Annotated in this window: 40 protein-coding genes and 4 pseudogenes (2 of these 44 cut by a window edge); 23 read left to right on the top strand and 21 right to left on the bottom strand. The window is 40.5% G+C overall.

The window, feature by feature from the left end; translation table 11 throughout:
- The 3 genes from BV375_RS17770 to BV375_RS17760 form a co-directional block, all read right to left on the bottom strand.
- Positions 1-38, bottom strand: partial view of a hypothetical protein gene (locus BV375_RS17770; protein ID WP_086762731.1) — the start only. It extends 235 nt beyond the left edge of the window; the window shows 38 of its 273 coding nt (coding positions 1-38); it begins with the start codon at positions 36-38; its stop codon lies off the left edge, out of view.
- 187 nt (positions 39-225) lie between these two features.
- Complete coding sequence (locus tag BV375_RS17765) at positions 226-1,230, bottom strand: ParB/RepB/Spo0J family partition protein (protein ID WP_086762730.1); 1,005 nt, start codon at positions 1,228-1,230, stop codon at positions 226-228.
- Complete coding sequence (locus BV375_RS17760) at positions 1,227-2,009, bottom strand: ParA family protein (RefSeq protein ID WP_208099145.1); 783 nt, start codon at positions 2,007-2,009, stop codon at positions 1,227-1,229. Before BV375_RS17760 ends, BV375_RS17765 begins: the two co-directional genes overlap by 4 nt.
- Positions 2,010-2,856: 847 nt before the next feature.
- On the opposite strand from BV375_RS17760, the pseudogene BV375_RS17755 reads away from it, so the two are divergent.
- A pseudogene (locus BV375_RS17755) lies at positions 2,857-3,033 on the top strand (transposase); the annotation flags it as partial.
- Positions 3,034-3,059: 26 nt separating this feature from the next.
- Here BV375_RS17755 and BV375_RS17750 read toward each other — a convergent pair.
- Positions 3,060-3,753: pseudogene (locus tag BV375_RS17750) on the bottom strand (IS1 family transposase).
- A gap of 40 nt (positions 3,754-3,793) precedes the next feature.
- Between BV375_RS17750 and BV375_RS38190 the strand changes: the two are divergent.
- From BV375_RS38190 to BV375_RS17730, 4 genes and pseudogenes are all read left to right on the top strand, one after another.
- A pseudogene (locus tag BV375_RS38190) lies at positions 3,794-4,079 on the top strand (RNA-guided endonuclease TnpB family protein); the annotation flags it as partial.
- 169 nt (positions 4,080-4,248) lie between these two features.
- Complete coding sequence (locus tag BV375_RS17740) at positions 4,249-5,190, top strand: ParM/StbA family protein (RefSeq protein WP_086762727.1); 942 nt, start codon at positions 4,249-4,251, stop codon at positions 5,188-5,190.
- Between the two features lie 22 nt (positions 5,191-5,212).
- Positions 5,213-5,518 (top strand): hypothetical protein, encoded by a 306-nt coding sequence (locus BV375_RS17735; protein ID WP_086762725.1) that lies wholly within the window; start codon positions 5,213-5,215, stop codon positions 5,516-5,518.
- 490 nt (positions 5,519-6,008) lie between these two features.
- Positions 6,009-6,366, top strand: a pseudogene (locus BV375_RS17730) (DUF4277 domain-containing protein); the annotation flags it as partial.
- 152 nt (positions 6,367-6,518) lie between these two features.
- Here the strand turns inward: BV375_RS17730 and BV375_RS17725 are convergent.
- Together BV375_RS17725 and BV375_RS17720 are read right to left on the bottom strand one after the other, a co-directional pair.
- Positions 6,519-6,725, bottom strand: a complete 207-nt coding sequence (locus BV375_RS17725; protein WP_086762723.1) for a hypothetical protein — start codon at positions 6,723-6,725, stop codon at positions 6,519-6,521.
- Positions 6,726-6,762: 37 nt separating this feature from the next.
- Positions 6,763-10,398 (bottom strand): NB-ARC domain-containing protein, encoded by a 3,636-nt coding sequence (locus tag BV375_RS17720; RefSeq protein WP_243713978.1) that lies wholly within the window; start codon positions 10,396-10,398, stop codon positions 6,763-6,765.
- 146 nt (positions 10,399-10,544) lie between these two features.
- Between BV375_RS17720 and BV375_RS17715 the strand changes: the two genes are divergently transcribed.
- The 5 genes from BV375_RS17715 to BV375_RS17695 all read left to right on the top strand — a co-directional run bounded on the left by BV375_RS17715 (position 10,545) and on the right by BV375_RS17695 (position 20,676).
- Entirely contained in the window at positions 10,545-10,733 is a 189-nt protein-coding gene (locus BV375_RS17715) for a hypothetical protein (protein ID WP_086762720.1), read from the top strand.
- A gap of 539 nt (positions 10,734-11,272) precedes the next feature.
- Complete coding sequence (locus tag BV375_RS17710; RefSeq protein WP_086762718.1) at positions 11,273-13,099, top strand: ScyA-related TPP-binding enzyme; 1,827 nt, start codon at positions 11,273-11,275, stop codon at positions 13,097-13,099.
- A 14-nt stretch (positions 13,100-13,113) separates the two neighbouring features.
- Positions 13,114-14,220, top strand: coding sequence for a 3-oxoacyl-[acyl-carrier-protein] synthase III C-terminal domain-containing protein (locus tag BV375_RS17705; protein WP_086762717.1), 1,107 nt, complete (start codon positions 13,114-13,116; stop codon positions 14,218-14,220).
- Between the two features lie 417 nt (positions 14,221-14,637).
- Complete coding sequence (locus BV375_RS17700; protein WP_086762715.1) at positions 14,638-16,728, top strand: caspase family protein; 2,091 nt, start codon at positions 14,638-14,640, stop codon at positions 16,726-16,728.
- A gap of 201 nt (positions 16,729-16,929) precedes the next feature.
- Positions 16,930-20,676 carry a hypothetical protein gene (locus BV375_RS17695; protein ID WP_086762714.1) on the top strand — a complete coding sequence of 1,249 codons (3,747 nt, stop codon included), beginning with the start codon at positions 16,930-16,932 and terminating at the stop codon, positions 20,674-20,676.
- Positions 20,677-20,832: 156 nt separating this feature from the next.
- On the opposite strand, the gene BV375_RS17690 is transcribed toward BV375_RS17695, so the two are convergent.
- Positions 20,833-24,441, bottom strand: coding sequence for an NB-ARC domain-containing protein (locus BV375_RS17690; RefSeq protein WP_086762712.1), 3,609 nt, complete (start codon positions 24,439-24,441; stop codon positions 20,833-20,835).
- Between the two features lie 122 nt (positions 24,442-24,563).
- On the opposite strand from BV375_RS17690, the gene BV375_RS17685 reads away from it, so the two are divergent.
- The 8 genes from BV375_RS17685 to BV375_RS36060 all read left to right on the top strand — a co-directional run bounded on the left by BV375_RS17685 (position 24,564) and on the right by BV375_RS36060 (position 35,657).
- Entirely contained in the window at positions 24,564-24,929 is a 366-nt protein-coding gene (locus BV375_RS17685) for a transposase (protein WP_243713977.1), read from the top strand.
- Between the two features lie 703 nt (positions 24,930-25,632).
- Positions 25,633-26,925, top strand: a complete 1,293-nt coding sequence (locus BV375_RS17680; RefSeq protein WP_086762709.1) for a hypothetical protein — start codon at positions 25,633-25,635, stop codon at positions 26,923-26,925.
- Between the two features lie 216 nt (positions 26,926-27,141).
- Complete coding sequence (locus BV375_RS17675) at positions 27,142-28,380, top strand: HlyD family efflux transporter periplasmic adaptor subunit (RefSeq protein ID WP_086762707.1); 1,239 nt, start codon at positions 27,142-27,144, stop codon at positions 28,378-28,380.
- A 170-nt stretch (positions 28,381-28,550) separates the two neighbouring features.
- Positions 28,551-29,030: a hypothetical protein gene (locus tag BV375_RS36940; RefSeq protein WP_166507468.1), complete on the top strand. Its 480-nt coding sequence runs from the start codon at positions 28,551-28,553 to the stop codon at positions 29,028-29,030.
- 281 nt (positions 29,031-29,311) lie between these two features.
- Positions 29,312-30,454 (top strand): formylglycine-generating enzyme family protein, encoded by a 1,143-nt coding sequence (locus BV375_RS38185; RefSeq protein ID WP_243713976.1) that lies wholly within the window; start codon positions 29,312-29,314, stop codon positions 30,452-30,454.
- A gap of 275 nt (positions 30,455-30,729) precedes the next feature.
- Positions 30,730-33,075, top strand: coding sequence for a HEAT repeat domain-containing protein (locus BV375_RS17660; RefSeq protein WP_086762705.1), 2,346 nt, complete (start codon positions 30,730-30,732; stop codon positions 33,073-33,075).
- Positions 33,076-33,257: 182 nt separating this feature from the next.
- Positions 33,258-35,144 carry an alpha-amylase family glycosyl hydrolase gene (locus BV375_RS17655; protein ID WP_086762704.1) on the top strand — a complete coding sequence of 629 codons (1,887 nt, stop codon included), beginning with the start codon at positions 33,258-33,260 and terminating at the stop codon, positions 35,142-35,144.
- Between the two features lie 315 nt (positions 35,145-35,459).
- On the top strand, positions 35,460-35,657 hold the full coding sequence (locus tag BV375_RS36060) for a hypothetical protein (protein WP_143842117.1): 198 nt from the start codon (positions 35,460-35,462) through the stop codon (positions 35,655-35,657).
- Here the strand turns inward: BV375_RS36060 and BV375_RS36055 are convergent.
- Entirely contained in the window at positions 35,654-35,863 is a 210-nt protein-coding gene (locus BV375_RS36055) for a hypothetical protein (RefSeq protein WP_143842116.1), read from the bottom strand. The genes BV375_RS36060 and BV375_RS36055 overlap by 4 nt on opposite strands.
- 13 nt (positions 35,864-35,876) lie before the next feature.
- On the opposite strand from BV375_RS36055, the gene ltrA reads away from it, so the two are divergent.
- Positions 35,877-37,574, top strand: a complete 1,698-nt coding sequence (gene ltrA / locus BV375_RS17650) for a group II intron reverse transcriptase/maturase (RefSeq protein ID WP_086762702.1) — start codon at positions 35,877-35,879, stop codon at positions 37,572-37,574.
- Positions 37,575-37,961: 387 nt separating this feature from the next.
- On the opposite strand, the gene BV375_RS17645 is transcribed toward ltrA, so the two are convergent.
- Together BV375_RS17645 and BV375_RS17640 are read right to left on the bottom strand one after the other, a co-directional pair.
- Entirely contained in the window at positions 37,962-42,512 is a 4,551-nt protein-coding gene (locus tag BV375_RS17645) for a caspase family protein (RefSeq protein ID WP_086762700.1), read from the bottom strand.
- 215 nt (positions 42,513-42,727) lie between these two features.
- Positions 42,728-44,743 carry a caspase family protein gene (locus tag BV375_RS17640; protein WP_086762698.1) on the bottom strand — a complete coding sequence of 672 codons (2,016 nt, stop codon included), beginning with the start codon at positions 44,741-44,743 and terminating at the stop codon, positions 42,728-42,730.
- 233 nt (positions 44,744-44,976) lie between these two features.
- Here BV375_RS17640 and BV375_RS17635 point away from each other — a divergent pair, with 233 nt between their 5' ends.
- Complete coding sequence (locus BV375_RS17635; RefSeq protein WP_243713975.1) at positions 44,977-45,345, top strand: hypothetical protein; 369 nt, start codon at positions 44,977-44,979, stop codon at positions 45,343-45,345.
- Between the two features lie 54 nt (positions 45,346-45,399).
- Here BV375_RS17635 and BV375_RS17630 read toward each other — a convergent pair whose 3' ends face one another.
- Positions 45,400-45,819 (bottom strand): hypothetical protein, encoded by a 420-nt coding sequence (locus BV375_RS17630; protein WP_053458066.1) that lies wholly within the window; start codon positions 45,817-45,819, stop codon positions 45,400-45,402.
- 73 nt (positions 45,820-45,892) lie between these two features.
- A complete protein-coding gene (ssb, locus tag BV375_RS17625) occupies positions 45,893-46,276 on the bottom strand; it encodes a single-stranded DNA-binding protein (protein ID WP_086762696.1) in 384 nt (127 codons plus the stop codon).
- Positions 46,277-46,511: 235 nt separating this feature from the next.
- On the opposite strand from ssb, the gene BV375_RS17620 reads away from it, so the two are divergent.
- Positions 46,512-47,687, top strand: coding sequence for a hypothetical protein (locus BV375_RS17620; protein ID WP_086762694.1), 1,176 nt, complete (start codon positions 46,512-46,514; stop codon positions 47,685-47,687).
- Positions 47,688-47,729: 42 nt separating this feature from the next.
- Complete coding sequence (locus BV375_RS17615) at positions 47,730-48,425, top strand: hypothetical protein (RefSeq protein WP_086762693.1); 696 nt, start codon at positions 47,730-47,732, stop codon at positions 48,423-48,425.
- A 3-nt stretch (positions 48,426-48,428) separates the two neighbouring features.
- Here BV375_RS17615 and BV375_RS17610 read toward each other — a convergent pair whose 3' ends face one another.
- The 5 genes from BV375_RS17610 to BV375_RS17590 all read right to left on the bottom strand — a co-directional run bounded on the left by BV375_RS17610 (position 48,429) and on the right by BV375_RS17590 (position 52,561).
- On the bottom strand, positions 48,429-48,833 hold the full coding sequence (locus BV375_RS17610) for a hypothetical protein (RefSeq protein WP_243713974.1): 405 nt from the start codon (positions 48,831-48,833) through the stop codon (positions 48,429-48,431).
- Positions 48,834-49,009: 176 nt separating this feature from the next.
- A complete protein-coding gene (locus BV375_RS17605) occupies positions 49,010-49,369 on the bottom strand; it encodes a hypothetical protein (protein ID WP_243713973.1) in 360 nt (119 codons plus the stop codon).
- Positions 49,370-49,448: 79 nt separating this feature from the next.
- Positions 49,449-50,324 carry a DNA polymerase III subunit delta' gene (locus BV375_RS17600; protein ID WP_086762691.1) on the bottom strand — a complete coding sequence of 292 codons (876 nt, stop codon included), beginning with the start codon at positions 50,322-50,324 and terminating at the stop codon, positions 49,449-49,451.
- Positions 50,321-51,280, bottom strand: coding sequence for a DNA polymerase III subunit delta (gene holA, locus BV375_RS17595; RefSeq protein WP_086762689.1), 960 nt, complete (start codon positions 51,278-51,280; stop codon positions 50,321-50,323). Before holA ends, BV375_RS17600 begins: the two co-directional genes overlap by 4 nt.
- Positions 51,281-51,334: 54 nt before the next feature.
- Entirely contained in the window at positions 51,335-52,561 is a 1,227-nt protein-coding gene (locus BV375_RS17590; protein ID WP_086762687.1) for an RNA-guided endonuclease TnpB family protein, read from the bottom strand.
- Positions 52,562-52,671: 110 nt separating this feature from the next.
- Here BV375_RS17590 and BV375_RS36050 point away from each other — a divergent pair, with 110 nt between their 5' ends.
- A complete protein-coding gene (locus tag BV375_RS36050) occupies positions 52,672-52,884 on the top strand; it encodes a hypothetical protein (RefSeq protein ID WP_143842114.1) in 213 nt (70 codons plus the stop codon).
- A 219-nt stretch (positions 52,885-53,103) separates the two neighbouring features.
- On the opposite strand, the gene BV375_RS17585 is transcribed toward BV375_RS36050, so the two are convergent.
- From BV375_RS17585 to dnaX, 4 genes are all read right to left on the bottom strand, one after another.
- Positions 53,104-54,288, bottom strand: coding sequence for an RNA-guided endonuclease TnpB family protein (locus tag BV375_RS17585; protein WP_208099142.1), 1,185 nt, complete (start codon positions 54,286-54,288; stop codon positions 53,104-53,106).
- A 173-nt stretch (positions 54,289-54,461) separates the two neighbouring features.
- Entirely contained in the window at positions 54,462-54,959 is a 498-nt protein-coding gene (locus BV375_RS17580; RefSeq protein WP_243713972.1) for a hypothetical protein, read from the bottom strand.
- Between the two features lie 108 nt (positions 54,960-55,067).
- Entirely contained in the window at positions 55,068-56,885 is a 1,818-nt protein-coding gene (locus BV375_RS17575) for a 3'-5' exonuclease (protein ID WP_086762685.1), read from the bottom strand.
- A gap of 156 nt (positions 56,886-57,041) precedes the next feature.
- Positions 57,042-57,671 carry the 3' portion of a DNA polymerase III subunit gamma/tau gene (dnaX, locus tag BV375_RS17570; protein WP_086762683.1) on the bottom strand. 660 nt of this gene lie beyond the right edge of the window, so the window shows 630 of its 1,290 coding nt (coding positions 661-1,290); its start codon lies off the right edge, out of view; its stop codon occupies positions 57,042-57,044.

The following is a 57,671-nucleotide window of genomic DNA, read 5'->3' as shown; positions in this document are numbered from 1 at the left end:
GATATCCAAATACCAAAAACTTGAAAGTGGAATTGCATAGTCCAAGCGTACGTGTTAAGTGAATCTGTTTTTCCAGGCGTAAGCCTCCGTTGATTAAAACGAAATAGTAATGTTGCTTTTATGTCTTGTTCAACTACTGCAAAAAATAACCGTAGCCTGATAATATTGACCTCTACGGCACTGGTTACATATTTTCTGATGCACAGTTAATCTGTAAGTTGACTGTTACTCCTCAAGTTTCTTTTCTGAAGTGCTGCTTCCCACTAGACTACTTTCAGGGAAGGAATCTTTATTCATTGCATCTTCTTCTAAAAGTGCTTGGATTTGAGCAAAAAGCTTATTAATTTTTTTTAGCTTTTTCTCGTCTTCCCAAATTTTACTCTTTCTAAGTGCTTTGTATATTCTGTCAGCTTTCTCTTTTTGCTCTTGATTATGAGATGATGGCTTACTTTCTGACTGTTGCTGAAGAATATTTCCCACTAGAATCTTAATTTCAGATAGTGATAAATCTTCTGCGATCGCCTTGTTTAAAACTTTCTGCCTTCCACCATCATTTTTTATCCGGTTGATTTCCTTAGCTTTGGTATATTCAATCTCGCCTTTTTGTAACGCGGCTTGGATATCTAAATGCAGTTTGAGTAAAGGGAGACGATTTGCTACAAACGACTGCCAAGTAATTTTTCCTAACTTCAAGAATATATCTTGTATGGTTTGCCCCTCATCGCTAACCATAACGTTATGGTTAGAATTACCTTTAATTTCATTATTCATGTCATAGAGTAGTTTGACTACTGTCTCTTGGTCAACATCGAGTTCTTCAGCAAGTAGTTCGAGAATTCCGATAGTTTCTTCATAAGTGTTGAGGTCCTCTCTTTGGAGATTTTCAACTAGGCGAAGTTTACGAGCTTTCTTCTCGTCGCACTCAATAATGACTACAGAAATTTCCTCACGTTTTGCGATTTTACAAGCTTTGAGACGGCGTTCACCAACTACCAGTTCGTACTGGTCTTCCTTAATCTTTCTAACGACGATGGGTTCTAGTAACCCTACTTCCTTGATGCTGTCAGCAAGTGATTTGAGTTTTATGGGGTCAAAATAGCGACGGGGCTGACTTGGTGGAAGGATAATTTGGGATAAGGGTAAAGTGGAATTGGATAAAAATTTCTCTTCCTCATCTCCAAATAAATTATCCAGTCCAGTTAGTTTTTCTAGTTCGCGTCTTTGGCTCATAATTGAATGATGTATTTTGTAATTTCTTCGAGTATGTTAACTGCGGGGTGGTTTTTTTTGTAGAGTGCAAGTGGTAGATGAGACTGGGCAGCATCAGGAAAAGCTGTTGATTTAGGTATAGGAGATGTGACATGTATACGCTCTCCTACTTGCTTTTTAATTTCTTCAAGTATTCCTATATCTTGGAGGTTGCGATGATCGTACTTAGTTGGAATCAAACAAGCAATTTGTAGTTTTTTGTGTCCTCCTTTTTTGATACGGGCGACTGTTTCTAGTAGTTGGTTAGTGCCAAGATAGCATTTGTATTGAGTTTCGACTGGAATGATAATATGCGAAGCTGCTACTAAGCTCATAATGCTTAGTATTCCTAGAGAAGGTGGGCAGTCAATCAAAATGTAATCATACTCATCAACTACCTCTGAAAGTGCTGTTTTGAGCCGTTGGCGGTTGTCAATTGTGAGGTCGTGAAGAATTTTTTGCTCTGCACCCGCTAGTTGGATATTAGTTGGTACCAGATGCATTCCGTGAATAGGTTCTTCCCATATATATAAGGGCGTTTCTTCTGCGATCGCACTGTAGATAGTTTGCTGGGTTTCTAATTTAGTTGCTCCTAATCCCATAAAAGCTGTTAGCGATGCCTGTGGGTCCATATCTACAAGCAGTACGCGGTGTTTTTGGGCAAGGTGATAACCAATATTGTGTGTAATAGTTGTTTTGGCTGCGCCACCTGATTGGTTAAAACTAGCGATTATTTTGGTTGATTTCTGTACACTCACAATAAACTCCTTAAGTAAACAATAAAGTTCTTTAATAGACAATAAATTCCTTTAGTAATTGGTACTTTGGATATGGGACTATTTGGTTGCAAAGGGAAAAATCATTTACTGTCATTGCTGCGGATAGCATACTTGTTTATAGACCAGTTAAAGACTTTATTGTTTGGACAACAGAGCGCTTCGGTAGTAAGTTGGCTTTAAATTAAGGACTTGATTGGGTAAGGAGAACTCACCTTTTTACCTAACTATCGCACTTAGGGGCGTTTCTGGTAAATAAGTTTATTGTTTGCGTATAATGTCATACTCTACAAAAACAATAAAGTCTACTGAACGATAAACTTGTACACTCAGTAATAAGTAAAGTGAGGAGATTGAATTAACAAATAGTTTATTTTACGCTACAAGTAAAGTTTTGGCATAGTGCCAAATTGTCGAGCTACGAATGCTGATATACCTCGTTTTACTTAGCATCGTAAGAAGGCTCCCGCTTACTCGTTTACAAAGTGTTCCCGAAGAGTAGAGAAGCGGCGAGGCGGCAGTCGCTACAACGGGGAGAACCCCGCAACGGGCTGCCTCATGAATTGCGGGTCAAAAGCATAGGCGCAAGCCTTCCCGAAGGGTAACGCCCTTGACCAATACTGAGCGTAAGCGAACTTAGGGAAGGGGGCGTAGCTTTCAAGGGTAGGTTTTTCAGAATCTCTAAAATATTTGAGAAAATTATCAATTGTTTAATGTGGGTTGGTCGTTTCAGGATTTAAGCATCGACTGATATCGCCAAAAAATTGTCAAATACAAAATACCTACTCTTGAGAGGGGCGTAGGGGCGGGTTTATTTGGATTATCGTTAGGAGAGCGAATTGAAAAGCGAGAGCCAACGGATAAAACTATCGGCATTGATATTGGACTTAATCACTTCTTGACCGATAGCGATGGCAATACGGTTGAAGATCCCCGACACCTGTGTAAAAGCGAGAAGTCGCTCAAGCGATTGCAACGCAGACTTTCTAAGACTCAAAAGAGTTCTAAGAAGGCGTTGCATAAATGCGGGATGAATCAGTTAAGCACGGGTATTTGCCTATACTTTAAATAGTGAAGTAACAGGCGAATTGAGTATTTCAGCATATCTACTGACTTGGAATAACATAATGTTTTGCGATGTAGTCGTGCGAGATAATGACGTAAACGGGTATTCTCGCCTTCTACTCTTGTCATATAGGTTTTGCTCACAATATGGTCTTCTGGCTCAATAAAACTGGGGTAAACTTTCCATCCATCGGTAACATAAAAAAGCGCAAAGCCAGCAGCAAACAATGTCCCACAAAGGTTTAAATGTTTCAGCACTGTGGTCTCCTAAAACCCAAGCTAAAATTCCTTGACGGAAGTGGTTTACTGCTGTCCATAACCAAATTTTGTTTTTTTTGATCCTACGAAAGTTTCTAATTCGTCCAGTTCTCCTACTTCTGGTATTTCGTTAATTGGTGGTGCGTCTGGCAATTTTTCACCAATTTGTTTTAGCCAATAAATTACAGTTGTATGATGAACACCTTTGGAGCGCTCAATAGATCGGAATCCCTCACCATTAACATATGCTTTTAAGCATTCTTGTTTTATTTAATCTGAGTATCCTTTTGGGGGACTGTATACATCTATAAATTGACGACCACAGCTTACGCAAATGTGATGAGCGTTTACCTCTTCGTTTGCCATTTTTTCTTATCTCCGTAGATTTACAGTATGGACAATGCACAGTAGTAAACCCTAATTCATCCCTTTATTATGCAACGCCCAGAATCAAGGCGAGAAATCGTTTGAGCAGGAAGCATCTCAAAGTCAGTAGGCAACGTAAAGAGCAACGGCCATGAAGTTGGCGAGGTGCGTAGTCAAGTCGGCAGACTTGGTAACCTATGTAGACGCGAAGCGGCTTGCCGAAGGCTAGATTTGAAGGTGCGGAATATGGTGAGGAATAGACACCTTGCCAAATCGATTAGTGATGCAGCATGGACGGAACTGCGTCCATGGGTTGAATATTTTGGTAAAGTTTTTAGGGTAGTCACTGTCGCCGTGTCACCTCATTGAACTAGCCATCAAATATTATAAATTTTTTAGGGCATAAGTAGGGGCTATATATACCCCATAAATACTTAGGAATTTTCTTGCTCAATTTAACCCCTATTTAGGGTATATATAGGTGATGATTAGGGTATTTTTCACTGATTAATACTTTGTACCCCATTTGACACCCATGACTAACATTCATGCCTTACAAAAAATTTTTCCTGCGGGCTTTGATAACGGTTACGGCAGCCTCAAACTTTTAGTCGATGGCTTTGGAGTCGTTCGCGTTCCCAGCTACATTTCTTCGATTGAAATGGAAGACGTACCCGGGAGAGTAGTGTTTAACGGTAGTGCTTACACCGTAGGAGAATCTGCTTTCCGCACAGGTTATCATTTTGAACGCAATACTGATAATAATGAAAACAAAGTCAATAATGCGCTGATTACATTATTGGGTGCATTGGCACATCTGCCACACCGTAAGGCTTGGCATTTAAAGTTAGTCGTCAGCCTACATGATGTTGGTTTGGCATCCGAATTAAAACAAGTACTCAACGGTGAATATCAACCAATACTGGCTGGCAAAGTTTCAGAGGTAAAGATAGAAGTACTCAAAGTCGTCCCAGAGGGGATGGGTGCATTGTTTGGGCAACAACTTCCCCCAAAATTAACCGTTTTAGACTTTGGCAATGGTACCACTCTGTATTCTCGTTACAGCCAAGGCAAGCGTGAAGTTCACACTCCTTATCCCACAGGTGTAGAAGTTCTCATAGATGATATCTCCCAAAAGATGAAACATCTCAATGGAGGGAAAATCGGTGACCCATCAAAAATTCGATTTTGTCTAGAAATGGGACATACCAGGTATAGCCGTGACATTGATATCAAAGATGTCTACAGTGCTTGTTTGAAAGATTGGTATGAAAAATACTTGAAGAAAGTTGTGAATCTCACACTTGATGCCAAACACGCTGGAGATGAAATTTGGGCGATTGGTGGCGGTTGTCTCTTACCTGGATTTAAAAAGTTATTAGAGAAGAATGGGTTCAGAATTCTGGATAATCCGGTAGAAGCTAATGCCTTTGGGCTATTAGAAATGGCTAAAGCGATTGTCAAAAAGAATCCCTAAGCATACTTTATAGAAGATAACAATGGCAGACAAACAAGACTCAACCCCAGAAAAAATTCGCATTAAAGACAGCTACCGCGAACGCATATTTGCAGAATCACAACAATTAGATAAAAGTTACCTAGAAACGCTTTACTTTATCATTGATTGCTATTTTGCGTTTAAAAAAGGTGCATTCCCGATATATCCAGCAGTCACATATACACCTGTTGTTACTCCTAGTGCTACAAAGCAAAACCTAGAAGAACAGTCTACTCCAACGCCATCTACACAAGAAATTCAAGAAACTTCAGATGGCGAAACTTTCACTCTTGATTTTGATTTATAACCAAGTGGCGTGTGTGGGGTTCGCCCCCCTAGAACACCGATTCAGTAATCGCAGAATAAAAGAAAAATCAGCATAGAGTGAAGTAAATAAAGGAGAAGAAAGCAGAGTAAACGCTAAGGTAGCGAAATTAACACAGTACAAAATTTAATTTCCAGACTGGATATCGAGGGTATGGTTTTTAGCTTGGATGCCTTGCATTGCCAAAAAAAACTTGCAAACTCATAATTGATGGTGGCAATGACTATGCGGTAAGCGAAGCCATGCCGTTAGGCTTATCGCAGTCAAGGCCAATCAAAAAAACTTGTACCACCAAATTCGGCAGAATACGGAAAACTCTAAGCCCACAAGTCGTTACATCACAGCCGAAAAAACTCGAAACCGAGTAACAACAAGTACTATAGAAGTTTTTCATAATTTAACCCCACATTCCGCAGGTGCGCTTGTAAATGCTGTATTTTTGAAAATGACCTAAATGCTGCATTTTAGAAGCATGACAGCATCACCGTTAGATATCAGGGTACAGGATATTGACCACTGCGGCATAGTCGCAGGCATCTGTGATGAGATGAATCTAGTAGAACAAATTAATCGGCTATTGGGAACTCACACTCAAGAAATTATCAGTGCAGGTCAAGTTGTAAAAGCAATGATTTTAAACGGATTAGGGTTCGTGAGTGCGCCATTATATTTGTTTGAAAAGTTTTTTGTTGGGAAAGCGGAGCGAGCATCTGTTAGGAGAAGGAATACGTCCAGAACACCTAAACGATGACCGTTTGGGTCGAGTATTGGACAAATTATATGCGGCCGGACTAACTGAAGTGTTTGTGACAGTTGCGCTTTGTGCAGCACGTAACTGTCCGTTCGCTAATTTTGAGGTGATAAGGGGAATTAAAAGCTTGAAAAGAATCTTTTTGGTAAGTCTCTGATTACTCAGCCCTGCTGGGCTACTTTGCATTGCTTAGTCTCTATGTAAATCCGCTTAATATCTGCGGAATGTGGGTTATAAACCCCTATCTGTTCCTGGAGAGCGATCGGATTCTACTATGATTTCAGTAACTTTTTTAGGTTCTTGTTTTTCTACTTCAACATTTTCAACATTTTGAACGCTTGATGTATCAGATTCGATTTCAGCGCCTCTATCTGTTGCTGAAGAGCGATCCAATTCTACTGTTGTTTCAAGAGCTTTTTTAGATTCTTGATTTTCCATACGTTTTTTTGCACCCAAATTTTATACTAATTAAGTATTATGTGATGATACCATCTTCACTCTCTACTGCCCCAAGAGCTTTGAGTGTGTTCTTCTGAGGTGTTGTTAAACCAATTGCATTTTTAATATTCATACCTTCATAAGGTCTATCAATTCTGATCGTTTTTAGACATTCACCCGTTTCAACATCCCAAAGCTTCATGGTTTCGTCTTCGCTGCTACTAACCAACACAAGACTATTAGCACTAAAGGCAATTGACCGTACTGCTTTGTGGTGTCCCTGAAATGTTTTGAGAACAACACTTCTACTGATCTCCCACAGTTTTACAGTCTGGTCGTCACTGCCACTAGCTAAGATTTTGCCATCTGGACTAAAAGCAATTGTTCTAACTCGATATGTATGAGCTTTTAATGTTTGTAGACATTGCCCTGTATTAACATCCCACATTTTAATAGTTTGGTCTCCACTGGCACTAGCAAGGATATCTGCACTGTGAGTGAACATAACAGATAAAACCCAATCACTATGTCCTGACAATGTTTGTAAACAAATTCCTGTACTTAGATTCCAAAGTTTAATAGTGTTGTCATAGCTACCACTTGCTAAAAATCTACCACAAGAACTAAAAGCAATTGTTTTGACTTCACCAATATGTCCTGCCAATGTATGCAGACACTCTCCCGTATGCCAATCCCAAAGCTTTACCGTTTGGTCACGACTACCACTTGCTAAAATTTGACCATTGGGACTGAAGCTAATACAATGTACCCAACTATTGTGTCCCCAAAGAGTTTGCAAACACTCTCCTGTAGTTACATCCCAAAGTTTGATAGTTGTGTCATCGCTGCTAGTTGCCAGAATCGTGCTTTTTTGCTGCTTCCCAATCTCTTCAGATGACGTTATACTTCTGCCGTATGTGTAACCATTTATATTTTGGGAAGCAAAGGTGACTGATGAAACCAAATTAGTATGCCCTTGTAATATTCGCAGGCATTGTCCTGTCTTTACATCCCACAATCTCACCCGTTGGTCTTGGCTGCTACTCGCCAAAATTTGACCATCTGGACTAAAGGCAACAGATAATATCCAATTAATATACCCACTCACTGTTCTCAAACATTGTCCTGTGCGGATATCCCATAACTTCATCGTTTGGTTTTCATTAACACTCAACAAGCTATGACCATCTGGATTAATAGTAACTAACCAAATGCGTGAAGCGTAGCTGCCTGTAGATAAATCACTATCCTCATACAAAGTTTGCAGGCACTTTCCTGTAAAAACATCCCATATTTTCACAGTTTTATCTTCGCTCCCCGTCACCAGTGTTTTACCATCTGGGCTGAAAGTAACTGTCCACACATAACTGTCATAATCTGGTAACGTGCTGATGCACTCACCAGTGGCTATATCCCAAAATTTTACCGTTGTGCGATCGCTTCCTGTTGCCAATGTTTGTCCGTCTGGGCTAAGAGCAATAGATAACACCCAATTAATAGGGATTTCTAAAACTCGCAGGCAAGCACCTGTGTTAACATCCCACAATCTTACAGTTTGGTCTTCGCTTCCAGTGATTAAAGTTTGTCCATTTGGGGTGAAAGTGGTAAAAATAACCCGATTGCGATGCCCTGATAAACTTCGCAGACATTCTCCAGTATCGACACACCACAACCTCACGGTTTGGTCATTGCTACCACTGGCTAAAATTTGGCCATCGGGACTAAAAGCCAGCGATTGCACCCAACTTTTATGACCTCGCAGAGTTTTCAAACATTGCCCAGTGTGGACATTCCACAACCTCACGGTTTGATCATTGCTACCACTAGCTAAAATTTGGCCATCGGGACTAAAAGCCAGCGATTGCACCCAATTGGTATGACTAATGTAAGTAATAATTTGTTGGATATTTGCAACAGACCACAAGCAAATTTCACGATCGATGCTTGTTGCCAGTAATTTTCCGTCTGGGCTAAAAGTTGCTGATAATACACCTCCTAAAGTTCGAGTTAAAGCAGACTTACTCAGATTCGCATTGGTAAAGTTAACTCGATGCAAATTCATATCCTGTAAGTAAGCTTGCCAAACTGTTAAGTTAGAAAAATCATAACCACTCAGGTTAATCTGAAGCTGCCAAAGTAAATTAAGAATATTGCCTGCTGCATATCCTGGTTTTCGAGGGGTACCAGATTTCAGCTTTGATAAAATTTGATTCAAAGAATTTGCCACATTTTCTGGAGTACCAAACAGGTTTAGTAATTGCTCGGCAATTGGCTTGAGTATGAGCCGAACTTGTGCATTTCTGACATAATCTTTGGCAGTAGCTTTAATTAATGCACATTTATCAAATAATTCTATTTCTTCAATTTGAATTTCTTGACAAATCTGTTCCATGAAGTAGTCGATAACATACTCCATCACTACTGGTTGTTGAGTAAAATCCCCAGAATTTTTTTCAATTAATGAGCGCAATTGTAGAGATTCTAAAGTTTCTAACAAATCTTTGAGTGAAACAGCCGGAATAATATCTGCTTGTAATTCCCTAAATGATACCCATTCTCGATTAATTGCCAGCCAATACATTACCTGTTGTTCTAAAGTTGACAATCGATGAAACTGCTGGTCAAGTAAATCCGAAATATCACCAAAAACAATGGTTCCTTGTTCTAAAAACTGAGTAATATTCCCGTCAAATAGCTCATGAATAGTAGTTCCGACAATCTTCAATGCCAAGGGATTGCCTGCATATAAATCTACCAATGATTGACATTGCTTTTCTGAGATATTAAAGCCTTTTTCTGCAAGAACTTTCTCGGCTTCTCTCCCTGTTAAGCCGGATAATCTCAGTGAACGAATCGGAGATTTGATACCTTCTTTAATCCTAATTCCTCTAGGTTTTTCTCGACTCGTCAAAAGTAAACAACTCTGATGGTTAGTCTCTCCCAAGCATCTTATTAAATGTCCATATCCTTCGTATCCTTGTCGATATCCTCCTGCGCGTTTATCACTAGATAAAATTGACTCTACATTATCTAAGACTAACAAACAACGTTCTGCACGCAGATATTGTATTAAACAAGAAATTTTACTGTCTAAGTTCTCTGGTAAATTTGTTTCTTGATTGGATAAAAACTTAATTAAGTCGTTCAAAAGCTCATGAATTGGTGGCGCATTACGCAAACTTCGCCAAATCAGGTAGTTAAATTCTGTTTGCAAAAGCTGTGCTAATTTTACAGACAAAGCTGTTTTACCAATGCCACCCAGACCAATTAAAGTAATTAGTCGGCAATGGTCATTAATAATCCATTGTTTGAGTGTAGCTAATTCTTCGGTGCGCCCATAGAAAACTGAGACATCAATCGCTTCTCCCCAGTCTTGATGATTATTAATGGTTACTCCTTCAGTATTTTTATCTCGCTCTAAAGTCTGGGATGGCAGATCAAAATCTAAATCAGCGATTTCTTTCCACGAGAGTGCTAACTTCTGACAAAGTTCTTCAAATGTTGCATGGTCAACTGGTTTACCTGTGAGGAAGTTGCTGACTGTGGCTAAAGCTAACCCTACATCCTCAGCCAAAGCTTTTTGGCTAGGGAAACCGTTGCGCTTGACTGCTAGCTTTACTTTCTGAATGAACTCTTGGCGAACCCTGAGCGACCTGGGCATGGCTCGTTTCATTACAACTGTATGAATTTTACCAGTAATACACTAAAAGTCAGTCACAAGTCAGAAATAAGCCAGTAATCTTCAGACGATAAGCCAGTATGCGGTAGGGTTTGATAAATTTATCAGCTTCAAACCGAAAGTAAAAGGGTTAGCAAACAATGGTAACTAATAAATCAAAAGCCGAAGCATTGGCAGAGTATTATGCAGAGAATGGCTGGAGAACGCAGCCTTTCACAATTACCTATTTAGAAGATGCAAATCCAGATACATGGAAGCCTCAACCTAACCAACCAGATGCGTGGAACGATGTGAGAATTCTTTGGCGACCCAAGGAAGGCAAGAGATAAGACTTATATAGGTAGTAATTTTGGCATTAATCAACATACTACTGGCAATGATACTGGCTCACCTGCTCCTGAAAAAGTCGGTGGGTGGAGTTATGGTTGTTTAGTTGGCAAACATCCATCTACTCATTACAACCTTTTTATGCCTGCGTGTCAGAAAAGTGGACAAAAGAAATTTGATACTGTAGTTATTGATGCCTCAAAATTTCAAATATGGCTACAAAGCAAAGGCTATAGCCTATTGCCTAATTAAAGTTGGTCAACGATACCAAAATCCAAAATGCAAAATTCACAGTTGCTTTCCTGATTTGTGAGCCAAGAGTGTGTCGCTAGGGTAGTACTGCAAGTTTAAGCTTAACGACTTGTCAACATGGTGGACACGACCAGTTATAGAAGTTAAAGACCCAAAGTTGGGGCAATTGTGCTTGCGTTTATTGTGTAATCTTCATTTTCAATAGTTTGCCCAGCACTTAATGTCTGTAATTAAAGTTAAGCGCACAGAAGTTGGTGAACAGAGAAATTACAAACTTTATGTCTAGTCTATGAACATTGAATCTTTTCCTGACAATACAACTCAAGCCGAAAACTTAAAAGATGGTAGCCCAATAAAATTTACGTCAGGTCAGCATACTACCATAAATGATGAATCCGGCTTTGGCATTTTTGATGCAAGTAAGTCATCCTTGACTGTCTCGCCGTTGAGTCTTGTTCCTAGCTCAGTAGCTTCTGCAATAGTCAAGAGACTAGAAGAGATGGGAGTACAGTATGCATTTGGTGTTTCAGGGGGAGCAATTGTTCCTGTGTGGCACGCTCTGCAACATAGTTCTATTAAAGTGCTGCACTTTCGTCATGAAGCGGGAGCGGCTTTTGCAGCCACTGAAGCCTACTTTGCTAGCGATCGCCCTGTCGTAGTATTTTCGACAACAGGGCCAGGAATCACGAATAGTTTGACAGGTTTATTAGCTGCCCGTTGGGAGGGTGCAAAGGTAATCTTTTTGTCAGCTTCCACCTCAGCATCCCAAAGGGGACGGTGGGCTTGCCAAGAAACCAGTAGTTACACAATGGCTGAGACTTTCACTTTAAAATCTCTGTTCCACTATGCAACTACCCTCGAATCTGATGATGAACTGCCAGAGGTCTATCGCAGATTAGCGAAAGGTTTAGCTCAACCAGGGGGCTTTATCGCGCATATCAGTATCCCTACCAACATCCAAGCAAGTTCCATCAAAACATCATTGTCAAAAGCGGATCTGTCTTTTGCTCCAGCCACCGCCAGTGAAGAAACGATTTCCAAATGCGTGCGGTTATTGTCTTTAGGATCGTTTGCTATCTGGGTTGGCTTTGGTGCAACAGATGCAGCAGCAGAAATTCGTCAGTTTGCTGAGAAGACTGGGGCGGCGGTCATGTGTTCGCCACGTGGTAAAGGCATTTTTCCAGAAAACCATCCTCAGTTTGTGGGGGTTACAGGTCTTGCTGGACATGAATCAGTTTTAACTTACATGCAAAAGCATCGTCCTTTAAGAGTGCTGGTACTAGGAACTCGCCTTGGTGAATTCACCTCTTTCTGGAATCCGGCGATGATTCCTTTGGAGGGTTTTTTGCATGTCGATATCGACCCAGAAGTGCTGGGAACTGCCTATCCAGGCGTCAAGACATTAGCTATTCAGTCTGATGTAAAAGCCTTGGTGCAGGCGCTATTGAAGCATTTACCAAAAAGTCAACCAGACATCATGGTATTGCCTCGACCAGAGCGGCAAAAAATCAATCCCCGGATGCAAGGCTTGGTGCGACCCCAGGTACTCATGGATGCAATTCAACAAGTAATTGTCGATCGCAGTGATGCCATAGTGATGACCGAAGCAGGTAACTCAATGGCATGGGGAAATCAGTTGTTGCAATTTACTCAGCCAAGTCGTTACCGCACCAGCACTGGCTTTGCTTCTGTGGGACATTTTGTGACGGGGGTTGTCGGTGCAACCTTAGCACGCAATGGTAAGGCAGTTGCTATTGTTGGGGATGGTGCCATGCTGATGAACAGCGAGGTCAGCACTGCCGTGAGATACCAGATTCCTGCTGTCTGGATTATCCTCAACGATGGATGTTACAACATGTGCGGTCAGGGATCGGCGTTACAAGGGTTTGATGGTATGGATGTAGAGATACCGCAAGTAGATTTCGTGAAGATTGCCTGCGGTATGGGAGCTGACGGTATTCGTGTGGAGAAAGAATCTGATATTTGCATTGCTTTAGAAAAAGCGATCGCTTCTCCTGTTCCCTTCATAGTTGATGTGATTATCGATCCCACCGAACCTGCTCCCCTAGATGGTCGGATTAACAGTTTGATTTCCCAAGGCATTACCAATTCATAGGAAGTATTTGTTTTATGCAAAATTATTCAGTGGGCATTCGCTCTCTAGCATTGAGCTTTCCCAGCACCATATGTACGAATGATTATTACCGCCAGAAATACCCACAGATAGTTTCTCAGTCGGAACAAAAAAGTTTGGCAAGGCTGTTTTCACTGGCTGATTCTACTCCCAGCAACGAATTTGACCAAGAAATGCTGCCTTATCTGCAAGACCCCTTTCGCGGTGCTGTTGAGCGACGGATACTTGCCCGTGGTGAGTCATCGCTAACCTTAGAGTATCGTGCAGCACGAGATGCTTTGGAGGCTGGAAAATTCTCTAGAGAAGAGATTGATTTGGCGATCGTTACCTCTTTCGGTACTGAAGAAGTTGTAGCTGGTAATGCTGCTTTCCTGGTCAATCAACTGGGCTTACATTGTCCGGCTTGGAATCTTAATTCTATGTGTTCCAGTGGTATAGTTGCACTGCAAACTGCTAGTACATTAGTGCGAGCCAAAGAGTACCGCAATATTCTAGTAGTTACTTCCTGTGCATATTCTCGTCTTCTGGATGAAAGAGATACTCTCTCGTGGATAACTGGTGATGGTGCTGGCGCTTTTGTAGTTAGTGAAGTTAAAGCTAACCAAGGAATTCTCGGCAGTAAAATCGTTCATTCAGCAGAGACTTGTGGCACATTTCACACTGAAATTGCAGAAGATTCTCAGGGCAAGCTGCGATTATTTATGAAGACTGGCAAGGGAGCAAATCGAGTAATTAGTAACACTGCTGCTGATTTCGTCCTGAGATGCTGTGAAGGTGCTGCTGCTACTGCTAACGTGACAATTGACCAAATCGACTTCTTTATTTTCAATACACCAACTGCCTGGTTTACTAAATTTGGCGCTCGGATACTAGGCATTAACCCAGAACGTACAATTAATCTCTACCCTCAGTATGGAAACATTGGGCCTGTACTTCCCCTGGCGAATCTGTATCATGCGGCGCTATTAGGTAAGATTCATGAAAATGATTTGGTTCTCGTCTATTCGTTTGGGGCATCAGCAAATGCTACTGCGATCGTCATGCGCTGGGGTGATGTAGCTTTAGGCCCTGCTCATTTCTTTAAGGAATCTAGCATTGAGTGAGTTTGACATCTTCCCACCACTGTATTGCTTTGCAATCAATGGAGGCTACCAAAGATCAATCTTTGGCTATAGTTTTAAAACACGCCCTAAGACTACTCGCGGTGACTGGTAACGCTTCCCCTCGACTCTAACTTTCGCCAGACACTCATATAGGGAACTTTACCGTAACTTTACTGTATTGACTATCAAAGTTAGTTGATTTAAATTGCTTGTGAGTAAGTAATTAAAATCCTATTGAGTGAGTAAAAAAATCAAGCGAAGTATTAATAATAGTTTTCATTACATTAGACTGATGAGCTAATTTTCGATTTAGCTATAAGGAAGATAAACCGCAAATGTTTCAATATTTTATTGACTCATTTATTTTTAATAACTGTCTCGAATCATAAATAAATTTTTATTATCAGGATTTGCATCATGGTTAATAATTCTCAAGTCTTCAGCCCTACTCAGGAAATCGGGATTCGCAATTTATACGCTTTGCTTGTAGGTATCGATAATTATCCCAACCCCAATCATTGCCTCCAAGGCTGTGTGAATGATATTACAGCGATCGCAGAATATCTGCACGAAAGGTTTGAGAGAACAGAATATCAACTTCATTTAAAAACTCTAAAAGACGAAGAAGCCACCCGTAGGGCAGTTATTAATGGTTTCCGGGAACATCTTATTCAGGCTGGGGAAGATGATGTAGTGTTGTTTTACTATAGTGGTCATGGTTCTCAAGAACAAGCACCGCAAGAATTTTGGCATTTAGAACCAGACCATCTTGATGAAACTTTGGTGTGTTACGACAGCCGTACTGAAGGCGGCTGGGATTTGGCAGATAAAGAATTGGCACTACTCATTGCAGACGTGGCAAAAAATAATCCGCATATGACCATTATTCTTGATTGCTGCCACTCTGGTTCCGGCACAAAAGACCCTTTACAAGAGGTAAAAGAAAGGCGTTTACCAACAGATAAACGGAAACGTCCACTAGATAGTTTTATTTTTACCCTAGAAGAATTAAACCAACTTTCAGGTGTTCGGGAAATACAGCCGCAAGCTAACCCTACTGGTTGGCATTTGCCTAAAGGTCGTCATGTGCTTTTAGCAGCCTGTCGAGATCGGGAAACAGCAAAAGAATATAACGCAGGTGGTCAACATCGGGGACGTTTTTCTTATTTTTTAATGGATACACTGTCCAAAACCAACGGAAAGCTGACTTATCGAGATTTGTTTGGACGCACAAATGCCTTAGTTCGCAGCGTAAATGGGGATCAGTCGCCACAATTGGAAGTGAATCATCCCAACGATGAGAACAAATTTTTCTTAGATGGTGCGATCGCTCAACTTCAACCTTACTTTATTGTTAAAAATGACAGAACCTCTGGCTGGGTAATTGAAGGTGGTGCTGTTCACGGAGTTCAACCATCCCAAAATGGCGAAACTACTCTATTGGCATTATTCCCTTTTGATGCCAATACAGATGATATACGCAACCCCTCAAAGTCCGTGGGAACAGCTAAAGTCACTCAGGTATTGCCAACCAAGAGCAAGATAGATATTGAAGGTGTGCAGAATTTAACTACTGAGCTTACTTTTAAAGCAGTAGTTATTGGTCTACCATTACCGCCTTTGGGGGTTCACTTTGAGGGAGACGAAGTGGATGTTAATTTGGCACGGGAAGCAATAAAAACTGCTGGATTTAATGGTAAATCCTCAGCTTATATCCGTGAAGAATCTACCAACCCTGAGTTTCGCCTCTCATGTCGCAATCATCAATATTTGATTACTAAATCTCAAGATTCTCGACCGCTTGTAAAAGAAATTAATAATTACACAAAAGAGAACGCACAAAAGGTAATTCAACGCCTAGAACATATTGCTCGTTGGACAACAATTGCTCGACTCTCAAATACTGCTGCAACTGTAATTAAATCTGGTGATATCAAGATGGAACTAATCTTTCATAATCACAAATCATCGCAAACTAAGCAGATGCGATTGCAGTACAAATATGAAAATGGCCAGTGGCAACCACCAGAATTTCAACTGAAACTCACTAATAATAGTCAACAGCCACTTTACTGTGCTTTGGTCAACCTTTCAGACAACTTTGCTATTAGCGCTCCATTTTTTGAAGCAGGTAGCGTCAGACTTCAACCTGACGAAGAGGCTTATGCCCTTGATGGAATAGATTTGGAACTTGAAGTTCCAGATGAGTTCTGGAAACAAGGCATTACGGAGTACAAAGACATTATTAAATTAATTGTAAGCAATGATGAATTTGATGCAAGATTCTTAACTCAAGATAAACTTGACGCTCCTCGTCCACCTGCATCAAGAAATATTGATTTCCAAAATCTAAGTAGTCTTGAGCGTTTGATGAATCGCACTCAAAATCGTGATATCAAAGCGAAAACTACAGCAAAGTATGTCGATTGGTATGCAGAAGAAATTACTATTACTACAGTTCGTCCTTTAAAATATACCGCAGTTTCTCAGGAACAAAAACAACACTAAATAATTAAAAGGTACAAATTAGGCATTATTGAAATTGACTTTTGCCTTTGTATTGTTTGCTCATTTTTTCTTGTGTCATCTTCTTGATTAGGAAGCAAGTGAGCCGAGTAATAGCGCAGAGATAACTTTAGCATTGTACTTACTCAAGAACTAAATTTGCCTTAATTGTCTTTACATTCAAACTCAAAGAGAGACAGACTCATGCCTAAATCTACATTTAACCGTAATTTTGCCATTATTATCGGTGTTAATAATTATCACAACAATATTCCACCTTTAGAAACGGCAGTTCCAGATGCTCGGAAACTTGCTGAAATTCTGCAAAAGCAGCATGAAGCTCTCAAACCACAATATCAAGCACAGAATAAATATGAAGTCCAGTTATTTCTAAATCAACGTGCTAGTCTCAAAAATCTCAACCAGTTAATTGCAGATTTTAAACAAGGACAAATACCATTTGATAACGATAAATTTGAGATTTTAAACCCTATACGTCCAGGAGAAACTCCTTTGCAGGCGTTAGCACAGGTGTGTTCGCCCATATCAAATACAATTACTGTTAGCGAATTAGAGGAAGACAAGCAAGCTTTAGCAAATATTGTTAAAAATTGGAGTCAGATTAATCCCCAGACAAAAATATTGCTGGCGGTTGATCAATATGAAGAGTTAATCACTTTGTGCAAAAGTGATGAAGAACGAGAGCAATTTCAGAATTTAATTAAAAATGCGATCGCTAAATATCCTAACAACATCCATGTAGTTATCACCTTACGACTCGACTTTGAAGCGCAGTTTCAAAACTCTGAACTCAAAGATTTTTGGAATAATGATACTCGCTTTGTAGTCCCACCAATGACTCAGGATGAACTGCGGGAAGCCATTGAAAAACCAGCATCAGAAAAAGTGGTATATTTTGATCCTCCCAACTTGGTAGATAAATTAATTAACGAAGTTGTACAAATGCCGGGGGCTTTACCTCTACTTTCTTTTACTCTCAGTGAACTGTACCTAAAATATTTGGAGGAGCGAAGAGATAACCGCGCATTAACAGAAAAAGATTATGAAGAGTTGGGAAGAGTCGTTGGTTCTTTAACCAAACGTGCTAACCAGGAATATGAACAGTTAGTTGCAAAAGACACCGCTTATCAAAATACGATACGTCGGGTAATGCTACGAATGATTGCATTGCAGGGAGGTGAGTTAGCACGGCGACAAGTACCTAAATGGGAACTGGAATATCCCGATAAAGAAGAAAATGTCCGTGTACAAACAGCCATCAAACACTTTTCTGAAGCTCGCTTAATTGTTGAAGGTTCTAATTCTGAGGGCGAACCTTATGTAGAGCCAGCCCATGATGCTTTAGTTATGGGGTGGGATAAATTACTGGCATGGAAAAAAGAAGAGGAAGAAAACATAATCTTACAACGTCGGCTAACACCTGCGGCTAAGGAATGGGAAACTGTCACAAACAAGTTACCACCATTGGGTTGGCAAACAAAAACAGACAATGTTATTGATTGGCTAGATCGCATACTCTACGTTCCTGAAAAACTATTTAATAAAGTCAACGTTGGGTTAACTCGTAAATGGCAGCAAAGACAAAATCAGCAAAAAACTCTGAGAGATAAACCAATACAGTTTCTATGGAATAGTAACCCTTACCTTGATGTATTAAATCAAGTACTACAAGCTAATAACAATTGGTTTAACCAGATAGAAGCAGAGTTTGTCCAAGAAAGCGTTTTACAAAAACGGCGAAATCTAAGTTGGCGGTGGCGGATTGTGATCGCAGTTATGCTGGGTTTAAGCGGGTTGACACTCTGGGCTTTAATTCGTCAGAGAGATGCAGAAATAGGACAAATTAGTACTTCAAGACAAGCTTCTGAAGCACTTTTTCTCTCAAATCAAGAACTAGATGCACTAATTAGTAGCGCACAGGCAGGAAAAAATTTTAGCTATCCTCTGTTACAAACATTCCCACCCGACTCTCAGCTACGGGAGCAAGTAGTACAAACCTTGCGAAAAGTTTTCTATGGAATGAGAGAACGCAACCGATGGCAACCAATGCAAGGGATGCAAGTACAGAGTATGTTTTTTCATCCAAATGGCAGATTATTGATAGCAACCAAAAGCAATAATGGCACAGTTCAAATATGGGATATGAAAACAAAAGGACAACCTGTTTTAGAATTAGCAGGACATAGATTTCAAGGAGGAGATTCTTCTGATAACGTCTTTTTTAGCCCTGATGGTAGCAAAATAGCTACTGTTGACTCACAAGGTATTATCCGTCTATGGGACTGGAACGGCAATAAGTTGGGGAAGGAATTCTATGCGGGTTACAGAATTGAAAAACTCAGTTTTAGTCCTAATGGTCAGTCCTTTATGACTAAAGCATATGAGAATAAGGGTGACTCTGATACAACTATCCGGTGGTGGAATTTACAAGGTCGCAGCGGAAGACCATCGACAAACGTAAATAATGATTTCGATTTTAAAAGTGATGGCAGTGTAATTCGTGCTGATGAAAATAACGGTAATATAATAATATCGGGGTTAGGTTTATCCAACCAATCAATACCTATAAAAACAGCTTCCCTTCAAGGAGTAAGAATCTCTGCCAGTCCTGATGGCAATTATATACTATTGACCGAAATATTTGGAAATGCCTCTCTCCAAATGTGGAAGTGGAACGGCAGGAACCTGGAAAAAGTTCAACCTTCAACTATCGATAAAGATTATCTTGATAAAGCTCAAATAGCCAGTTTTAGTTCTGATGGTAAGCTAGTAGCTTTTGCTGATGACAACACTGTTCGCATTTATAATCTATCATCTCTTGTTGACACAGCATTAACCAATTTTAATGAAATGAGATTACCCTCCGGTACAATTCAAAGTATGATTTTTAGCCAAGACAGCAAATATTTGGCTACTCTAAGTGAGGATGGAACTGTCCGCTTGTGGGATGTAAATCTACCACAACCAGAAGAATCAAAGCAATATCAATTTCTGCAAAACGGTATTCAGAATATCAGTGTTAGTCCCGATCGTAAAACTGTTGCTACTGTAGGTGATAGTGGGATGACCATCCGCTTGTTCGACTCAAATGGTAAGCAATTATCAGCATTCCCAGTCACTTCAGGCAAAGTCACAAGTATCAGTTTTAGTCCTAATAGTAATATTATTGCTACTGGAAGTGATAATGGTAATGTTAGCTTGTTCAGCCACAATGGCAAAGAATTAGAACTAATCAAAGCACACTCAAAAAATGTTGTGAGTGTCGTTTTTAGTCCTGATAGTCAACGTCTTGCTACCCTAGGTTCTGATAGCAAAGATGCTGATGGATCTGATACTTACATAGCTAAGTTATGGAGATTGAATGGTGAAAAATTAGAGTTTGAGAAAAAGTCTTTATTAGAAATTCCCTATGGTATTACAGTACACGGCATCCAATTTCAACAAAGTGATGAGCCAAAAGTAATCACAGAAGATAAATCCACTGACGAAACACCCGCCACTGTTTCTTGGCGGAATATGTCGGGGGAAATACAGAATATATTGCCAGGGCAACTAAAACGAGAACAATCGGAAATCATAGCATTGAACCATGATGGCAGTTTGCTAGCTAGTGTTAGTAAAGCTAGTAAAAATATCGTTAAGTTGTGGGACTTGCAAGGCAAAAAGTTGCTGACGGAATTTCCAGGTAATGAATGCAACACTCAGACAGATAAGTGTATAACCAGCATGAGTTTTAGCCCTGATGGCAGTACACTAGTTGTCATTGGAAGTAATGGCAGTGCGAAGTTTTTCCAGTTGGGAAGCTTTGACAATTTACTTGCAAAAAGTTGCAATAGAATGCGTGATTATCTCACAAACCTTGATGAAAAAAATAGCGATCGCATGGTTTGTGACAATATACAACCAACTGCTGTCAATCCCAACAAGTAAGTTGGAGTAAACGCGATCACCTTGCCCATAATCGTATGTTTTCGCAAAAATGAGCCAGTTATAACTCTCTATCTTTTCCAAGCGATCACGAATTATCCAATGTATTAAATTTTACTTGAGAGCAATGCCCACCCTACAGATTTGGACAATAGTTTTTTACACTCGCCCATTGTTACTGATGTGCAACTCAGTTTCAATCGCCCCTAGAGTTTTAAGAGTACTAAGCGTCGCTTCAGTTAACCCAGTAACTCCGGCGATCTTCATCCCCTCGTAAAGTCTTTTACTTCTCAAACTTCTAATACATTCACCTGTCAAGATATTCCAAATCTTCAGCGTCTCATCTTCACCGCTGCTGATAAGAGTATGCCCCTCAGGACTAAAGGTAACTGATAAAACGGCTTGAGTTGGTTGCTGTAAAGTTTTGAGGCATTCACCAGTGTTCACATCCCATAACTTCACAGTTTGATCCATACTACCACTGCTGAGAATTTTACCATCTGGACTAAAGGCAAGCGATCGCACCCAGCCTGTATGCCCTGGCAAACTTTTCAAGCATTTACCAGTCTTGACTTCCCATAACTTGACTACATGATCTCCACTGCCACTACTCAGGATTTGTCCATCGGGGCTAAAGGCAATTGACCACACCCAACCTCTATGTCCTGGCAAAGTTTGCAGACATTTACCAGTATTGATTTCCCATATCTTTACTGTATGGTCATGACCACCACTAGCTAAAGTTAGACCATCAGGGCTGAAGGTTACTGACAAAACTCCGTGGTTTTGTTCATGTAAAGTTTTCAAGCATTGACCAGTCTGGACATCCCATAATTTCACTGTGTGGTCATGACTACCACTAGCCAAAGTACGACCATCGGGACTAAAAGCAATTGCCCAAATCCAATTCGAGTGTCCTTGCAAAGTTTGCCGACATTTACAAGTTTTAATATCCCATATCTTGATTGTTTTGTCTTCACTGCCACTGGCGACAATACCACCATCAGGACTCCATGCCACTGACTTGACTTCATTACTATGTCCGATGAGTGTTGCGAAGCATTCACCAGTGTTAATGTCCCACAATTTCACCGTTTTATCGCTACTACTAGCCAGCATTTGACCGTCAGGACTGAGGGCAATTGACCAGATGCCATTACCATATCCTTGCATAGTTTTTAAACATTGACCAGTAGCAACTTCCCACAGTTTCAAAGTTTGGTCATTACTGCCACTTGCCAAGATTTGATCGTCAGGACTAAACATAACTGCTCGGATCATGCTATTGTGTCCTAGCAAAGTTTTCAGGCACTCACCACTACTGACATTCCACAGCTTCACTTTCTGATCCCAACTACCACTTACCAGGGTTTGTCCATCTGGGCTGAATGCAAGTGACATCACCCAGTCAGAGTGTCTCTGCAAGGTCATCAGACATTCACCAGTTTTAATATCCCATATCTTGATTGCTCCATCGCCACAACCACTAGCAAGTCTCTTTCCATTTGGAGTGATGGCAACTGACCAAATCCCTTCATTATGTTCTGGCAAAGTTTTTAAACATTTACCAGTGCTAACATCCCACAGCTTCAGTGTTTTATCCACACTACCGCTAATTAATACTTTGTTGTCAGGACTCAAAACTACTGCCCTGACCATATTTTGATGTCCTAGCAAAGTTTTGCAGCAGTGACCAATATGCACATCCCATATTTTTACGGTCTTGTCATCACTGCTACTGACCAATACTTTCTTATCGGAAGTAAAGACGAGTGACCAAATTCCCTGTTCATGTCCCTGCAAGGTATTGAGACATTGACCAGTTGTGACATGCCAAAGCTTGATTTTTTGGTCTTCACTGCCACTAGCAAGGATAGTACTGTCATGATTAAAGGCAAGTGCTGATACCCAATCAGTATGACCTCTCAGGATTTTTAGCTGTTTCCAATCACCAACTTGATACAAGCGAATCTCACTATTCATATCTCCAATAGCTAAAAATTTTCCATTGGGGCTAAATGCTAATGACAAAACCCCACCAAAAGTTTCTGCAAATAAAGACTGAGCTAGATGAGCGTGGTTAAAATTCACATTGTGTAAATTTACATATCGTAGATCTGCTTGCCTAACAGCCAAATGCGAAAAATCATAGTTACTCAGATTTGTTCCCAGATAACAAAGCATATTGAGAATGTTTCCGGCTGCATAATTTTGTTCTTCTGAGAATGTTTTTTGCAGCTTTACTAAAATTTTATTTAGTTGGTTTTCTAAAACTTGCCGATTTCTAAATATAGTTAATAGTCCATCTATAACTGGTTTGAGTATCAAACGAATCTGAATATCTCTAATATAGTCTTTTACCGTCGCTTTTATTAAAGTATGACTTCTGAATAAATCTAGGTTTTGAGTTTTAATTTCTGTCCAAATATTTTGGACAAATTCATTAGTTATGTATTCCATAACTACAGCTTGTAAAGTAAATAAATTAGAGCTTTTCTCAACCAGGGATCGTCTTACCAAAGACTCCAGAGCTTCTAATAATTGTTGTGGGAGTAGCAGTGATACGATATCACTCTGCAATTCTGTTAATGAAACTGGCTGCCGATTAACTGCTAACCAGTACATGAGATTTTTTTCTAAATCTGACAACCGCGAAAATTGTTGATCTAAAATTTCGCGTATACTACCAAAAACAGAAGTTTTTTTGTTTAAAAAATAAGAAATATTGCCATTAAAAACATCTAAAATTGTCGTGGCAACTATCTTTAAAGCCAAGGCGTTACCTTGATATAGCTCAACTACTGCTTTTAATTCTGTCTCAGAGCCACATAACCCTTTAATTTCAAAGATTTTTTGCCCGTCCACTACATCTAAACCAGTAAGTTGTAATGAGCGAACTGGTAGTGCTTTTCCTTCCAGAAGGGCTAAGTCTTGCGGTTTTTCCCGTGAAGTTAGCACAAGGCAACTAATATGGGTAACTTCTCCAATTTGTTTGATAAGTTGAGCATATTCTTCACAACCTTCTCGATAGGTTCCTACAATAGTGCCACTTTGTAAAATCGTTTCAGCATTATCGAATATGATAAGACAACGATATTGACGCAAATATTCAATTAGTTTCGAGATTCTGCCGTCTATGCTGTTTGGGCAATCGGTTGCTAAAACCTGACCTGCGGACAAAAAGTGAATTAAGTTAGCTAATAGGTCAGAAAGAGGTGGGGCATTGTAGAGCGATCGCCAAATCAAGAAATCAAACTGTCCCTCAACTTGTTGAGCTAGTTTAGCAGCCAGAGAGGTTTTGCCAATTCCCCCCATTCCCAACAGCGCTACTAATCGGCAACGTTCTTCACTCACCCATTGGTTGAGTGTGTTGAGTTCTGCTGTACGTCCATAAAACACAGAGACATCAATCGCTTCTCCCCAGTCTGCTCGATTTTGAATTTCGGATTTGAGATTGTGAATGGAATTCTCCAGAGTTTCCCCTGCTGTGTTTGCCTTCCAAGATTTGCGCCATCGGCGCTCTAGAGCAGATTGGAAGTTTTTCTTAGTAACTTTCTCGTCTAGTGCTTCACTCAGCAGTTTCCAAAGTTCGGGGCCAACATGTTGCTTTATATATGCCACTGAGTAGCAAGCTGCTGAAGCAATTTGTTCGTATGGTTGATGTTTCCAAGAGCCTTTGAGGATAGAAATTTCTACTTGACTCAGCCGTCTTCCCACCTTGACGAACACAGCCTCATCAGCAACTTCTAGCGCTTCCTCAAAGTTCATAGGCTACTATGTAAATTCTATGCAAACTCTACCATAAAAGTAATTTTACCGGAACTTCACCGGAACTTTAGTGTATCGATAATTAATGGCGATCGCTCTAAGATGATGCGGGATTGATTGAAATGTTGATGCTCAACATCGATTATTTCAAATCAAAACCTGTTAATCTTCCCAAGATTACTATCCTCCTAGACCACGGTTATCACATTGACTATTTAATTGAAGCATTGGAGAAGGTTTATCCTCAGCTCATGACAAAAATCAGGTTTGAGCTTTCAACAAAGCCCTCGAAACAAGAGAAGGCAGCCCAAGGAAAATCTGGATTTGTGCCAGCGGTGGCTCGATGGGTGATAGAACGATCAAATGCTTGGATGGAGCGTTGCAAAAGTATAGTCAAGAACTTTGAGCGAACTCTATCTCATGCCACAACTAAGATTAACCTCTGCTTTGTTAGGTTAATGCTTAAGCGGCTTGCAGCCACTTCCTGAGATCTCAAATGGGTTCTATATAAACAGAAAAGTAGAGCATCGCTCCAGCAGAGTGTAAGAAAATCTTTTAAGAAATGGCGATAAAGTTTTGGCTCTTCATCGCTTATGGTAAAGGTTTCAGTAGCCAACGCTGCTCAACTTCCTTGCGAGGTCGTGCCTCGTAGGCTGGGGTGGCTCTTGGAGTAGAAAACCCAATGTTTTAAATAATACTTATTAACTTGTGTATGGTTTTAGTGGTGCTTCCTTGGTTCCGTCTGTGAGCGAGCGCGGTATTTCTGCGCCTCATTAGGTGTAGCGAACAGCAAACCTCTGTGCTTTGGAATGATTGTATTCAAGATGACTCAACATTGGGGAGAAGGGATGCGGCACTGCTGGCAGTTTTGATCGTAGGGTGGCGTCGCAGTGAGGTGACTTACCTTAATTTAAGCGATTTTAACCCACGCAGTCGGTCATAAAAACTCCTCTATCAAAAGTTAGATTTGGAAAAAAAAATTTATCTCTTGAGAAACTTTAATCATTTTTCATGCAAGAATGTTTTTAGCTTGACATTAAAATCAACAGCAATCCACCTTTAATAAACTTTGTATTTTTAATGGAACTTTATTGCCGTCTCTATTAGTTGCTCGAGTGACATATTGGCTTAATAGACAATCGGTGAAATTAATAATCAGAAAATTTGAACTTGAATTCAGGAGACAGATTTATGTTCAAGCAAAACTTGAATATGCATGTTTTTTGGTGGGTTTTAGTTTCTAGCGTCAATATTTTACTTTTAGTTATTTTTTACGAAACAATATATTTAAATGACATTTCAATAGCAATTTTTAGTGTCAGCAATATACTAGTAGCTGTTTTAGTCCGTAATGAACTGGTTTTACATTTATTGTATCGTTTTGCAGTGTGGACTTCGGTAAAGATTGTTTATGGCAAATACTATCTTAATAGTGGCGTTCATTATATCGGTGGGGTTCACGCCTCATGTGCTACTTGGGGTTTCCTCTGGCTAATTGTTGATGTATTCCAGCAGTTGGGAAACCCAAGCGATCCTCTATCAATGGCTACATCCAACGATCCTATATCAATCATTACATCCAGTATATTGTTAACACTTTTATTTATTATTATCATCACTGCTATTCCCCCATTCCGCCATAAGTTCCATGATACATTTGAAATCAGCCATCGCTATCTGGGATGGACTTGTTTGAGTATTCTCGTCTTGCATCAAATTAGATTTCAATTTATTATCGCTCTCAACCAAGCTTATCCTCTAGAAACTTTATTAACTAATCCAGTTTTACTCATGATCGCGCTGATGATTTTCAGCTTATTTTTGCCTTGGATAAGCGTGCAGTGTTTTGATAATTTTAGGATGGATTGTCCATCTGTTGGAGTTTTAGTTGTGACTCTTCCAGGAAGGGCTGACGTAGGGACATTTGCTCGAATTAGTCTAGATGGTATTGAATGGCATTCCTTTTCTATTGCAGGAACGAGTTTCAATAAACAAACGGACTCTTCAGAAATTCATTTAATAATCGGCGCGGTAGGTGACTGGACTAAAAATTTGATTCGGCAAGTTCAAAAAGGAAATTTACCCAGACGACTATGGGTTCGTCGAGTCAAGCCTCCTGGTTTTATGTTTTCAATTAACGCTTATTCACGAGTAGTTGTAATCGCAACTGGAGCAGGAATTGCACCAGTCATACCTCATGTGATAGAAAATAGTCACAAACTTTGTATTGTGTGGATCGCTAACGAACACGAACAAACTTACGGCGAAAAGCTTTGGTCTTTGCTTGGCTCTCATCCTCGTTGCAATATTTTTGATACAGGAATGCATGGTAGACCAAATGTAGAGCAGCTAGCTCTTGACGCCGTTCAAGATTTTAGGGCGCAAGCTGTGTTTTGTGTATCCAACAAAGCGGTTACTGAAAAGGTGGTCAAGACTTGTTTGGGCAAAGGTATTCCAGCTTATGGAGCTAGCTGGGATTCTTGAGACTGCCGAAAAGCGAGTTTGTTGCTTAAGGAATGAGATGACGTCCTGTACTTGTTTGGACGCTGGTTTTCTAAATAACCTAAATAGTATGCGCGAAAACTAACTAAAATTTAAAGCGATCACGGATTTATAAGCAAGAAAAGTTTGACACAACTTATTTGGTAGTAGTGCTAATTAGAATAATGCTTCCGATACAGAAAATATTTTCTTTTGTTCATGAAATTAATTAAAACAGCTTCAGGAAAAATTATCCTTTCGATTCTAGTCCTTAGCTGTCTGGCTGTTATTGGAGTTAGGCTGAGACGCAGCTTCTCTCAAATTCGCAGTGTACAAGCCTATGTTAATGGTGAAATCATTTTTGTGCGGGCATCCATTCCAGGCAAGCTAGAGTTGAAAAGCGAGAAAATTAAGTTGAGCAACCAACTTGAAAAAGGTACACAAATCGGTACTATTAAATCTACTGTCGAAAATCCACGAGTATCAGTCCTCAAAATTGAAAATCAGCAATTGAAAACTCGCCTACAAGATGCTCAACAGCAACTCTCTGGGGTAAAACAGCAAATTCAAAATCGAACTAAATTGATGAGCTTGTTTAGACAACAAACTGTCACCCAGAAAATGCTTCAAACCAAATACGCCGATCAACAGATAAAACAACTTGAAGAGGAAATCGCTGGAGAACAAGTCAGAAAAAAAGTAGCGCTTGCTGACGCTCACCGCCTTGCTAGCTTAGCAAAGGAGGGGGCAGAAACCATTTCCAGATCTGAAAACAAAATTGCAGAAGCGCAGCAAGCCGAAGCTGTAGTAAAGGAAGCTCAATCAAGAATTGAGCTAGCCAAACTCAACTTAGAAGCAACGAAAGCCGGACTTCAGCTAGAAGGAACTCGCACCTTAAGCTATCCTGAAACTCGCGTTCTCGAACTTGATGTAGAGTTAACAGACCTAAAGGAACAAGAAAGAATCCTCTCTAAACAAATCCAGAGTATTCAGTCACAGTTATCCATTACCAGTAAAGAATTGTTCTCTCAACAAAACGTCTTGGTCATAGCACCAACAACAGGCGTGATTTGGTCAATTGATTCCCAGCCCCAGGAAATAGTCGAAGCTAATAAATCGATTATTCAGTTACTCAACTGTCAGAATCTTTGGATAGAAGCATTCATAAATGAGACTGATGTGTCGAAACTTGTCGTTGGACAAGAAGCCCAAATCAACCTTAATAACTCAAGTAATGTTCAATGGGAAGGACGAGTAGAGACAATTAGAGCAGGTACAGGTCGTTTTGAAGTTGGGCAATATGTTGTAGAACCACCGCCAGAAATTGCTCGCCGTCAACTACCAGTACGGGTAGCGGCAGTACGAATCAAAGTTGATTGGCAGAAAACCCCTAGATTTGACGATTTTTGTCTGGCAGGGAGAAGTGTAAACGTTCGCTTTATCGAGTCAAAGTCCTAAGAGTTACAAACGAAATTGCGGAATTTTTCACGAATCGTTGCAATACCCCTTATTTCGTTGATGCAGAGTATATCGGCTCAATTGTTGCTCGACGGCTTAAAGAGACAGGTCATACCGTTTTCGGTCTGGCGTGAAGTGAATCATCTGCCCAAAAGCTCAAAGCACTTAAAATGAAGCCAGTTTTGGGAACTTTGCAAGATAGAGAAAAATTGATCGAAGCTGCCCGCTCCTCAGATGGTGTTATCCATACTGCATTCATTCATGACTACAGTGATTTTGCAGGTGTAGTCAAAACAGAATGTGATGTCATTTCTGCATTTGTAGAAGCTTTAGCGGGTTCGGGAAAGCCATTTATTGCAACATCAGGAACAGGTTTACTGGGTGATACAGGCGATCGCATCATTGATGACTCAGATAGCTTTGAGTTTCAGGGAGAATTAGCATGTAGAGCTGCTGCTGAACAGGATATCGTTCGTGCAGCCCAGCAAAATATTCGTAGTTGTCGCTTTGTCCACTTTGGTGGTCTGGTTTGCTTCTTCTGCGACAATAGTGGCTCAATAATTGCCCACTCTTTGTCGGTTAAGCTGCTTGAGTACGGCATTTATTTCTTATTTTATCCATTCTTCCAAGATCCCAAATGGGTTCTATAATTGCAGGTCACTACATATAGGCTTTTCAGCCTTAACGACCAGAATTTTTCCGTTGCTGGGGATAGATGGCGGTTATCAACAAAACATCAAGAACTGTTACAAAAACCCATCTGTTGCATAAAGGCTGGATAGAAGCTTGATAAGTGAAGGGTCAAAACTCAAAATATGGCATTGATATCTAACTATTCATAATCGAGCCATTGAGTTTCACACCAGCCTGATACTATTCCTTTTTCCAGTTAAAAAAGCCAATTGTATTTTCGCATAGGAAATTAAGACTAATGAGGATACAAGAATATTTAAGAGGCTTCGGTAGTAGTTTATCTGGTACAAATCCGTTGAACAGAACAATGTTTTCATTGAGTAAGTTAGGAGAAGAGCACTCAACTGCTACAACTGTGTTTAAATTTGAAATCATTACAGTGAATGGCCAAGAAAAGGAAAATTCTCAACGCCACGCTCAAGCCCAGTTATTCTGTGAAAAACTTGGTATTGAAGAGAGGCTAGAGATGGTTGCAATACCAGGCGGCACTTTCCAGATGGGGTCACCAGAAGCAGAAGCAGGAAGGGATACGCATGAAGGTCCAAAGCACATAGTGACAGTAGCCCCTTTCTTCATGAGTAAGTATCCGGTTACCCAGGCACAGTGGCGGTTTGTAGCAGCCCTTCCTCAAATCAATCACCCACTTGCACCAGATCCTGCTGATTTTAAAGGAGACAACAGACCTGTGGAGCGGGTTTCCTGGCATGATACAGTCGAATTTTGTGCACGGCTAGCCCAGTTAACGGGACGAGAGTACAGGTTACCTAGCGAAGCTGAGTGGGAGTATGCTTGTCGCGCTGGAACGACGACTCCTTTCTATTTTGGCAAGACTACTACAACTGAGTTGGCAAACTATGATGGACGTTCCATCTATAGTTATGAGGCAGGTCCTCCTTCGTCTCCTCCTCAAGATCCTCCTTCGTCTCCTCCTCAAGATCCTCCTTCGTCTCCCATCTCGGGGTTTGGGTATTCCTGTAGCTATTCTTCTCATCTCACATACCCTACATCCAAATTTGGATATTCCAGTAATCATCAAATTTCAATCAAGGAAAACAGGTTTTCATTTCAGGGGAATTACAAAGGAAAATCGCGTGAGCAAACAACTCCAGTTGGGAGCTTTCTGAAAGCTAATGCCTTTGGTTTGTACGATATGCATGGTAATGTGTGGGAATGGTGTGCTGACCACTGGCATGATAACTACCAGGGCGCACCTTTAGATGGAAGTGCATGGCTATCTGATGATGAGAATCAATATCGGGTAATGCGTGGGGGTTCATGGATAAATTATCCAGAACTTTGCAGAGCCGCAAGTCGTGCTAAGGGACTCCCCTATGACTTAAGCTACTACATCGGCTTTCGGGTTGTGTATGCTTTAGAGTGAGTCTTATAGACTACAACCAATAGATGAAAATTTACTGGAAGAGACAGCAGAAAAATTTAAATCACGTTGTCAATTCATCTTCCAAGTAAAGTAGGTGTGATTTAGGGTTGTTAGTTATTGGTTGGTAAGTATTTCTTCATAAACAACCAACGACCAATAAATAAGCAGTGGATAGAGTTTCTCCTAAGAGAGAGTATGGAGTGAGCTTTCTGCCGCGTCCTTTGTAATTTTGGTGACGATCTCTGAAGATAATATTTACCAACGGATAACAACTTATGATCGAGCACACTAGACAAAAATTTCTTGTAGCTTTTAAGAGTATTGTCCTGTGTGTCCCTTTGTTTGTACTGCAGATCAACCATGCAGTATGGGCGCAAAATCCAGACGCAGAGGTTAAAACTCTAGACGCTGAAGTTAATGCCTATATCCAGCAGCTAAAGGATCGGGATGTAACAGTTCGCGTCACTGCTGCATCTGCCTTAGGAAAACCAATTTTGGGAAATCCTAATTTCGCAAATCCTTCTGAGAGTGCCGCAGTGGCTGTTAACGCCCTGACCAAAGCACTGAGGGATCAAGAAGCAACTGTTCGAGTCAGTGCAGCTGTAGCCCTTGGGAAAAGGAGTTATGGCTCTACTACAGAAGATGTCGAAGTTCTTGCTAACTTAGCTATCCCTGCATTAATCAAAACTTTGAAAGATGATAAGGAGGTAGCTGGTGTTCGTTCCAGAGCAGCCAATTCCATAGGGGAAATATCTCGGGCAATCAATAACATAACTAAAAAGTCCTTGAGAGAATTTTTTGGGAACGAGGAAACGATCAACGATCTTGTCGGCACCCTTATCACCGCCTTGAAACATCGGAATGTACAAGTTCGTGCCAGTGCTGTTTATGCTTTGGGAGCAATAGGTTCAGACGCTAGCGCTGCTGTCCCTAGCCTCGTCAATCTCTTGAAGGATAAGAAGCAGGATGTAGTTGTCCGTGCCAAAGCCGCTAATTCCTTAGGAAATGCTGATTTGAAAGCAAGTTTAAATCGTAAAGCCGTTCCTGCCCTCATTAGCGCTCTACAAGAGCAGAAGCCAGAGGCATACTTTCTTCGCGCAAATGCTGCCCTTGCTCTGGGCTATATGGGGTCTGAGCCAACAGTTGCTAAGGATGCTGTCCAGCCTCTTATCATAGCTCTCAAAGATAAGAATACATTAGTTAGTTCTAGCGCTGCGAATGCCTTGGGATTAATGGGTTCAAATGCCAAAGACGCTATCTCCAAACTCATCGAGGTCGAAAAGGAAAAGAATCAGAATGTACAATTTCGCACAGATGTTATCAATGCTCTGGGAAAAATTGCGTCAGACCCAAAAGTTGCTGGCTCAAAACGCATTGTCTCTGTCCTCATCAGTATCCTCAAAGATGGAAAGGATGAAACATACGTTCGTCAATCTGCCGCTTATGCTCTGGGGAAAGTGGGGTTAGAGTCCGAAGAAGCTGTCCCTGCCCTCATTCAGGTTGTGGAAGATTCATTGGAAGATAAACCAGTTCGCAAATATGCCGCCTCTTCCTTGCAAGAATTTTTTAAAAACCAAGCCTATCAAGACCCAACTAAAAATAAAGAGAAATCCTTGCCTTTTGGAGGATGCAAGCAATTATTAATAATATGGAATGGGCAAAATGCAGCTAATGTTTTAGAGAAATCAAACGAAAAAGAAAAACTTTTTTTAGAAGAAGAAAAAGAGGTCAAATGGTATCTCCAAATTCTTAACCTACAGTTGCAATTTCTCATATTTAGCTGGATTCAAAAAAATCCGTTGGTTTTAGTAATAATACTCTATTTATTACTCTTACCATGTGTTTGGATTTTCATTTTTTGGCTAAATCCACTAGGGCTGTTTTACATCAAGCAAGCTTTCAATCGCTTTAAAGGTATTGATTTACCTGCTTCGTTATCAGGAGGTTTTAAGGTAACGATTGATATCTTAAGTTTTATAAGTTTTTTGGAATTTTTTTGTTATCGACCAAGAGTATTTGACAAGTGGGTTTCAAATCAATACAAGTTATTTAATAAGAATTTTCTTACACTAGTAAAAAAATTCGATAATTACGAACCTATAGCCGTTGAGCTAGATAGCACTTCAGTCACTAATCTTACTATCAAGGAATTGCAACCAATTTTTTCTAAAAAGATAAGTTGCCTAGTTATTCAGGGAGAAGGAGGAACAAAACTAGCCTATCAACTGGCTAAATGGGCAATGTCGAAAGACAAGAATGAGCGGCTTTGCAAGCACCTCATGTTGCCAGTACTGATTACTGACTTTGAATTAAATTTAGAAAATAAAGCTAATGAGAAACCTTTTATAAACGCTATATCTGGACAGATTAAAGACTTGGTTGAGGCGACTGATTCTATCTTACCAGAATTGCTCGACCAGCTTTTGAAACAGCGCCGTGTTTTAGTAATTGTGGATGTAGATGCCTTCCGTGAGATGAGTGATGACAAGATTTTGGAAATCAAGAATCAGCTTTCGCAGCTAGATTTTCCTGTGAATGCCTTAGTTATCACATCACGGACTAAATTAGATCTGAAAGGGAGACTTTACTCATTATGCCAAATCGTCACTGAGCCGAGATAGAGACGAAACTGGAAATAGTGGCTGAAAATGCTTGATTTTTCTTTATTTTAAACTGCTTTAAGTACAAATAAGTAACAAATTATCAAACATACATAGAAAAATTTATTTCAGCCTTAATTTCCGAATATGCAGCTATCTCGGCTCAAATTATGGCACATTCAAAACGTTAAAGGAGAACAGTCATGCCTGTTAAAGTCGAACCATCTGCCCCAGAAACACTTAAGGACGTAGACTTGAAACCACGCGGAAGAGTTTTTCCCAGTCCTGCTACTTGGCGAGACGAGATTTTATATTTTTTGTTGCCAGATAGATTCAGTGATGGCAGAGAAAATCAACGCCCACTTTTTGACCGCACAAATGCAGAACAATATAAAGCAAAAGACAAGAGCACATGGATGAAAGGCGGCAAAAAGTTTCAAGGTGGTACACTCAAAGGGATAGAGAGCAAATTGGACTACTTGAAAGGACTCGGTGTAACAACCCTTTGGATTGGACCAATTTGGCGGCAAAGATCTGACTTAGAAACTTACCACGGTTATGGAATTCAGAATTTTCTTGATATTGATCCGCGCTTTGGTACTCGTCAGGATTTAAGAGATTTGGTAGACGCCGCTCACGACAGACAGATGTATGTCCTGTTAGATGTTATTTACAACCACTCTGGCAATAACTGGTTCTATGATGACAATGGGCAACCCAAAGAAACCCTTCCCTATCGTTTTCAACCGCCTTATCCAGTCTATGGATGGCGTTCTGGACAGAATGGGCAAAGTCCGATTCGGATTGGTGACAAGAACAGCCTAGAAGATGGTGTTTGGCCAGAGGATTTTCAAAACCTTAATTGGTACAATCGCGCTGGTCAGATTGGTAAATGGGACCCAGAACCCTGGGAAAATCCACTAGATCCAGATAATGAATTCCGACGCGGGGATTTCTTCGATCTCAAAGACTTCGATCTCAAAAATCAGCCAGAAGCACTTTCAGCTTTGATTAAAGTATATCAGTATTGGATCGCTCTGAGCGATTGTGACGGTTTTCGCATTGATACAGTTAAACATGTGCCTTGGGAAGCATCTCGGAACTTCTGTGGTGGTCTCCGTGAATATGCAGAGTCTATTGGCAAAGAAAATTTCATGCTACTTGGAGAGGTAACAGGTGGTGCTGATATGGCTAAAAACTATCTAGATATTTTTGGTCGTAACCTAGATGCGGCTTTGGATATCGGAGACCCAACTCAAAAAATAGCAAATTTGGTCAAGGGGTTCACTAATCCCAAGGACTTTTTTGAACAGTTCGGTGGTCATGATTCTTTAGGCAGCCATCGTGAAACAGGGCGATATCACGTATCTATCTTGGATGACCATGACATGGTAGGGCGTCCTGGCAAATATAGATTTACAGCCAAAAATGATTTGCCAACTCGTTACGCACAGGTAGCTCATGCTGTGGGTCTGCAAATAACTACTCTGGGAATTCCCTGCATCTATTATGGTACTGAGCAAGCTTTTGATGGAAATCAAGAGAATCATGACATAAGCATTGAACCATTAGATCAGAATGGAAAAATTCCCTTTGATGACCGATACATCCGTGAATCTATGTTCGGTGGCACATTCGGAGCATTTGAAACAGAAGATTGTCACTTCTTTGATCCTAATCATCCAACGTATCTTCGCATTGCAGCGATTGCGCGGATTAGTAATCAAAAGAATAAGATTGGACAAGCTTTACGTCGTGGAAGACAGTATTTACGGGAAACCTCGTTTTTAGGTCGTTCATTTTCCATTCCGGGACCTGGAGAGTTAACTGCTTGGTCACGTATCCTGTTTGATCAGGAAGTTATGATAGCTCTAAATACCTCTGCTACTGAAAATCGAGGTGCAGAGGTCACAATTGATGCATTATTGCATCCGTCTGGTTCTAAGATCACCTTTCTGTACAAAAGTGACTGGAGTGACTCTGAGTTACGCAATCCTCCTGAGAATCATACCTTGACTGTTCAACTCAACAACAGTCGAGCGATAATTCGGATTGATTTACCTCCAACGGGAATGGCAATTCTCACATAACCTCAATTGAGCGATCGTCGTACAAAGGAGAAAAAGCCCCGACCACGCAAGAAAGCTGCGCAGTCGTACCTATCTCAAATCCTTATAATTCAAGCTTTTGCGTGAGTAAAAAGTTTTATTGCTTACTTCTTGCTTGTGCGATTCGATGTCGCACGTTGTAGAGTGAGTCCCTCAGAAAGACTCCTGGCAAGTGTCCAGTGCCAGTACCCGCCCGAAGGGGCAACAGGAGTAATCCGGTTGTCTCACAGCTAGAAGGTCAAGTGTGCCAAAACCTGTCAGCCGTAATGATGGGAGAGGTGCTAGGGTAAAGCCAACATGGTTAACGCAAGTGAACCTTTGAAGAGGCATCGTGAAGTAAGACTGTCGGAAACGGCTTTTACGGCAGCACGGGGTAATGAATTTCGTTCCAAGCAAGGCGAAATATTAGGACACCACAAACCCCCGGTGTATAGAGGGAACCTAAATTGGCTGTATCTCATGCGTGTGAAACGAAGTAACCCCAATGGGGTCTAGAAACGCCCAAAAGGCGTGAATAGTAAGGAAGGAGCAATCCAACCATAAAACCCCAGTGGGTGAGGGATGCCATAAAAAGCGAATGCTACTAGCCGAAAGGCAACGGGAATAAATAACCGAGTAGATAGGGTAACTGCCCAACCTGAAAGGGTGCTGACGTATGGTGGGTGAGTTTCTTGAAAACCTAGTGAAGAAACCGGACTCAAAAGGAAAAGTTAGATGCAATCTTTTGAGATTGTGAACGTAACTCAGAGAACTACTGAATGGAATTGCGTTAATTGGCGCAAAGCCAACAAAGTAGTGAGGAGACTGAGACAACGAATTTTCAAGGCAACCAAAGAAGGTAAATTAAAGTTGGTTCGTAGTCTACAAAGGCTACTAATGCGTAGCTATTCCAACATACTGTTATCAGTAAGGAAAGTAACGCAAATCAACGCTGGCAAGAATACGCCTGGAGTGGACAAACTCTTGGTGCAAACACCATCAGCCAGAGGAATGCTTGTAGATATGTTGACACAATGTATTCCTTGGAAACCACTCCCAGTCAAACGGGTGTACATCCCCAAGCCAAATAAGAAACAGCGCCCATTAGGAATACCTTGCATAATAGACCGCTGTTTACAGGCGATTGTTAAAAATGCATTGGAACCCTATTGGGAAGCTATTTTTGAACGCAGCAGCTATGGTTTTCGCCCTGGCAGAAGCGCCCATGATGCCATCAAGAAAATATTCACGCTGGCACATTCTAGAACTAGGAAAAAATGGGTAGTAGATGCTGATATCAAAAGCTGTTTTGACGAAATTGCTCATGTACCACTGAAGAACGCCATAGGCAATTTTCCGGCGCGAAAATTGATAAACCAATGGTTGAAAGCAAGATATATGGACAAAGGGACTTTTTATGAAACCAATACCGGAGTACCGCAAGGTGGAATAATCAGCCCCGTTTTGGCTAACATCGCTTTGCATGGAATGGAACAAGCGTTAGGTGTAACTTATAACAACAAAGATCAGCTCACCAGCCCAATTGCTGTTGTGAGATACGCTGACGATTTTGTAGTGTTCTGTGAAACCAAAGAATCTGCACTGAATTCAGTTTCTATCCTTAACAAATGGATGAAAGACAGAGGGCTTACCCTCTCCCCAGAAAAGACCAAAATAGTCCATATTAGTGAAGGATTTGATTTCCTTGGCTTTTCAATTAGACAATACAAAGACACCAACACCAAAACTGGTTGGAAACTGCTCATTAAACCGAGCAAAGAATCCATGCAGAAATTACGGGATAAGCTCAGACGTGTATGGTTAGAAAATAAAACCCTGAATGTCGATGCTTTAATAGCCAAGCTTAACCCAATTATTCGAGGTTCAGCTAACTATTTCCGTATCGGTGTATCCTCAGAAATCTTCAATAGTTTAGATTATTGGATGTATAAGAGGGCAAGAAGATACACCAAGCGAATGCACCCTAATAAATCTGACAAATGGCGCATAAATCGCTATTGGGGAAAACTAAATTTAGACAGGAACGATAACTTTGTGTTTGGAAACAAACTCTCTGGTCTTCACTTGTTGAAATTTAGTTGGTTTAAGATTAATAGGCATTGTCTTGTGAAAGGAACATCATCACCTGATGACCCGGCACTCAAAGAATATTGGTTAAACAGAGAAAAGGATAAATCCAAATATCTGTCCAAGAGCCTTGAGAAACTCGCACTTAAACAAGATAATCGATGCCCATTATGTGGTGACTCTCTGTTTAATGGAGAAACCCTACATCGGCATCACAAAATTCCTCGCCACCAGGGTGGTCAAGATACTTACGCCAATCTTCAATTAGTACATTACTATTGCCACCAACAAATTCATTCTTCTCAAAAGAAAGATATTTTCAAAGAAGAATTGCCACTTTGGTAGCTTCATGGCTTGCTTGAGCCGTGTGCATTTATAAGATGCAAGCACGGTTCTTAGGGGGGAAAGGGATAGTAATATCCCTGCCCTACCCGACACTAGATGATTGCAGGAATGAGCAAAATGAGTATCATGAAACTTTTTCTGTATAACCCGCTTGGTTTCTACTATCACCCTTCTCTCATCACTAAATCAATCGCAGAATCAATTAACTTTCTTTGGTCACTCTAGGAAGAGTAAAATCAGAAAGAAGGGCTGAAAGCCAGGAGGGGAGGATGACACAGCCAAGAAGCCCCAAATGGAGCGATCACCAAACTTTTCGATCTACTGAACTTAGCTAGTAGGAAAAATTAGAAATTTTTAGAAATTAGGAGTTGAACCTTCGTAAATTGGCTAAGGTATTGCTTTTGCAACTATTTTTGGCACATCGTTACAGAGATAGCGATCGCTCTGACTGACATTGGGGTTATTTTTCAAATAGTCATGAACGCGATCGCACCCCCTCCTCAATAAATCATTTAAATCTACGTTCAAAAGGGTGACAGTTTTATCACTTACCACAGCCAGGGTTTTGCCGTCGGGGCTAAAGTAGGCTTTACTGCGCGGGAGCAATGCGATTTTGCCTACTTCCGTAACGTTCTCCAAACTCCAAAATCTGATGCTGTTATCAGCACTTGCCGAAGCCAGAATTTTGCCATCTGGGCTAAAACTGATACTATTAATACCGTCTGTATGCCCCCTGAGCCGTCCAACGTTCTCGCCGTTCTCTAAGTTCCAGAGTTCGAGCGTGCCATCACTACTTCCCGCAGCCAGGATTTTGCTATCCGGGCTAAAACTGATGCTTGTAGCCTGAGCGTTAGCTCCTTGTATGCTCCTAGCTGGATTTCCCAGCGAGGGGAGTTCTTTGCCGTCCGCTGTCCTCCAGCGTTGGATAGTATTGTCATTCCTTAGTACTACCAGAGTTTTGCCATCTGGGCTAAAGCTGAAGCGATTTTCACTATACCCTTCAAGTGTGAGTGGTTTAAGTTCCTTGCCGTCTAAGCTAAAGAGCTTGAGCAATTTGCCTCCACCCGGTGTAGCTATCTTGCCATCAGGGCTGAAACTGACGCTACTGAACGAACTACTATAATTTACTCCACTTTCCGGGCGCTTCCAAAGTTCTTTGCCGTTCTCCAAGCTCCATAATTGGATAATGAAGTTAGCAGACGCAGCCAAGCTCTTGCCATCGGGGCTGAAGCTGAGGCTTTCAACCTGATTACTGCTCTCAGTGTCTGAAGCATTAGGAGCTACCTCGAACGTCTTGAGTTGCTTGCCATCCAAGCTCCAGATTGTAACTTTCTTGAAGCCACCTAAAGCAATTGTCTTGCCATCCGGGCTAAAGCTAAAGCAATTGATTAAATTATCCAGTTTAAGTGTTGTTAATGGCTCCTTTGACAAACTCCAAAGTTTGATGCTGCCATCACCATTCCCCGCAGCCAATGTTTTGCCGTCAAGGCTAAAGCTAACACTATTGACACTACCACGCCCATTAATAGTGGTGAGTTCATTACCGTCCAAGTTCCAAAGTTTGATGATGCCATCACGACTTGCCCAAGCGATTGTCTTGCCATCGGGGCTAAAACTGATGCTATTTGATATGTCGCCATTTATCGGATGCCTCCCCAGTGCATTGCCGTTGAGATCCCACAGTGTTATGGCGTGATAGTCTACCAAAATTAGCATTTTGCCATCAGGGCTGAAACTCGCATTCCCCGATACCTTGAAAGTGGTCTTTAATTTCCCATCTAGGCTCCAAAGTTTAGTAGTATCCCCATTTGAAACGATCGTTTTACCATCAGGGCTAAAGCTAACGCTCCCAACTGTCCCAATGTTAATATTTTCGCTATCAAGCTCAGTGCTATGTCCTTGGATTGTCCAGAGTTGCTCGCCATCAATACTCCAGAGTGTAACGATGCCGTCTTCAGTTCCCGAAGCCAGTAGCTTACTGTCGGGACTGAAGCCGACACTCGTAACAGAAGTGATATGCCCTTTGAGGGGAACCAATTCTTTGCTTTTTTTGCTACTTCGACTCCAAACTGTAGCGGTTCCTTTGAGGAAAATCAATTTTTTGCTTTTTTTGCTATCTAAATTCCAAAGTGTAATACTTGCATCTCTACTGCCCAATGCTACCATCTTGCAGTCGCGACTGAAGCTAACGCTCTCAACATCAGCAGTCTGCCTATCGATGGTGTCAAGTTCCTTACCGTCTAAGCCCCAGCGTTTAACGATCCCGTCCTGACTTACTGAAGCGATGGTCTTGCCGTCATTGCAAAAGCTGACACCACTAACAGCAGTGTTATTATACCCTTGCAGGCGGTTGTGTTCTTTCACACCGTAAACTACCTGCTGTAGGGCATTCACAACCGGAATTGTGGTTTCAGGCGGTGCGTTAACCGTCCATTGTAGTGTTTTTGCTGCCTTTAAGCCGTCTACTAAAGCATCCAACTGTTGATCTCGACCAAAGTACTGTTCTGAAGATCTAGCCAAGTTTATACTTTGTGTTTGTTGGTTTTGATTCCACTGATTAAAAGCAAATAGCAACACGCCACCAAGCACCAAAGCTCCCAGTCCATAGGCGCGAAGCTGATTGTTTCGTCGGCGCTGGAGGCTAGAAACAACAAACTCAGTTTCTACCTGGTTAAACCAGTTGTTTGTCTGAGAATTGAGTACCTGTTTTAACAAATCCAAGCGGGGGTTGGCATTCCAAAGTAGACCTAACTGTTGATTTCTTTTCCCTAGTTGCTGGAACCAAGCAGTTGGAGCAGTATCCCAATGAAATTTTTCTGGGCGCTGATTTTTCCAATCCTGAGCAACGCCTGTTAGCTGCCGTTGCAAAATACTAATTTCTTGCTCTTGAGGATCTTGTTTCCAAATCAGCAGCTTTCGCCAACCCTGCACCAGGGCATCGTGGGCTGGCTCCACATAAGATTTACCCTCTATATCCTGTCCTTCAATCAGTAAGCGTGCTGCCGAAAAGCTTTTGATTACTTGCTTTACCCTCTGATTTTCTGGCTCTGGATACTCTAGTTCCGACCAAGATACCCGTCGGCGGGCGGCTAACTCACCTGTGCCCACTGCTACCATCCGTAGCATCACATGACAGATCGTCTGCTCGAATGCTGGATCGAGCTTGACTAATTCCTCATATTCGCGATCTGCTCTTTGGGTGAGACTTAGAGCTACTCCACCTAGTTCTTGGTAATCTGCCTCAGTAATAGCTCTGTCTATTGTTTCACTGCGTTGTTGAGCAATTCTCTGCCGTTTTAGATATTTCAGATAAAGCTCGCTCAGTGTAAAAGATAACAGAGGTAGCGCACCGGGCATATTTGCCACTTCATCAATCAGGCGATCGACCAAAGGATAATTGCGATCGTCCGATTTAAAATACATCACTTTGGCAGATGCCGGTTCCTCTATTGCTTGGCGCAAGTCCATCCGTGTCATTGGTGGCACAATAAATCGAGCAGCCGTCCAATGTTGCTTTAATGGGGTATCTCTAAATTGAGATTCAAAATCTAAGCGTAGCGTCAGTACCAATCGCAATTGTTGAGGATAATTTTTTACTGCTTCCGCTAAAAAGTTGAGAAATAATTCCCGCTCTTGTTCGTCTTTGCAGAGGGTAATCAGTTCTTCAAACTGATCGATTGCTAGTAATAATTTTGACTGAGGATTTAACTCGATCCAAGTTGCTAAATGAGCGCAAAGAGTTTCTACTGTATCAAAAGTAGGCAGGCTGGTAATAGAGGAGAGCAAATAATTTTTTGAGTTTAATGTATTATTTAAAGCTCGTAATGGAGACTCACCCGGACGTATTGGCTTTAAAATACGCCACTGTTGGTGAGTTGTGTCTAAATTTTTTATGTAAGCAATTAATCCTGCCTTCACTAAGCTTGATTTACCTGTACCTGAAGCCCCTAAAACTATAGTTAACGGTTGCTGACAAATGTGTGTAAATAACTGTTTTGTTAACGCTTGTCTACCAAAAAAAAACTGAGTGTGTTCTTCGTTAAAAGATTCTAAGCCGCGATAGGGATTTTGAGATTCATCCAGAGGTGGCGCTGGTGGTAAATTGAGTGGATGTCCAGGTGCGAGAAATATATACTCGCCTTTGTCATGTTTTTTCAGAGGCCAAATACCGGGGGTTTGCCGTTGGCGATTTTCTTGAGTTGCTGGTTCAACTGCATCGCGCAGATACAAGTAGAGTTCGGTAGCAGTAATGATGCCGTCTCCAGAGGGTTTGCCATTACTAGCAGACGGATAGGCATCAGCAGAACCCGTTAACGCTTCCAGCAATGCTGCTGCAAAGGGTGAATGCTCGCCAATTTGACCGCGTTCTGTATTCAAATTAAAAGCATCTAAGGCTTTTTGGTCATAAGCAGCAGAGGTAATTATTTGCCAAGCTGGGTCAGTAATAAAGCGGTCATAACGTTCTTTATGAATCACTTCCGGTGCAGCTAATAAATCTCTAGTACTCGACCAGCGAAATGCACCAGCAAAGCAGCAATCGAGAATTCCCAAGAAATGACGACATGGTAAATCGCTCAAGTACTCCTGCAAATAAGCCATTGGTAGATAGGTTTTGGTATCTCCCAGTTTGGCATCTTGGGGAATTAAATAACCTTCTGGGCCATCATCACCATTAAGGGCAATTCCATGTCCCGCAAAGTAAAATAACAAGCGGTCATCTGCGGTAACGTGTTGTGGAAGAGTTTTTTCGAGAAAATTTTTCAGGTTCTTAAGGGTGGCTACTTCATCTAAGCATACCCATACTTGATAACTATGCTTTTCTCGCAATACTTCAACTAACTTTTTAGCATCATTGGTAGCATTTTTTAGAGAAGAAATACCGTTTGTGTAATTATTAATGCCGATGATAAATGCCAGATTTCTAGAAAACTCAGACATAAAAACAGTTCCTTCATCGGTTAGTTCTTTGACCTGTTTAAAAGTGATGTACTTATGGTTTCACTGCATACTGACTTTTTTTGAATTCAAAATGGAGAATAATAAAAAACACTGATTAGGATTTAAAATTATACTAATTTGAAAAAAGAATGCGACAGAGACATAAGCTAAAACCTTTATGATATCTAGTTTTATTAACTTTGAATTTTGAATTGTTAAGTGTTGGGGCGCACAGTAGTAATGTTGATTTGATTGGTAATCCAGTCATCATACAATTCCTGTTCCTCTAGTGCAGCTCTTAAGTCGCGAGATTGCACGCGCTTCATCAAACGGTTTAGCGTTCCCCGCCCTCTGTTTACTTCTCTTTCGGGGAAAAAAGGCAAGTCTAGTTTATTTTGTCTCAATAAGGTAGCATCAAACTCAGCAGTACTAACAATCAGTTTGAGAATATCTTGGCTCTGAGTTATTCCCTGTTTCCAAAGTTTTTCTGGCACTGTTGGGTAGATATTTTCACCTCTCAATGCCCAAGCTTCTTCTCCTGGTTTGAGCCAAACACCTCCAGTTTCCAAAAGTTGGGGATCGACTGCGTAGCTGTCCGTTAGATCCAGAAGGGCGCAAAAAAGTTCTCGAGTACTAGTATTTTTGAGTTTGACTTTAAAAGCCGGGCTTTTCCACTTTCCATTTTGCTGTTGGTACTGGAACTTAATCTGAGCATCTTTAATCTCTTCCCCTAACTGATAAATGACCATTTGCACTGCCGAGGCTTGAATGCTACTGGTCGCTGGGCTGGAGAGTTCAGCTATATTTGTCCAACGGGCAATATGCTCCAATCGCTCGATCGCTTGTAAAGCATTTTTTTCTGTATAGCCTTGAATTTGAGCAACTAATGGACGGTCATCGGCTGGGCGAGTAATTAAATATTGCCCATTACAAGCAAGTAACTTAAATTCAGCATCTTCAGGCTTTGCAACTTCCTTAAGGAATAATGAGGGCTGTTTTTCTGTCCCTATGGTCAGCAGTGCGGTGCGAGCTAATTTTACTCCTGCTGATTCACCAGCAATTAAAACACCTTTAGGCGGTAGGGGTAAACTGGTGACAACTGCTTTAAAAGTCATCTCTGGTTCTAAATTTTCAATACCACTAATCTGGATTTGACTTAGATGGGGCATAACCGCAATCACTTTAGCTTTAGCGATCGCCGTTGACAATTCCTTCATTCGTTCCGGGGAACTGTCAAAGGAAAATAATGCAAGTTCGGTTGTTTCATCAAAAGAAGGTTGGGGAACTCCATGAACCGCACCTCCATCAATTACCCATTCATAATCTTTGTGATAACTGACACTTAGGTAAGGTTTGCCAGCAGCGATCGCTCCCCCTAAAAACGGTTGTTCTAAATCATCCAGTACTGTTGCTTCCAATTGGGGGGATTGAGCCGCAATTTTAGCGCGAACTAAAGCATTAGTGCGTTTAAATAAATCTCTATAAGTTAAACTGCCATTGGCTTTTTTTAAAGTATCGAGTAAAAAATAAGAAAATGCTCCCCGATGTTGTCCGCTCCCGTTATATTCTTTGGCTGTTTCGCGATCGCGGCAAGCTGCTAAAAAAATATGTTTTGCGCGTGGGAAAGTCCAGCGAGCGGTATTTTTTGCCAGACTGCGCTCAGTTGATAGTTGCTCGGCATCTTTATTGGAAAAGATAAAACTGTTTAAGGGGCGCTTTCTTCTATCAATAGGAGCCAGACGGACTGCTGTATCTGATTCTAAGTCACCACGAGTGCCAGAACTGGAGTGACAACAATCCATAATAATCGTAATCTGAGGTTTTTTCTGGGCTATCTCTGCAATCAGCTTTGCTAATTCTTTATCTGCTAAGTCCCAACTCCCCGGACTGCGGCTGTCGTAACAAACAAGGGTTTCATTCATTCGATCTGGTTCTATAGTCCAAAACTCTTCTGGGGCTTCTTCTTGAGAACCATGTCCTGCGTAGTAGAAAAATACTATATCTTCGCTACAAGCTTGGCACAGGTGTTGACGAAAAGCATTAATAATTGCTTGGCGGGTTGCATCCTGATTCAATAATGTCAGTAGGTGTAACTGATACTCATCATTATCAACTCGCCCTTCTAAGTACTCTTTGATTGCAGTTATATCATTTACACATCCCTGCAATGAAGAAACAGGGCTTGGATATTCATCAATGCCAACTAGTAATGCGTAGATATTCCGATTCATATAGCAATAATACTAATTTTTGACGATACACTGCAAATATACGTTTACTTGCTCAGCTACAACAATAAATGAAGGTTTTCCGAATTATTGTCAAAAATTTTTTGAGATTTAACTGGAGACATCTAGCAATTGTTCGCAGTCAGCCGAAATGACCCCACACCACATTACCAGCACAATATGTGACTGTAACCATAAGTTTGCCGCAGTATGTCACTTAAAGGATAATGTGGTTCTTGTCAGATTTTGGTGATGATGAAAAGACTTTCAGACCACATGGGCCACATCAGTTTTCTAATTCTGCCTTACATGGTGATTCAGTGGTAGCACCTGTTGAGAAAGAGAAAGTCTTAGAAATGTTGGAGGAAGTCAGGACTGTAGAAGATGTTCACAAATTAGCAGGTGATGAAGATGTGCAGGAGTGGGAAAATGCGATCGCTTATTATCTTGGAAATATTCAAGATGAAATTTCGCTACCGCAACTGCAACGTGCTTTAAAAATGCCTTTAGTAGAAGTATGGCTGGGATTATTGTTGGGTGGGTTTACATTGGAACAACGTGGGGATTTTTACGACAGTCATAAGATCTGGGTGAATAAAAAATAATGCTAGTACCAACAAGTAAACCTGTCTGGACTAGCATTATTCAGTTAGTTGGTTCTAAAATGGGGGTTCTTCGTCTAGGTCTTCATTTGTCGAAGTAACGTTATCTTCGAGTAGTTCCTTGGCAAAATCGGGAGTCTCAGGCGAGTGAGAGTTTTTGCTAACTTGGGTAAGTTCGTTAATAGGTTGTGCTGAGATAAAGTTTCTAATTACGAATGTGGCAATCTTTTCTTTGTACTCACCCCTGTTATCTACTACTAAATCAAGATATCCTTCTGCTGTACCATGTACGCCTTCCCCCTGTTCATTGATAACGACAGCAGGTGCGCCCTTGGAACGGAATGGTATCTCGTCAGTAACGACTCCTTCCTTAGAACGGTAGTAGAATTCAGCAATCCCAAAAGCAATCAAGGAACCTTCTTTGTCGTGGGTTGTGTTCACTGACTTAAGATTAATAGTTGCAGTATTATGAATCATGGTCGTTTGATTTGTAGATTGATTAGATGGTTAATCACCTATGATTTATACTGCATAGGCGATTTGTAACTTTCTAGAAATTTGCGTTAGCTACAGCCTGTGTTTCGTTTGGTACAGAAGTAGATGTAGATTCTTCCTTACGGGGTGAACCTAATAATTCAATGGCGTTGATTGTGATTATAGGTTTTTGTCGTATAGTGCCAGAATTTTTATCAGCCCAACGGTCGAATCCAAACTCACCAGTAATTGCAATCTGAGTTCCTTTACAAACGTAATTTCCAATCACTTCTGCTTGATTTCCCCAAGCGACTAAATCAAACCAAAGGGCTTGTTCACTTCTGTAGGGCGGTCTTACTGCAATAGAGATTGAAGCTTTAACTGCTCCCGACTCGAAATATTTCAGATCGGGTTCTTGTCCACATCTGCCAACTAGCATGACTTTGTTGATATAGTTCATAACGCGAGAATTGATATATTTCTTTTATTGCTGCGTCAGCATTAGTTCTTTGAGGATTTCTCATTTTGACGAATTGTTTTATTTAAAGCACACTTTTTGATTCATACTTGTGAGTTATTTTTTATCCCTGTTTCTCATTGCATTGCGGTTTTTACTAAGGAACGTCTAATTATCCTGTGCTATGGTGGGATCGCAATTAGCGTGGTATGTATCTAAAAATTATAAGTAATGACTTATGCTTGAATATCTTCTCCTAAAGCGAGTAAGTATTTGTAAGCTGATACTCTTGGCTTTGATGTGGATACAGTTCGATGAAGACAGCCAAAATCAGCTAACTCCTGACTACTCTTCACCTTTGCAAGTAGAAAATCTTACGTGGTTAGGAGAAACATCTGTTGGAGAAGAGGTTGAGCATTTTTGTGATGTTTCTAATACTGCTAGGATAGGTGTTTGGGGAGAAATTCTAGAACTGAAGTTAGTAGATTTAATTGCTGATTTACCGACTTGTTTGCACGATGCTTCATGGTTTGCTCTACTTGCAATTACTATGATGTTGGTGGATAAGGAATTAGAGGGGATATGCGTACACCCACAAGATGAGTATTTTGCCCGGACTCTTGCGCTTGAAAGTTTGGCAGATTTGGGTGATTCTTACTTAGCCAAAGGTCATCCTTATTTAGATTTTCCTTTATCATTAGAAGACGCTCAATCATTACTACCAGTTAATAGAAAGCAAGAGTTAGAAATCGAGTTAGAGAAATTTATTGTTAATACTTATGAAGACGATTTTGATGATGCAGCACCAGATATTTGTGAGTTTTCATCCATCTACTTGCAAGATATTTTAAAAGAGTTTTTTGTTGAATCTGACTGGCAGGGTGATATTAATCAAGAGGCGGTTGCACAGCTTCAAGAAAAGTATGGTTCACAGTATTCAGAAGGTGCGTTCTCTCCTGAAACTAAGGAACAAGAACGTTGGGGCAAAACGCTTGTTTTTCTCAAACAGTTTATAGCTCTGGATTCTAATTTTATCGAAAGCCAAAGCGATTTATTCCTTGATGAATCTCATGCGGCAGAATTACCTGATTACTTCCGCATCAAGACCCGTTTAGAAGGTTGGCAATACCGAACAGTTGTCTTATCCCGGTTGGTTCATACTTTAGTTCATTTTTTACTGGTAGGACAAAATTATCATCCTAGTCATATACAAGATTTGATGGCTATTCCAGTTTCTTCACGGGCTATATCCAGCCTACAAGCTTGTTTAGGTGTAGCTGCTTACAGAAGTGGTTATTACATGGCTGCTTCAAATATTCCCGAATCAGAAATTGGGCGTAACTGGTTGCTACAAAAAGCTTTCCCTAACCTGCTTGAGTTTTATCAAACAGGTCGTTTGAATGGAAAACAGTAATTAATATTCTGCTGTTGATTAATAAAAACAAATTTATAATTTATGAAAAAATATTTATTTATAGGATTATTCTTACTGGTTGGATGTTCATCTCCAGAAAAAGAAAATAAAGTTTCAGCTATAGAATCGAATCCTTCACCTACGCCTTCATTATCTTCAGCTAATGTTAATAATGCTACGCCGTCGTTAAATTCAGAAGTGTTACCTCATTTATCAAATAAAGAGAAGCTTGGAGAAGTTAGTGCAGAGAACGACTTAATTGACTCGTTTTATTTTGATGGTAATGGTGTGAAAGTGAGTTTGACTGTAGCGGCTGATAAAGCTTGTTTTCTCTACGTGCGGCGCAGTACTCCAGACCGTGTTGGTGAGGTTGAAATTGAGTCACTACGGCGCGAGAAGTTAGGTCTGTGGCGTTCGTATAATACCCAGCGTCTTCTAACTCAACCTGCTGGCAATAAACTAAATGTTTATTTATCAAGTGAGGAACTTTATTCTACTTATGAAAATCCTGCCGTATCACCAGAAATTCTTGTAGCAGCAAAAGAATTGAAGGAGCGTGAAAAATCATTTAAATTACTTTTGCGTCAGGATTTAAAGGCAAGTGATTCAGCAAGACGAATTTATGTCAATCAGTGTCAGAAATTAGGCAATTTTTATTACAAGGAAGAACTTCCTCCTCTCACGGACAAAGAGAGGAAGGAATTTGGGAGGAGTGTTGAAAAAAGTACTAACAATTAGTTATTAAAACAGTGACAATTGCTCCATCTTAGTATTACTTTCAGTTGAAGTTGCTGTAACAGGGTGTTTTTTGTTATTTGAAAACTTCTTACCCCATCCCTCTTTCGCCGCGTGTTTGACTACACGAGAACGAATATCAGCAGCAATGGTTTCATAATCAGAGCGGATTTTGTCATACGAAACTGGAGTTGTACCAATTTTCTCCCACAGGTTTTCGTAGTTAAAATTCTTGAAAGGTCTGTGCCTAATGAGGGCATCATAACTTGCCCAGAGGTAAACATCTGTCCATTGGGATGATAGCGGCGCTTCAAAAGCAATTGGCATCATCAGTGCAACAACTTCGCTGCTAGAGCCAAGTTTACCTACTTCTCCCTTGTCTATCTCTTGTAACTGGACTTCCCCCAGCAAATATACCTACACAGGCTCAAAAGCCTATCATTGCATGGGTTTAAATTGTTGAGCAAAATTTCTGTAGCCATGTAGGTCATTCACGCCTTCAAGCGATCGCCAATTATATTGAATCTACAATGTTCTGCGCGATCACCAAAACGGCTATTGCTTAGACATGGGTACAGTTTTTTAAGTCAACAATTGAAACCTTTAATTGGTATAGTTTTTAGAGATTTTAGTACATTTGTATGGGGGAAGTCCAGTTGTAAAGCTGTATCTAATCTATCAACTGCGATCGCGCGCCAAACCCAAGTGGGAATTGACTGTTGCCAGCCGTTCTGCTGAGTGATAATTGGCCCGGCGATGTATTGAACAATTTCACGACTTGCTCCTGCTAGATCGAGTAGGCTGGCTGTAACAGCTTTATTAATCCCTTGGCTGGTTAGTAACTGAAGTATCTTTCTAGTGCTAGGGTTTAATATTTCGCTGGTTTTTTGGCTTTTACTGTTGCGGATGATTTCTTCGACATCGAATAAACTGTGTTGCTGGTTCATATCTTTATATGTGTAAACAAATACTGCCAGCTAGAAATACTTCTAACTGGCAGTGCTTTTTGATAATGAGTGTGTTTTGTTATGGCAGAAGTAGGCTATCCCAAACATTTCTGGGCGTAACGTGATGCAGCAATTGCTTTCTTGCTTGAGTGAATTTAGCTAGTAGCTTAGTACTTTTTAATTTCTGCCACCAGTTGTATTGCAGGTAAGTAAGCAACCATAACTGCGTTTGGTGATTCCAGCTTGAGATGGAGTTACTCAAACTGAATGCCTTGAGGATATCGTCAGGAGGTACTTCGAGTTGACTTGTGATTTCTGTTGATATTGAAGCTAACATTGTCATGTTGGCGATCGCTTGACCAGGACTGCCCGAACTGATAGCTAGTATTTTTTCTGTTGCCTCAATTTGTTGGTCTTTAAGGACAGAAATAACCTCCTCGTCAGTTAACCTTGGGAAAGGTATGATTTGACACCTACTCTTGATAGTGGGTAATAGCTTTTGAGGATAGGATGATATTAGAATAAACGTTCCAGTTGTAGGTTCTTCCAGCGTCTTGAGAAGTTTGTTAGCGGCAGTAGGGTTGAGCATATCTGCTTCGTGGATAATCACCACCTTTTGCTTGCCCTCAACTGTACTAGTTGAGAGAAATTCAATTACCTGGCGCACCTGTTCTACTCGGATAGCAGGGACACTTTTCTGCTGGGAGGTGTTTTCGGTATAGGTTGGTTTGATTTGTAAGATGTCTAGATGTTTAGATTCTCCTGCAATCGCGGAGCGACTTCCTCTTGAGAGTATTGCATTTGCAAATGCCAGAGCAGTTTTTCCTTTGCCCACTCCCTCAACTTCGCTGCTAAATAGGTATGCGGGAGCAATTTGATTACGTTCGATTGCTTCAGTTAGTAGAAGTTTGGCGGTATGCTGTCCGATGATTTCTGTAAATAAATCGTTTTTCATATCATGCAAATTTCGATAATTCGACTAATTAAATTGTTAGTGCCGCTTTTGAGTTCCGTTTCGAGTTGTAAAAGTAAGGTAAGGCTGTTTTTCAGTTTTTGAACGCCTACAAACTTGATTTCATCTTTGAGGTAATACAATCTTTTAGGGTTCTTCAATTCGGCTATTTCTGCAATCTTCATGTCAGATAATTTAGCTTCTACGCCAGCTTTAGTTATTAGCAAAGTGCGAAAAGTTGACGTAAGAGTTGCTACTATTTTGAGTGGATGTTCATTACTATCTAGTAGTTTATCCACCTGCGCTATTGCCAAGTTTAAATGATTTCTTAACATAGCCATAGTAAGCTTTTGGTAGTCAGTATTGTGATTGCTAACTAATTGTTTTATCTCCTCAAAGGAAATAATTTTTTTACTTGCATAGACAGCAAGTTTAGCAAATTCGCTATCGGCTCGTGCAGTGTTATTACCAATTGCTTCAACTAGATAATCAGTCACATCCGGTGTAAGTTTAACTTGATGGATAGCTGCATACTTCCCTATTAAATTAACTATCCCCTTTTTATCCCAGCAAGGAACGAGAGGAAACTCTTCTTGTTGAGCATATTTTAAGATAGTTTTCACTACTGTTCTGCGGGAATCTGGCTTTTTGTTACTAGTAATTAAAAGAATGTTACTTGCAGGGATTCGAGAAAGTTGATTTTCAAGTCCTTGGTTATTATCCTCATTTGATAAACCTCCAATTAAATGATCGCTGTCTGTATGAACAATTTTATTACCCTCTCCAAAAGGTAACGTCATAACCTCAGTAAAAACCTTGGCAGCAATATTTTTCTCATTTCCAGATAGCTTGATGTAGTTGAAAGCTTTCCATTCAGCATGAACATTTTGAGTCACTAAATGGTTAATTTTTTGATTGAGCGAATAGGTATCTTCGCCGTAGTATAGGTATACTGGCATCACAAATTAGATAAACATCTAATTATCATGCGTTAGTTATAAGCAGTGGGTGAACTACCCCGCCTTGGCTTCGCCTGAAGGCGGGGCTTCTGTACTCACAGGAGAATGCCTTAGTTTAGACTTTCGTCCAAGCTTTGGTCTTACTTCTCCTCCTACAGCAGAGACGGCTGAACCTTCCGCCTTTAGCATTCTGATTCCTTCTGCTCGTATGTTGTGACTAGCGTTTTCATCACGATCATGGTGAGTTTTGCAATTAGGACAATCCCACTCTCTAACATCTAGTGGCATCTCACCTATCTGATAAAAACAAACATGGCAGAGTTTTGAACTAGGGAACCATCTATCAATTTCTACTAGTTTCCCGCCTTTGCGTTCTAGTTTATAAGATAGAAAGTTAGTGAACATCCCCCATCCGCAATCAGATATTGCTTTCGCCAAATTGTGATTACGAACCATACCTTTGATATGAAGATTTTCTAGTATAACAGCTTGGCTATCGCTGACTAACTTGTAACTAAGTTTATGCAAAAAATCTTGCCGTGAGTTACTAACTCGTTCGTACACTTTGGCAACAAGTTTTCTATATTTATTTCTTGATTTGCTTCCTTTTACTTTACGTGCTAGTTTCCGTTGCTTAAGTTTGAGGTTTTTTTCGTGCTTTGCAATATGTTTAGGATTGTCATACTTAGAAACTTTCTTGCCATCACTTACGACAGCAAAGTGTTTCAGACCTAAATCAATTCCGTAGATTTTACCTTCTGAGGTTGATGGTTTATCTCCTTCTATCTCAGTCAATATAGATGCAAGGTACTTGCCGGATGGAGTCTTGCTAACTGTAACAGTCTTAATTTTCCCCTCAATTGGTCGATGTATTTTGGCTTTGATTATCCCTATGTTACCGGGAAGTTTAACGTCACCATCTACAATTTTGACATTCTGAGGGTACTGGACAGACTGTTTTCCATGCTTGGATTTGAATTTAGGGAATCCAGCACTTTTTTCAAAGAAGTTCTTGTATGCAGTAGTTAGGTTGAGCGTAGTAGCTTGTAAAACTTGGCTATAGCAATCAGCTAACCACTTTGTATCTTCTGCTTTTTTGAGTTGTGGTAAAAGTGAATTGAGTGCTACTTGCCCAAGTCCTTTACCCGTTTCTTTGTAAGTCTCAATTGACTTGTTTAGCGCAAAGTTCCACCACCATCTTGCACACCCAAATGTTTGTGCCAATAGTATTTCTTGCTCTTTTGTTGGATATAAACGGACTTGAATAGCTTTGTGCAACACTCAATATCACCTCCTTTATTTGCATATTTTACTATGAAATACACTTTCCAGTAAATAAATAAAACAAAATAATTGATAACTCCTCAACGACCCCACTTCTTAATCAACCTGTGGTTGATATTAGTCGGGGATGGCATCGTTGTTGTCCGGCTATCCATCCCCTCCCTGCCTACCCTTCTCCTTCGGAGACGCTACGCGAACGGGAACGCAAAGCGCGAACGGCTGAGGAAGGGGAATTCCGCCGAATTTGGTTAAAAGAAGAGTTAGTATTAACTCTTTCTGCTTGGTATTTATTATGTGTGACCAGTAAATACTTTACTTAAGTTTGTGCTGGTTGTACGAAATTTTGAATTGAGTCTTTATCAATATGGTTATCTACTGGTTTATTACCCAAGTATTTGCGCCAAGAATCTAACTGCTGAAGATACTCTATCACTGCTCCGAAAAACTTATCTAAACTTACTCAAACTTATTGATTGGCTTAGTGTTTTCTTCCTGCTTCGACCAAGGTAGAAGGCTACTTCTTGTCCACAGGCGTTGAGTTAAGGTTGAGCCAACCTTACTTTATTGGGTGGGGCATTTTCAAGGTTAATGGATGCGTTTTCATCTCGACATTGAATATGCCCACAACTTTTGCAATGAAAAACCCTTTCGGACAAATTCATTGGTTGAATATGATGACATTTACAGCACATTTTAGAACTAGGATACCATCTATCGACTAATTCGACTTTTGTGCCGTAGAAAGACTGCTTATAAGTTAATTGGCGACGAATTTCATAAAAGCAGTTGTTGCTAACAGCAGCAGCTAACTTGCTGTTAGCAATCATCCCTTGGACATTTAAGTCTTCAATACGAATTATGTATGCTTTACGACTTAAATCGGTTGTCATCTTTTGTGTCGTATCTCGCCTAATATTGGCAATCCGAGCGTAGATTTTAGCTGACTTATTATACAACTTGTGAGCGTTCTTGGAGGCTTTGATGTTGAGTTTCTTGTTTCCTAGGACTTTATTACGATTTCGCCACTGCAATTTACTCAGCTTGGTTTTCGCTTTTTTTATGGTAATTGGCATGGCATAAGTTGTGCCGTCAGAACAAACTGCTAAAGTCTTTACTCCCAAATCTACGCCAATCTTTTCTATGGTGTGAATAATTAGTGGGATTTTTTCGGCATCCAGAACGAATGATACAAACCATCTATCCGCAGTTCTTGAAATGGTGAATGTTTGCGAACTACAAATAAAGTCAATTGCCTCCTTTAATCGAAATGTTTTAATTCCTGGTAGGGTAATTTTCTTTCCTCGATTAATCACAACTCTATTGGTAAATGGTAGTGCTGGCTTACCCTTTTCGAGGTAAACTCCAGAGGTTTTATAAACAGTAAATGAGTCTCCTTTCTTTTTGGTTTTCTTGACTGGGAAACCCGTCAATCCCTTGCGCCAGCGACTAAAAGCATTTTTCAAATCTTGAAAAGCTGATTGATACACCGTGGATGGATATTTTCTCATCCATGCGTACTCCGGCTTGTTCATTGTGATTTGAGTAAATACTTTTTTGATGGTATCCAGTCGTTTTGAATCACCAGCTTTTATGCCTTCAAAATCCCAACTGGCTGTGATTAAATCTAGAGCATAGTTGTAAACAAACCTCTTAAATCCTGCTATACCACGCATAAGAGAGCGTTCGTTGTTATTTAGTTTTAACTCTCTTTTTAAAGCGTACATCGCTATACTTGCTTAAACTTGTTTACGCGAGAACTATAGCTATTATTATGCACACGGATCAACACATTCATTCTACAATCTTTTTTACCTGATTTTAGACTTTTAGCTATAGCTAGATAGGATTCATTGTAAATCCGTTGATTACCTAATATTTTATCAGCAATTAGCTTGTTTTATTTTTCCCAATTTTCTATATTTGTAGTATGAATTTGAACACTAGTCTCTGATAAAGGAAGAGTATATTGAAGAAATTTTTTAAGTTTTTTGGTTTTAGTATTTCTCCTTTTTGGTTTAATGATAACTGGGTTGTTTGGTTGTGGAACTTCGTAACATTGGGGGAGTTCTAGAGAGAGTTGACCTGTTAAGTGCCATGATGCACTTCGTTTTTCTGGTGGGGTAATGCGATAAGAAAACTCAGCTGTTTTCCTGGGATCGCCAGACTTTCTTAGTTTAACCCACATGTTGTAGCTGATAATTCCTTGGATGTAAGTTTTTGGGTCTAATATTACTGGGTTTGTGTTTTCCCACCACTCAATTTGAACTATGCGATCGCCATCCAATTCGTAGATAGTTCTAACTCTGGCATTAGAATGAGACGACAGGAATGAGTTTACCCAAGCCCTTTGCTTTTTATTAAGCCTGGGCTTGCGAGAAGAGGATTTATTTTTCATTAGTTACAGACAAGTGAGAATGTATGAAAGACAAGTGAGAATGTATGAATTTGAAAAACCTTTATATTTAGTGCCTTCAAAATTACCTAAAATCTCAACTTTGTTCGTTTAGAAAAGAGATAACTGACGTTTGTTACTTTCTAGTGTTGCAGGAGCAGCTATTTTAAGAATTTCTTCTCGCCTTTTTTCAATAAGGTGAAGATAGTATTGACGTGAGTAATTCTCATCACTGCTGATATTGGTTATGCCACTAATTCCGTAATAGTAAGTGACTACATCTCCAGGTTTCCCTAGTTTGAGGATTTCTTTTTCACCCTCTTTAATTTTGCGTGTGATTGCAAGTTTTTCTTTTGGATATTCCCTTGATAAAATCTGGGATTTGATGTGTACATAATAATCTTCTGCTGCTGATACATTTTGAATTAGCAGGGTTAAATACTCAATAGAAAACTCTTTCTCCAGTTGAGAGCGATCGCGGTTGCGCCAGTTGCCTTTAGTGATAATTTTCCCGTCTGGAAGCCATAAAAGGTAATTTTTGGTTCCCCGTTCGGGGATAAACATAGCGTCGGCGATAAACTCTAGCTTGACAGTTATCCCTTTAGGCAATTGAGATTGAAGTAAACTACGTACCTCTTCTGGGTTGGGATGTGTGAAAAACACTCCATCAGTGTCAACTTCCACAGGAGTACCACCGTGCCGAGTGATAATTTCAATCATTAGCTTGAGTACTTTTCGACTGTAGGCTGTAACTAATGCAGCAGCTTCCATATCATTGAAGGCGAGTTCAGAGGTGCCGAAGAATCCAAACTCAGAGTTAGCTAAAACCTTGACGGATTCTCTTTTTTCCTTAGCAGCAACATCTCCAGCAGATGCAAGTTTTTCCAGCCTAGATTTTTCATTCACCAAATATTGCAGAATACTTAGCCCAATACGTTCTGTATCTTTAATTGAGCAAATAGCCTTATCTAGCATTGCCCAAGGGTGCATTGAGCTAATATCTGCATATCCAACCCTTCTATACAGTCCAGGAATAGAGTAGGTCATCCCTCCTTGGAATTTGTACTTGCGATCGGGTTTTGGTTTATAGCCTGGATAATGATGCTCAAATATTCGCTCCCATTTAGTACCATTACCAGCAAGTGTTAGCTGCTGGAGGTTCATTTTCGGTACAATTAGTGCTTCGTAATAGTATGAGGGTACAAGTCTATTCGCAATTAGCCGGGTGTCTTCGAGGTCGTAGACAAGATACTCTTTTAGGCGTTTCCATCCCTTACTGTTGGGGCCATCTTTCCAACAAGCGAGGATTTCTTCATAGGGAAGAACTAGCCTGGTGTTCTGGCGCAGTCCCATGTCCAATACAGCCTTTTTGAGCGATCTGCCGTTAGTTAGCTTTTTGGCTATGAAATCCCACCTCAGAACACATATATAAATGTCTACGTGTTGGCTATTTCGGATGAACACCTCCTGAATTTTTAGTGGCTCACCCCGTACTTGGGCGGTACGAATAGTCCGAGATTTGGATGCAACTTGAAATGGGTGTTTTATACCGTGCAAGTTGCATCGAGTAATAATAAATGGAATATCAAATGCCATTCCGTTATATGTGAAAATTACATCTGGATTTCTTTTACTGAGATGGTTGATAAATTTGGTCAGTATTTTAGCTTCTGAGATATCCATGAAAATAGTAAAATATCCTCTTGAATCCATACAACCGATAGCATAAATACGGCTTTCAAATGGGTTTATTCCTGCTGTTTCGATATCAACAAATATTTGTGAAAGTTCCTGATACGGCTTGAGTTGTATTTTGGGCTGCCAAGGTTTTATTGGAGTAGTATCTTTCCAATAAATGTTTAGTTTGTCTTCATCGACAACGATTATCCCTCTAGATTTCTTCACAAAATCTCTGTGGTTATAATTCATTAATTAGAGATTTTCCTAATTCATGTTGATATTAATTTTTAACTATCAACTTAACTGCGTATGCTGCTGTGGTAGTAAATGTTAATTTATTTGGTTATTTAATTAAATAAAGAAAGAAATATAGGGTTATAACTACGGTTATAACCCTCCTTAAAGTTAAGCTTGCTGTAATTGTTTTTGTTGCAGCTTTTGGACAGCTTCTACCCAAGCAGGTGCCTTTTTACCATTAATAGGTGTCAGCTTTTGCCAGTGTTCTTGTAACTGCGTTTGTGTTAAGTGGGGTAACTGTTCCTTGCCCCAGTTAATCGCATCTTGGGCAGTTTTCCAATCTTTCCAGGGTTGTGAGTGAGGACTACCCTTTGTGGTTGGCACTATCTCGATAAATGTAGCTTCTAACCAAAGGTGCGCGTCTTCATCCCGCATGAGATTTTGGCGTGCCATTAAAATTGCGATCGCATTTCGGATCTGGTCGATATTCCACAACTGCGAGATACTTACTAATTCCTCCCAGGTGTCCTCTTCTAGCTGTGTAAGATGTCTGCCATTGGGATTAGTTTTGCACACAAGTAAGTCTTTGAGGAAGTTGACAAGACTTGTATGGATAGCAGTTGGCTGTTTACCAGATTCAATCCAATCTTGAAGGATGCCTAAATTGCCCGTAATTTCTCCTTTGATGATATTTTCACAGACGGTGAGTAGATCGTATTCGGGAATAGTGCCTGATAGTTCCCAAACCCAATTAGAGGTAATTTCCTCTTCACCTAGTAAGGTTAACTGATCTAATAG

It is taken from the genome of Nostoc sp. 106C (assembly GCF_002154725.1).
Taxonomy (GTDB): Bacteria; Cyanobacteriota; Cyanobacteriia; order Cyanobacteriales; family Nostocaceae; genus Aulosira.
Note: the sequence above shows the minus strand (reverse complement) of the source record. Positions and strands in the feature narration are given on the sequence as shown.

What these genes read in the sequence shown, in the direction of transcription:
- BV375_RS17765 (WP_086762730.1), bottom strand. Translation starts at nt 1,230, where the DNA reads ATGAGCCAAAGACGCGAACTAGAAAAACTAACTGGACTGGATAATTTA.
- BV375_RS17740 (WP_086762727.1), top strand. Translation starts at nt 4,249, where the DNA reads ATGACTAACATTCATGCCTTACAAAAAATTTTTCCTGCGGGCTTTGAT.
- BV375_RS17735 (WP_086762725.1), top strand. Translation starts at nt 5,213, where the DNA reads ATGGCAGACAAACAAGACTCAACCCCAGAAAAAATTCGCATTAAAGAC.
- BV375_RS17725 (WP_086762723.1), bottom strand. Translation starts at nt 6,725, where the DNA reads ATGGAAAATCAAGAATCTAAAAAAGCTCTTGAAACAACAGTAGAATTG.
- BV375_RS17720 (WP_243713978.1), bottom strand. Translation starts at nt 10,398, where the DNA reads ATGAAACGAGCCATGCCCAGGTCGCTCAGGGTTCGCCAAGAGTTCATT.
- BV375_RS17715 (WP_086762720.1), top strand. Translation starts at nt 10,545, where the DNA reads ATGGTAACTAATAAATCAAAAGCCGAAGCATTGGCAGAGTATTATGCA.
- BV375_RS17710 (WP_086762718.1), top strand. Translation starts at nt 11,273, where the DNA reads ATGAACATTGAATCTTTTCCTGACAATACAACTCAAGCCGAAAACTTA.
- BV375_RS17705 (WP_086762717.1), top strand. Translation starts at nt 13,114, where the DNA reads ATGCAAAATTATTCAGTGGGCATTCGCTCTCTAGCATTGAGCTTTCCC.
- BV375_RS17700 (WP_086762715.1), top strand. Translation starts at nt 14,638, where the DNA reads ATGGTTAATAATTCTCAAGTCTTCAGCCCTACTCAGGAAATCGGGATT.
- BV375_RS17695 (WP_086762714.1), top strand. Translation starts at nt 16,930, where the DNA reads ATGCCTAAATCTACATTTAACCGTAATTTTGCCATTATTATCGGTGTT.
- BV375_RS17690 (WP_086762712.1), bottom strand. Translation starts at nt 24,441, where the DNA reads ATGAACTTTGAGGAAGCGCTAGAAGTTGCTGATGAGGCTGTGTTCGTC.
- BV375_RS17685 (WP_243713977.1), top strand. Translation starts at nt 24,564, where the DNA reads ATGTTGATGCTCAACATCGATTATTTCAAATCAAAACCTGTTAATCTT.
- BV375_RS17680 (WP_086762709.1), top strand. Translation starts at nt 25,633, where the DNA reads ATGTTCAAGCAAAACTTGAATATGCATGTTTTTTGGTGGGTTTTAGTT.
- BV375_RS17675 (WP_086762707.1), top strand. Translation starts at nt 27,142, where the DNA reads ATGAAATTAATTAAAACAGCTTCAGGAAAAATTATCCTTTCGATTCTA.
- BV375_RS36940 (WP_166507468.1), top strand. Translation starts at nt 28,551, where the DNA reads ATGAAGCCAGTTTTGGGAACTTTGCAAGATAGAGAAAAATTGATCGAA.
- BV375_RS38185 (WP_243713976.1), top strand. Translation starts at nt 29,312, where the DNA reads ATGAGGATACAAGAATATTTAAGAGGCTTCGGTAGTAGTTTATCTGGT.
- BV375_RS17660 (WP_086762705.1), top strand. Translation starts at nt 30,730, where the DNA reads ATGATCGAGCACACTAGACAAAAATTTCTTGTAGCTTTTAAGAGTATT.
- BV375_RS17655 (WP_086762704.1), top strand. Translation starts at nt 33,258, where the DNA reads ATGCCTGTTAAAGTCGAACCATCTGCCCCAGAAACACTTAAGGACGTA.
- BV375_RS36060 (WP_143842117.1), top strand. Translation starts at nt 35,460, where the DNA reads ATGGTTAACGCAAGTGAACCTTTGAAGAGGCATCGTGAAGTAAGACTG.
- ltrA (WP_086762702.1), top strand. Translation starts at nt 35,877, where the DNA reads ATGCAATCTTTTGAGATTGTGAACGTAACTCAGAGAACTACTGAATGG.
- BV375_RS17645 (WP_086762700.1), bottom strand. Translation starts at nt 42,512, where the DNA reads ATGTCTGAGTTTTCTAGAAATCTGGCATTTATCATCGGCATTAATAAT.
- BV375_RS17640 (WP_086762698.1), bottom strand. Translation starts at nt 44,743, where the DNA reads ATGAATCGGAATATCTACGCATTACTAGTTGGCATTGATGAATATCCA.
- BV375_RS17630 (WP_053458066.1), bottom strand. Translation starts at nt 45,819, where the DNA reads ATGATTCATAATACTGCAACTATTAATCTTAAGTCAGTGAACACAACC.
- ssb (WP_086762696.1), bottom strand. Translation starts at nt 46,276, where the DNA reads ATGAACTATATCAACAAAGTCATGCTAGTTGGCAGATGTGGACAAGAA.
- BV375_RS17620 (WP_086762694.1), top strand. Translation starts at nt 46,512, where the DNA reads ATGCTTGAATATCTTCTCCTAAAGCGAGTAAGTATTTGTAAGCTGATA.
- BV375_RS17615 (WP_086762693.1), top strand. Translation starts at nt 47,730, where the DNA reads ATGAAAAAATATTTATTTATAGGATTATTCTTACTGGTTGGATGTTCA.
- BV375_RS17605 (WP_243713973.1), bottom strand. Translation starts at nt 49,369, where the DNA reads ATGAACCAGCAACACAGTTTATTCGATGTCGAAGAAATCATCCGCAAC.
- BV375_RS17600 (WP_086762691.1), bottom strand. Translation starts at nt 50,324, where the DNA reads ATGAAAAACGATTTATTTACAGAAATCATCGGACAGCATACCGCCAAA.
- holA (WP_086762689.1), bottom strand. Translation starts at nt 51,280, where the DNA reads ATGCCAGTATACCTATACTACGGCGAAGATACCTATTCGCTCAATCAA.
- BV375_RS17585 (WP_208099142.1), bottom strand. Translation starts at nt 54,288, where the DNA reads ATGTACGCTTTAAAAAGAGAGTTAAAACTAAATAACAACGAACGCTCT.
- BV375_RS17580 (WP_243713972.1), bottom strand. Translation starts at nt 54,959, where the DNA reads ATGAAAAATAAATCCTCTTCTCGCAAGCCCAGGCTTAATAAAAAGCAA.
- BV375_RS17575 (WP_086762685.1), bottom strand. Translation starts at nt 56,885, where the DNA reads ATGAATTATAACCACAGAGATTTTGTGAAGAAATCTAGAGGGATAATC.